The following is a 56330-nucleotide window of genomic DNA, read 5'->3' on the forward strand; positions in this document are numbered from 1 at the left end:
TTCATGCTACCTTTGCATCCCTTACTCACGCACGTTGAGAGCGAAAGACAGTTATCTGGTCGATCGCGCCAAGCCGTCTGGTCCGTCAAGACGGCAACAGCGCACTACATCGTCAAGGTCGTGACGGATCCGTCTAGTCGTCAATTTGAACGAGAAGCCGCTTTAGCGATTCCGAAACAAGCGGGATTGTCTCATGCCTTACCGCTAGCGACCGGACGGACCGCAACGACCGCTTACGGCATCTATCCGTACCTACCCGGACAAACCGTTCGAAGCGTACTCGAGGAGTCACCGGAATTAGCACCCCGACTCGGTCAGGAGACAGGGCAAGCGCTGAGACGCATTCATGACGTCACTGCACCGAGCGAAATGACGTCTTGGAGCGAACGTTGCCAGGCGAAACATGACCGCTACCGCGCAGCGATTGATGGATTGCTTGAGCCAACGTGGATCGAGCGTCTTGATCGATTCATTAGCGAGCGGATTCCGTTACTTCAGACACGTCCGAACCGGTTGCAACATGATGACGTTCATCTCGATAATCTCCTTGTCGAGGATGGGCATCTTTCCGCCTTCCTTGATTATGGGAACCATGATTATGGCGATCCGTGGCATGACTTCGTCAAATGTGGTCTGTTTCAGGTCGAGACGAGTCCGGTATTTGCCCGTCACATGATTGAGGGGTATTTCGAGAACGAAGTACCGTCCGACTTTTGGCGAATGTATAGTCTTTACATGGCGATGGTCGTCTTCTCGGCACTCGTCTGGGCGAAGCGGTTCGATGCAGACGGAATGCAAGCGATGCAACGACGTGTCCAGCGAATCATTCAGGATCATGCTGGTTTTCAGCGGGACATCCCGCTTTGGTATGAAGGGCAAATTCATGATTAAAAAACAACGGGTTCGTTTCTTTTTAAGAAGAGACGAACCCGTTGTTTTTATAGGTGAATCTTAAGATGAAAATAGAGATTACCACTCGAAGCCTTCTTCACTATACTTGCCGTTCGAATTGAAGAATCGTTCTTCTGTTTTACCGTTTACCGTACTCGTATAAATGACGTAGACGTCGAGATGATCATTCTGATCCGCCATCTTTTTAGCAGCTTTCTTAGCATCGGCTTCATTCGTATATGTCTCTGACTTGCTTGCCTTGCCGTGTTTTTCTTGCCCTTGTTCTTCGTAACCTTCTACTGTCCATACTTTTTTTGATGACATTCTTAACTTCCTTTCCTGCCAAAAGCGAGTCCGCTTGGCTGTTACATTATGCTGTGCAAAACGAGCACTCGTCAACCGTTGCTGTTCATTCTTTGACGATCTCGTCCAAATGATCGGCATAAAAACGGATTGCTCGGTCAAATGTCTGGATCGATGTGTCTGACGACGTCGTAGCAAGACTCTTCAGCAACCGACCGACTGCCTGATCGGCTTGACCGAGATTGTACTCCGTCATCGCGAGGAAGGCTTGCAGGGCATGGGCGTCCGGAAATTCAATTAACGCACGATGAAACACGTCTGACGCAACTTCGAACTGACCGATGACGCGATATGTACTGCCGAGCCCGATATATGCCTGCAAGCGGTCTTCGCCAGTAAGACCGAGCGCTAGGGCTTGTTCGTAATAGGGAACAGCAGCATGTTCCTCACCGAGACTATCATGACACCACGCCATCTGATAGAGGACGGTCGGATCGTTAGGTGCCGTCTCGACATACTGACGGACGACTGCCTTCGCTGCTTCATATTGCCCCGTCTGTCGTAACTGTTGCACCGATTCGAAATCAAACATCGCGTTTCCTCCTCCTGAATTTACTAAAAAACGGATCCGGTCGTCCTGACCGGATCCGTTCGATTGAACAGCTTAGATTGTTTTTTCAAGCTTCGTTAAGAGCGTCCGGAACAGTTCGAGTTCCTGATCCGAGAAGTCCTCGAAGACGTCTGCGAGGTAATCCATCTTCATCGATTCGAGTTTTTCATAGAGCTCGATGCCTTTTGGAGTGGCGCGGAGTTCGACGACACGACGATCGAGTTCACTTCGCTCACGCGAGATCAACTCTTTTTTCGTCAATTCGTCTGCTAATGCCGTGATCATGCTCGCTGAGAATTGAAACTCCTGCGAGAGGGCAGAGGCGATTTGCGGACTGTTCGCACAAAGGGACTTCAAGATGAAGAACTCATTGCGTGTCAAGTACGTCGTGAACATGCTACGCACGTCCTTTTTGATCGCGCGGTAGTTCATCCGTAATCCTTTTTCCGTATCAACGATCAACTGATCGCGTTGTGCTACTTCTAGTGTAGTTGCCATGTATCGTTCACTCTTTCTATACCGTAGTTTCTTTCACTCGTGATTTAGTATAGTGAAAAATTTTAGTTTAATCAATATTTTTCTCTTGAATCATCTGTTTCGACGACGCGAGCGACTTGGGCGACGATTTCTTCGACGTTGCGCAGTTCTGGATAGAAGCGGCGGAAGAAGTAGTCGATCCGGTGTGTATCTTCGCCAGCGATCGTCAGCGCCATGCAGATATAGGCGATGCCGATTCCTTGACGAGGTAGGAACGGATTCGGCATGACCTTCGCACAGCGTAAGGCGAGCGGACTGTGTGTCGTGACGGCTTCAATCAACTCTCCGTACGTCCGGATATCGACATAATGGAACATCCGAATCAGTTCGTTGATCAATTGTTGATCGGAATCGAGCATCATTTGCGATGTAACGAGTCGTTTATCGAGCTCGTTGATGACCGGGGAGTGATCGATGAAGTAGTTCAAGTTATCTGCCGTGATCCGGACTTGATGTGGGTCAGACAAGATTTGTTGAACGGTCTCGTCTTCAAATTGTTTTAACTGTTTCTTGATGTTGACGAACTCCTGATCGGCGATCTCGAGTAATCCTGCGACCCGACTGAAGCTGCGCCGGACTTCTGCTGGGACACTGTTCGGATTTTTATATCCAAGATCATGTTCGATCTCCGCCCACGCGTGTTGCAGGATCGAGCGAATCTGGATCTCAGCCGTGTAGTCTTTAAAACGTCCATACTCGCTCAGGGCAAGCCGCTGATCGCTGAGTGAAGCGACGAAGTGGACCGAGAGATAACCGAATTCCGTCGTATCGAGCAACGTCGACTTATCGACCGATTGATCGCGATCGATTGCGAACTCATTCTCGATGATGCGTGCCGCTTCCCGGACGTCGTCATGGAAATAAGTGACGATCCGAATCCCGGTCAAGTCATGGACGTCCTTGAGTGAACGGTATTTGTTCGGTTGCCGTAAGACTTTTTGATACAGACTTTCGGAGTCCTTCGTCCGGGCGACGATCGAGTGGTATTTGATGCCTGCCGCGTCCAGCAACTCGGACAAGAGCATCTTCAACTTGTCGGCGTAGGCATCGTATTCTTCCTTATCGTTGACATATTCGAGCATCATCGTATTTAAATCTTGTGATTGCACCGTTTCGCACCTTCCTCATCCTGTAGTCATCTAGCCATATTGTAGCACTCTGCTTCGTTAAACGCACAGCAAGACCCTGTTTGAAGCAGTACGATTCGTGGGAAAAAGACAAGTAGTACGTGTCCGGGAGGAGATTAATCATGGAAATAGTGGATGCCCGTGCTTTACCCGCCGATCATATGGATGTCTTGCATGTCACACCATCGTCGATCTATTTTCGACGTCGTCTTGATGACGCCCGTTACCACATCAGCCGATATGATCTTGAAGATCAGGAACAGGTCGATCTAACGCCAGAAGCCTTGACGGATCACGGACCAACCCGACCGTTCGTGCGGCACGGAAGAGTCTATTGTTTGAATGAACATACGCAAGAGCAGGGCGGGGAGACGGAAGTGCTCGTCATCGATCTCTTGTCCGGTAAACGGGAGCAGATTGCGTCGTTTTATGTCGAAGGGGATTTGACGCTCTACTGGGTGCTCAATGAGAACTATCTCGTATTCTTACAAACGACCGATACGACGTCCGCGTTTTTGTATGACGTCAAGGATGAATCGCGGCAGACGATTCGCGATCCACGGCTCTACGGGATGACGGAGAATTACCGGGAACTCTATTTCTTTCTCGTCACGCTCGAAGACAAGGAGTACATCGTCTGTAATGCTCGGCTCGATGAGTTCTCGTTCTATGATGCCCTTGAAAGTGGTGTCATCTCACCAGAAGATCCGATCGACCATTCGGAAAGTCTGTTGATTGCCCAACTACCGACCTTGATCGAGGAGATCGAACAGGGTGTTGAGCATTTATCGTTCGCAACCTTGTTGAAGTTAGAAGGGGAAGGGGATACCGTTCAGTATCTCGGAGAACAGGAAGGGCATCTGATCTTCAGTGCCTATACTGACCGTCTAAACGAAGAAATCTTTTACCGGATCGACACGGAAGCGAGTGTCGAAGAGGTTGCCCGGATTCAGTGGAGTGACTATGAACCGCTCGACTTCACGTACGATGACGTCGAGTCGACGATCTTCATCGTCAATGACCGGTCCGAGCACCATCATGAAGTGATCAACTTACGTAACGGTGCCCGATTCCTCGATAAGGAGCCGTTCGAACGTGTCTTACGTGGACGCTTCTATTTACACGAAGCGATCGGAGACGACGCGGAACCAATGGTCACGGTCTATGACGCAGAACACAATGAACGCTATCGGTTCGAGGATGCCTATTATGTCACCGTGTCCGGGGAACTCGTCATCTTATCGGTCCATCAACTATAAAAAAGAGCGGTTGTTCTTTTCGTGAGAGCAACCGTTTATCATCTAGAATAAAATTATTTCAACTACCGAAATTATTATAAAAAACAAAAAACCAGCCGAGAGTAAACCTCGGGCTGGCTAGAAATGCTACACTTATTCTGCGTCAGTCGTACGTGTGTAGACGTCGACTTGGATGTTTCCAGCAGTTGCACGTGAGTAAGGGCAGACCGTATGCGCAACTTTCGCAAGTTCAGCCGCCGCTTCTTCCGAGATCCCACGGACGAGAACATCGAGTTCGACGGAAAGCATGAATCCGTCAGCTGCTTCGTTTAATGTCACGTGTGCTGTGACTTCACTGCCATCGTGTTTGATTCCTTGTTTGCGAGCGACCATGTTCAAGGCAGAGTCGAAGCAAGCAGAATATCCTGCAGCAAAGAGTTGTTCTGGGTTCGTTGCTTGTTTTTTCGATCCTGGTACCGGCATTGCGAGGGCAACGTCAAGGATTCCGTCCTCCGATACGACGCGTCCGTCGCGACCTCCGACAGCTGTTGCAGATGATGTGAACATTGGTTTCATGTGTGTAACTCCCTTTCGTTGTTAGATTCAAATAAGTAGCTTACAATTAGATTGTATACAATTTAAATCGAAATGCAACTCGTTTGCTCACGATTGGAGGAATTTTTTATGAACCCGTTAGCTTTAGATGAACAACTCTGTTTTCCGTTTTATGCGATTTCGCGTGAGATCACGCGTCGTTATCGTCCGTTACTTGAACCCCTCGGTCTGACGTATCCACAATATCTCGTCATGCTCGTCGTCTGGGAGGAGGAGGGACAATCGCTGAAAGCCATCGGTGAACGGCTCCATCTTGATTCGGGAACGTTGACGCCATTACTGAAGAAACTCGAAGCAGCAGATTTGTTGCGACGCGTCCGTAAGCCGGAAGACGAACGGCACATCCAGATCTTTTTGACGGATGCCGGTCGTGCATTACGGAAACAAGCAGAGACCATTCCGCTTGATCTCGTCCGGACACTCGACGTTGACGAAGAAGACTTGCGCGTCGTCAAAGCGGCACTGAATCGTCTCGTCATGAAAATGAGCGACCCGGATTAACCGGATCGCTCATTGTCTTATTTACGGCGGAAACCTTCTTCTTCAAGATAGTTCGCTGCTTCCTTATACGAGTTGAATGCACCGTCTAAAAGATCACCAGCATAGACGAGCCACGTGTCGATGTCTTCATTGAGCAACGTTAATTCGAACTGATTATCGTTGACCCATGTTTCTTCGAGTGTTTCGACCGATTGGACCGTCGAGAGTGCTTTGATTGCATCTTCTAATAAGAGAATTAAAGCAGGCTCTGAGAATTCACGGATGTTGACGAACCCTTTTTCGTCCGTTTCATAACCTGGTAGACCAGCGGCATAGACGAAGCCGTTCCCGTTCGGATGCAAATGATAGACGAGATTCTTCTTCTCATACTGACTGTCCGGGAATTGGAAATTGACGCGCTTCAGCGAGACATCTTTTCGGACGAGTTGTGGGAAGGTCTCGATAATTCGTAGTTTTTCTTCAAAAGTTAACATGGTTCCTCCTTGGTGTTACAGTTCTTCACTTCTATATATGCGATGAAATCAAACAAAATGTCAACCGCTGTCTGAAACCAAGCGACGTTTTTAACCGTAAATGGAAACGAAAGGAAGTGTTTTTTGATGTCTACTGTACAATGGCATACATTGCCACAACGATCGATTCGAGCAGAACGGCTCGGATTGTTGCCGTTACACGGCTTGATCGTCGTCATCTTGATCGGAACGACGATCACACAAGTCATGTGGCTCGACCTGACACCTTGGTGGATGGGCATCGTCGGTCTGCTTTGGCTGATCTATTTCATTCCCCGTATCGTCTACATACCCGTTCTTCGCTTGAAGTATATGCGTTATCGCATCGATGAGGAGTTTCTCGTCGTCCGCAACGGGATCTTCTTCCGCCGCGAAGTCACCGTGCCGCTCGTCAAGGTGCAATTGATCGATAGCCAAACGGGACCGATTCTGCGTCGCTATGATTTGATCACACTGGATATTCGAACGGCATCCGGCTTCGTCACGTTGACTCGTCTCGATCGTGCGCAAGGAGACGCGCTACGCACACAAGTCGAACGATTCGCAAAACTCGAGGAGCGGGAGGAGGAATCGTTATGACCCGGCGCGTCCACCCGCTGTTCATCGTGATGTCGAGTATCTCGATCATCCGCTCGCTCCTGATTCCGTTCGCCGCCTTGATTTTAAATGCGATCCGCAAAGGTGAGATCAACACCTATACGTGGATCGGGATCAGTGTTGGGATTGTGTTCGTCCTCTTATACGGGATCGCCTCCTGGTATTTCTATACGTTCACGATTGATGCCGAAACGATTCGGGTCCGCAAAGGGATTTTCCAAAAAAGTGAACGGACGACACAACGTAAACGGATCGAGTCGATCGGCATCCAGCAAAATGTCATCGAACGACTGCTGCGTCTTGCGACGTTGACCGTCGAGACGTCGTCCGAGAGCGGAACACCGGAAGTCGAACTAAAGGGAATCCGTCTTGATTTTGCGAAAGAACTGAAATCGTCGATCAAAAACGAGGGGCAACTCGTCGTCGAAGAACAACAGGCGGAAGTCGCCTATACGATCCCTGTCCGTGATTTGGCATTAGCCGGTGCCTTGTCTGGACGCGTCGGACTGGCGCTCGTCGGGATCGGGACCGCTTATCAATTCATCGATCAGTTCATTGAACGTTATGTCGATCGACTGTTCTCGGAACTCGCGCATTTATCATTGTTCGTTTTGACGGGGCTTGGCGTACTCGTCTTACTCGTCATCTACATCGGCTCGATCATCGTCTATATCTTGAAATACGGTTCGTACCGTGCCGTCTTGCAACACAACCGATTGTTGATCGGGTACGGAATGTTGAACCGGACCGAGGTCGCGTTTCATGCTGACAAGATTCAAGCCCTCGTCATTCAGGAAAGCTGGATTCAGCGGTTGATCGGTCGAGCGAGTCTGTCCTTACACATCATCTCGGCGACCGGAGAGAAGGAGCGACTGTTGCTCCATCCATTCATCCGGACGAATGAGATTGATCCGTTTCTGGCGACGTATCTACCGCGCTTTCGACAGTTCAGTCCGCAGCATGAAGTCGCACCGATCGGTTTTCGCTACCGGGTTCGTTGGCCGTTACTCGGTTATGCGCTGTTGTTTACGGCACTGAGCAGTGTCGTCATCATCGTCCTTGATTCTTCCTGGCGCTTCTTGATCTTGCTTCTGTTCATCTGGTTACCGTTCTATTACTTCGCTGTGCGCAGCGGTTACCGAAAGACCCGCTTCGGAACCGGCCACGATCTCTTGATGTTACGCAAACAATGGGTCCAAAAAGAGACCGTCTATACGCCACGACTGAAAATCGAGGAATTGACCTGGTCCGTTTCTCGCTGGCTCGAAGCAAAGGAGATTGCCCGGATTGAGATTCAACTACGGGGCAATACTGCTTTTAACGCGCTTTATTTTGAACGAACGGATATCGATACCTTACAGCGCTGGTATAAACAATCGTTCCTTTCGACCCCGTTAGCAGGGGAAGTGAAAACCGACGACGAATAAGGAAAGACTCACTGTCGGAAAGGAAGCGAAGCACATGCGCAAATGGGGAATCGGCATCGTGTTGCTCGTCACGTGTCTGCTACTGTTCATCGTCTATGATGGATACCGGATGCAAGAAACATTGATCGGTCAGTCGGACGCTTCTCCGATTCTGAAGACGACGAGAACGGACGGACAGGTGACGAAAGACGAGACATGGTTCAAACAAACAAGCGAGACACAGCAATGGTCGAAGGACGGGTTCGTCCGTTTCGGGCGTTATCTACCGGTTGACGGTAGCAAACAGACGGTCCTCCTCGTTCCGGATGAGATGATGTTTTCACAGACCGGTGTTTATGCGCTTGCCCGTTATTACCATGAGGCTAATTTCAATGTCTTACTCATCGAACGGCGTGGGCAGGATCGAAGCGGTGGCGTCCGGAACTACGGTTGGCTCGATCGACTGGATGTCTTGGAATGGACGAAACGCCTGCTTGCTGAAAACGGAGACGATACACGGATCGTCTATCACGGACTCGGTGTCGGCGCAGCGACCGTCTTACTCGCTTCTGGCGAGACCGTACCAACCCAAGTCCGGGCGATCGTCGCTGAAGGAGCTTACGCCCGACTCGACGACTGGTTCAGTCTACTCGCGGACGAACAGATCCGTTACCCGGCACTGCCGTCTCTGACGGTCGCGAGCATGTGGAACAAAGGCGAGCAAGACTTCTTTTATGGCGACGTCTCGGTGACGCGTCAAGCAACGAAGAGTCGGGTTCCGACGATGTTCATCCACGGACTGAAGGACGATCTCGTCCCGGTCCGGATGATGTACGAACTGTATCAAGCAAAAACGGGATTAAAACAATTGTATCCGGTTCGCGATGCCGGTCATGACGAGACGTATACGATGGACCCGGACAACTACGAAAAACGATTACGCTTATTCCTGCAACCGTACTTGCGGGAGATGTAAAGAAGGGAAGACTGATGCATGCAGACGACACAATCATCCTACTACTGGGTCGGATCCGACGAACCATTCGTCGACACGAAGCAGATTGACCAGATTGGTCGGATGACGCTCGGTCGATTCGGAGGCTGCTCAAGAAGCGGTCAGTATAAAAACGAAGACGGGGCTGCCATCTTGATCGGCGACGATTGGGAGATGACCGTCGTCTTAGACGCTCATAAGACAGCGGATAGTGCAGCACTTGTCTTAGAGCAGTTGGCACAACACGAGTCGCGTATTCGGACTGATCTTGATGCCCCACTTACGGACGCATTCCAACGAATCGAGACGACCGTGCTGGATCTATTTCAAGATCCGGACTTTTTAGCGGCGTGTGCGACGTTGCAAGGGGAGACAGCATGTCTGATTGCCGTCCGCAAAGGACGTTTCATCTGGTGGTTCTCGGTCGGTGACGTCGTCTTGTATCTGTTTCACCCGGAGCTGATGAAGATGGGACAAGCCGCCTTGAACCAACGTCAATTCTATGAATGGATTGGACGCGCGAACACCTTTGCGTTACCGATCCCGAGTTACGCGCGTGGGATCCGCGAATTGCGTCAAGGCGAGAATCAGTTGTTCGTGACGACGGATGGTTTGCTTGAGTGCCCGGGAACACCGTATGCTGAACCGAAGCAGATGGAAAAAACTTTACGATCAGGTGGTATTGCTGAACTTCTCTCGACGATCGAGGCTCAGGGCGTTCGTGACAGCACGACGGTCGTTACGTGGACCGTCACGATTGACGAACGCGTCACCCAACCTAGTGATGCATGAAATAACCCGCGCTCCTGCTTGAGCGCGGGTTATTGTTATTCTGTTTCAGGCGTTTGTTCCTGTTGCTGATCGAGTTCGACCGGTTCTTGGTCCACGGGTGGCTTCGCTTCAGCCAACGGGAAGGCGATGCCCGCACTTGTCAGCAAGGTGATCAAGGCGGCGCTCGTCAATGTTTGACGCATGGTCCGACACGTCCTTTCTGTCTGATTCCGACACTATATTTTAATAATTCTGAACATTCTTCATCGTTTCGTCAAGCAATCTTTTACTTCCACTACGTATTTTTCCCAAAAACCCAGTATACTTAAACATGAAAAAGGGGGAAATCGATTGAAATTAACGAAAGCCAACACACGTCTATTAGAAACCGTTTTACCACGCTTGAACCTGAATGTCGCAGAACCGGACCGGACGGAGATTGAAGACCGTCTGCGGGCAGATATCTATGAAGCCCAGCGGAAACAGCGTCCATTCGAAGAGATTCACGGTCTATCGGTCGAAGCACGCCTCGATCAGATGATCGCTGAATTACCACAACGACACCGGATGGAGACACAAAAACGCTGGACGCGAAACTATGTCTCGTCGATCCTGATGTTCATCTTCATCGAAGGGATCGATGGATTGTTCCAATTCGCTTTGATTGACTACTTATTCTTTTCGATCATCGCTCTATTCTTGATCGACGCGATGTCACAAGTCATCACGGCACCGAAGCTTAAACAAGTCAAACCGCGGGTGTGGATTCAATTCGTCATCAGCTTCATTTTGTTTTCAACCTACAAGGCACTGCTCGTGACGGTCTTCCCGGCACCAGACGTCTTGATTCAAGTCAGCGGAACGCCGTCTTATATCATCGGCATCGCGGGACTCGTTGGTCTCTACATCTACTGGTCAAAGAATCCGTTACGAAAGCGCGGCGCATAATTCGCGAGAGGAGAGGATTGCGTGGAGTTCACACATTGGAAACGACGGCTGCAAGATCATTTCGAACGAATGGGCTTTTCCCTACTGACGGAACGATTAGCATCGCAAGATATGGTCAAGCTCGAAGCGACACATGGTGCCTTCCTGTTCTTTCCGGTGACGATCCATCTGTATGAGCGGTCCGGCTGGAAGATGGTCGCCTTTGAAGCAGAGACGGAGGAGGAGCCACAACTCGTCGAGCAGCAGATTGCGTCGTTGTTCCAACTCTTGATGGTGACCTTTCAGGAAGAAGAGCGCGAGTTCCTGCTCGGATTTCATGCGAATACCGGTCGTTACCTGACGGACCGTAATGCACCCGTCGGACGGCTCGTCCGTCTGATCGAAGAGTGCTGGTATGACGGTGACGTCCTGCGAGTCGACACATTCGATCCGTATCCGGGACTGTTCGTCGCACCACCTTTTGCCCATCAAAGTTATGCCTTCATGCCGGAAGAACGGACGTGGCGCTTATCTGTCGGGCGTACTGGACGTCCGGCGAACGATTATCGTTTCGACGGAACGATTTTGTCCCCACACCGCTTACCGGAGTCGGAATTATTCACCGTGACACCAAAGTCGGTATCGTTAGAAGACGATAACGCGATCCGGACCTTACTGGAAACAGAACGACAGACGATCACTAAGTTCCATGATCGCGCCATGGCGACGATTCGGGCGTACGATCCATCATTTGGTTTTGCTTGGCGCGGGACGCAGACATTTTTCCATGGTGTCCCGGTCAATCCATTCGCACAGCGCTTGTGGCTCGAGAACGGTGTGACGCGATACCGGATTCTACAACAAGGATCGACGCGATTGCTTGCTTCCGGTGAGACTTGTGACGCTGTCATCGAAATGCTCGATGATGCTGTCAGCAGTGAAGAACCGGATGGTCAATCCGTCAGTCCGATTGGTCAACTGATCCTCGGGATTTGGCAACAGATCGAGTCGGACGAAGCGACGTATATCACGAACGTCGATTGCCGCGGCATCTCGCGTACACAAGCCGATAACCGGATCCGCCACGCGCTAGCAAGGCAAGAGACGATCGAGTGGGTGCACCGGGCACCGAACGAAGATGATATCTGTCGCTTTGCCGGTCTGACGTTGACCTTCCCGCATCGTCCGCCGGGTGTCATCACGATTGAACGAACGGAAGCAGAATAACACGAACAGGCACGTCCGCGAGTAAGCAGACGTGCCTGTTCGTTTTTTTAGTGCGCGTGCTGTGACAATCGATTAAAGACGACGGACAGACTGTAATAGATCATTGCTGTCAGAGCAGCGATTGTAAAAGAAAGCGGCAGGTCAAATGCGTCCTTCGTCGTCAAGAGAATCAGGAGACTCGCGATCATGATACCGTACACTCCGTAACCGAGGACTGTCGGCATATACGCTAATGTCGTCGATGACCGGTTGATGATCATGCCAATAAGGAAGTCGAGTAAGAAGCCGGACAGCAAGATGATCGGCAAGGCGAATAAGACGTATGACAAAAATGTTGAACCGAATGAATCATACATCGTATCCGATGTCCGATCTCGGAGCGGTGTATAGGATATGTATGCTAGGACGGTGCAAACGAGCGTGGTGGTCAAGATGACGGCAAGTAATCGTTTCAACATCAAGGTTCCTCCTTTATTTTCCTTTTTGAGTATACCAATCCACACCAAAAAACACACCCTCCTGGAGGATGTGTCAAATGATCTATATTCCGAGTGACGCGATCAACCGTCGAACGTCCTGATCCGCTTGTTTAGGTGTCAAAATCAACAGTTGATCGTCTACGAAGACACGTGTCTGACCACGCGGCGTCAGAATTTCATCTTCACGAATGATTGCAACGACGAGCACATCCTGGGGCATCTCGATATCCTGTAGTGTCTTTCCAGCAATATGACTGTCTTGCGAAACGCGGACCTCGATGATCTCTGCTTGTGGATGGGTGACAGTCATGAATTTCAGAAACGGTTCGACCGTCGTATCACGCTGTGTCTCTAGCCCCATTCGCCGGACGATCCACGGTAAGGCTGTTCCTTGCAAGAGAGCAGACGTCATGACGGTGAAGAAGACGATATTGAAAAGAAGCGGCGCTTCAGAAAGACCGCTTGAAAGCGGATAGGTCGCGAGAATGATCGGAACGGCGCCCCGTAATCCGGCTGCAGTGATGACACTCTGTTCTTTGACCGTGTACCGAAACGGAAGCAGCGACAAGATGACGGCAAGTGGACGAGCGAGCAGGATCAACGTCAGGACGATGACAGCCGAGACGAACAAGGTCCGAGGATCGAGCAATTGTTTTGGAAAGACGAGCAGTCCGAGCATGATGAACATGCCGATCTCTGCTAAATGCGACAAGCTGCCACTGAATCGTTTGAGCGTCTCGCGGTAGATCATGTCATGATTGTTGATCCAGATCCCGGTCAAATAGACAGCGAGAAACCCACTGGCGTGCAAAATCGTCGCGAGACCATACGAGAAGAGCGCCCCGCTGAACAGAAGCGTCGGATAAAGGGCGGACGATGGCAACTCAATCCGATTCAGCAGTTGCGTGACGAGATACCCGATTGCAAGACCAACTAGTGTCCCGAGTCCCATCTCGTAGATGAAGGACAGAATACCCGCACCGATCGAGAACGATTCCGGCGCTAACGCAAACGATGTGAACAAGATCGTCAGGAAGACGGCCATCGGATCATTCGTTCCGGACTCCGCTTCGAGCGTATGTTTGACTTTGGCATCGACTGGTCGTCCACTGAGCAGGGAAAAAACAGCAGCCGCATCAGTCGAGCCGACGAGCGCGCCGATCAATAACGCGACCGGCCAAGAAAAATCAAGTAATAGATACGCAACGATGGCAATGATCCCGGTCGTTGCAAGGACCCCGACGGTCGCAAGCGACAGGGCAGCGGGGAGAATTTTCCGGAAGTGTACCCATTTCGTATGCAAGCCACCGTCAAACAGAATCAGAACGAGCGCCATCGTCCCAAAAAGACGAGCTTGCTCGAAATCACCAAAGTTGATGATTCCTGTGACATCTGACCCTGCCACGATCCCGACGACGACGAACAGGATCAACGTCGGTACATTTAACCGGACGGCAAACTTCGTCGTGATGATCGCAATCAATAGTAACGTTCCTGCGACGAATAAGATCGTCCCTTCTTCCATCCGACCACCTCTTTCGTGATAACATGTTCTCCTTTTAGTATACGTTACTTTTTGAAAATTTCGAAAAATAACGTCAAAACGAGGTGTACAAACGAAAAGAAAAAGGAAAACTAGAAGCAGAACTATATGCGTTCAATACGGAACACAAGGAGGAAAAGGGATGAACATCTGTATCGTCACGGGTGCCAACTCCGGCATGGGGATGGTCACGATTCAAGAATTATTGGAGCGAGGAGATCGGGTCATCGCTACCGTCCGTTCGCAGAAAAAAGCGACGGCACTCGTGCAACTACTGCGGGAACATGGTGTATCGCATACGCACCTGGAAATCGAGATCGTTCAACTCGATCAACTGGACTCCGTCCGTCGCTTCGCGGATCGTCTGTTTGATTTAGTCGGTCGCATCGATCGCTTAATTTTAAACGCCGGTGTCATGGTACCGCCGTATCATGTCACGAAGGACGGCTTCGAATCACAATTCCAGGTCAACTACTTGAGTCATTTCTATTTGATCGAGCGCTTATTGCCGTTACTTGAGAAAGGGAACGATCCGCGTGTCATCTCGATTTCATCGCTCGCTGGTGAAGGCGGTTTGATTCGGACCGACGTCGAACTCGAAGCGATCGCCCACGTCAAAAAAGAACACTATAGCCCGATGCGTTCCTACCGCGAATCAAAGCTCCTGCAAATGATTCATATGCGTGAACTGGCTGAAAAGCACGGTGACCGGATCACGTTCGTCAGCGTCCACCCGGGGATCGTCAATACGGATCTGTTCTATCGCGGCAAGTACGGGAAAGTGATGAAGACGTTACTCAAACCGGTCGCGCAAGTCGGGTACTGGACCGGAAAACTCTATACACCGGAATACGGCGCGAAGACGGCACTCTATCTCGCAACGACCGACGATCCGCTTGACAACGGCGGCTACTATGCGGATTCCGCTCCACGACTCAGTAATCCGATCGTCGAAGACGACGAGTACCGGGCGCAAGCACGGAATTTGTCGCGTCGCTGGGTTGAACTCGCCTGAACGACAAAAAACGACCGGCTCGTGGGAAGCCGGTCGTTTATCCGTTGTGACGACTGGGGGTCAGATCACTCCTAAAGGATACGTTACATTGAAATAAAATTGTGGAATATGAAAAAAATCACAAAATAATGGGGAACGATGAAATCTTGAAGCAAAAAGGTTTTCTTCTCGCTGTACATTCGTTAGGATAGAGAAGAATTTTTTTGTAACAGGAGGAATAACATGATACGACAAGCTACATCAAAAGACGTTCGAAACATCGCAACCCTACTTGAGCAAAAAGCGCTCTCCCTCAAAGCCAGTGGTAGTAGCCAGTGGTCTGCTTATCTGGAGCAAGACATCGAGCAACTCGTCGCGCGAGATTTAGAAGCAGGTCGCCTATATGTCTTTGAGGATCAGAACGAGCTGCTTGGTTCCGTTGCCCTGCTTCCTTCGCTCGAATGGGATCAATCCTTGTGGGATGATGTAGAAGGTCTGTATATCCATCGAATCGTCGTCAGCGACCGCGCCAAAGGACGCGGGGTCGGTCGGAAACTGCTGGAACACGCGATTGCTGTGACAGAGGATGAAGGAGAAATCCTACGACTCGATTGTGTCGCTTCAAACGAGTTTCTCAATGCATATTACACGTCCTTCGGATTCGTCTATCAAGGAACACGGGACGGCTTCTCGATTTATGAGTATGAACGCATCGAAGCGACGGCTTGAAGCGGTTCAATCAAGACAACGGTCGTTTCGTTTGGTATGGTAATAGAAAAAGAACGGTTCAAGGAGTGATCGGATGCGATTGAATATCGGCTTCATCGGCTTTGGCAAAAGTACGACCCGTTACCATTTACCGTACGTGATGATCGAGGACAACTATCACGTCACCTGGATTTACAATCGGAAGGAAAAACCGGAGCTGTTCACCTCCTATCAGGATCGACTGCCGGATGCCCGTTTTACGACGGATCTGTCCGAAATGCTCTCTGACCCGGCACTTGATGTCGTCGTCATCAATACACCACCGGCGACACATTTCGAATACGCGTTGCTCGCGCTGCAACATCAAAAGCACGTGCTCGTCGAAAAGCCATTTACGGTGACGGAAGAGGAGACGAAGCGTCTATTTGCAGAAGCACATGCGCAAGGCGTCAAGATTCTCGCCTATCAAAACCGACGTTACGACAGCGACTTCCAAGTCGTCGCGCAAATCATCCGGTCCGGGAAACTTGGTCGTCTCGTCGAGGTCGTCTCGCAATTTGATCTATTCCGCCCGGAAGCGGCTTCAGCTGACGCGCGTCACGAGAATGGTGCGCTCTACGGACTCGGTGTCCATACGCTCGACCAAATCATCGCCTTGTTCGGAAAACCGGACAAGGTCGCCTTTGACGTGCGCAGTGTTCGTCTGCCGCACAATCCAGACGACGCATTTGCGATCGATCTCTATTATCCGGAGCTGAAGGTCAGCGTCCGGACGAGTCACGTCGCGCTCGCCCCGGCACCCCGGTGGATGTTACACGGCACGAACGGTACGTTCATCAAGCAACACGTCGACCGGCAAGAGCTCGACCTGAAAGCGAACTACTTCCCAGGAGAAGAGGGGTTCGGTGAGGATTCAGAAGACGATTATGGGCGTTTGATCTATCATGATGAACACGGTCATCTGCAAGACGTCCGAATCCCGAGTCCTGTTGGCGATTACGGTAAAATGTATCGCGCCTTTTACCGCAGTATCGTCGAAGATGCACCGCTTCCGGTGAAAGAAGAGGATACCTTGTTTGTTGCCCACCTGCTTGAACAAGCTTTTGCGCAACCATCCCCTTATATCTTGACGATCCAAAATTAAATTTTAATTTGATTGCAGGTTGATGACAACTCGACTGTGCCCATAGGCATGGTCGGGTTTTTTTGATATAAAGAACAGGTGCATTCCTTATTTTTCAGATTTTTCTAAAGAAATGTTGATTATTTTTTCAAAAAGTTGGGAATAAGGGAATGTCTCACCAAATCAAAGCATAGGGGGTCTATCATGAAACGATTCTTATCCGCATTGCTCGTAGCGGCTGTCATCGTTGGGGTACTCAGCCCTTCGTTGATCGCTGAGGCCGCGACGAAGTTGACCGTGACGACGGATGTCTTGCGCGTCCGCGAGAAACCGTCGACATCGAGTAAGATTCTCGGTAACGTCTACAAAGGGAACGTCTACACATCAAAGGGAACGTCCGGCAGCTGGTATAAAATCAGCTACAAATCCCGCACAGGCTACATACACAAGAACTACGTCAAATCGTCTTCGTCGAAATATACGTCGACGGGAACGAAGTATACGACGGTCGGCACACTCAACGTCCGGACGGGTGCTGGAACGAAGTATAAAGTCGTAGGACAGCTGAATAAAGGGGTTGCCGTTGCGACATACGGCACGTCAGGGAGCTGGACACGGATTCTCTACAAGGGAAGCTACCGCTATATCTCGACGCAATACGTTTCGAAGTCAAAACCATCGACGACGACGAAAAAGTTAAATGTTCCGTACTACAACCAATATTCACTCGGGTATCCATCTGGTTGTGAGTTCGTCTCGTTGAAGATGGCACTCGAATACAAGAAAAAAGCCGTTTCTGCTGCGTCACTCTATAATCAAATGCCGAAAAGCATGAAGAACGCGACGTATAAGAACGGGAAGTATTACTGGGCAGATCCAGAAAAAATGTTCACGGGGAATCCAGCCGGAACGCTCGATTACTACAAGAACTGGGGCATCTATCCGAAAGGGATCCTACCACTTGCGAAAAAATACCGCAGTGGTGCCGTTGATATCTCGAAACAAGGCGTCTCGAAAATTGAGAGTGAGATTCGTAGCGGTAACCCGGTCATCGTCTGGGCAACGGTCGATTTCAAGAATCCATATGGCTACTTCTCTTGGATCAAACCGGACGGTAAAACATTCACAGGTTACCGGAACTATCACGTCATGCTCGTGACAGGTGTCTCAAGCGGTTCGTTCTACGTCTCGGACCCATACCGCGGCAAGTACAGTGTCAGTCGCTCGCAGTTCACATCCGTTTTCAATCAAACGGGACAATATGCGTTATCTGTTCGTTAAACCCTCATCCGGTCGCTCCCACGCGACCGGATTTTTGTCATTTTCAGACATATCGATACGAAATCTACTGTAAAATGAAGGAGTTCACCTGCTAGGTGTGTAAAAGAATGACAATGTATCCATGAAAGGAAGTGAAGAGATGGAAGATCCACGGATCACGCGTCTCGAGCAGGAGGTCGCGGCGCTACGACAACGAGTAGCTGCCCTTGAAGGACAGCACACTTCGCCTGTCGCACCTGAACCGAGCGAACCAGAAGTGAGTACGGTCGCTCGCCCAGCCCCGCGCCCTGCTTATACGAAACGAAAACCGGTTGTTCCTCAACCAACATTTAAGGAAAAACGCTCCCGCGAAGAATGGGAACAGGTCATCGCGACCGTCTGGTTACCCCGGATTGGAGCGATATTCGCTGCACTCGGAGCCTTGTTCCTGTTCTCTTACGCCTCGGTTGCCGGTCTGATCAGTCCGCCTGTCCGCATCGGAAGTGGGGTATTGATCGGTCTACTCGTCATCGCCCTTGGAGAATACCAGTATGAGAAGAAACGACGCGAGCTCGGGGTCGGACTCGTCGCGACCGGTACGATCGTCGCGTTGGCGGCACTGTTCGCCGGGATGGCCTTATATCAATTCTATCCACCGTCTTTAGCCTTCTTACTTGAGCTCGTCGTCGTCTTCATCGCGTACGGTCTGATGCTCTGGATGCGATCGCAAGCCTTACTGGTCCTCGTATCCATCACCGGTTTCTTATTACCGTATCTACAATTATCGGACGACCCGAACTTACCACTCTTCTTATTGTACGAAGTCGTCTTGTTCGCAGCGATCTTCTTTGCTGTTGACCGACTGAAGGCAAAAAAAGCGTTCGTCTTCGCTTGGGTGATCTTTACGATCGCACTCGCGTTCGGCCTACTCTCGTTAGAGCTCTACTGGCTTGATGAACAGGTACCACGACTTGATGAATGGTCTCTCTTACTTGCGACATTCTTCGGTTACGGTGCGACATCGTTCGTCGGACGACGGATCCAGTTTCAGCCAAACGTTCCAAGCTGGCTTGCCGGAGTTGTCGTCTTACTGACGTTACTGATCCTCGACTGGTCGTTCGGAACGCTAGTAGCGATTTTGTTCGCTGGCGTTACCTACGTGCTTGCAGATCGTTTAAAGGATTCGGCTCAAAACGGCGTCGGTCACGTCGGCTTACTCGTCGCCGTCCTCTTGATTCCGGCAGATGCCCTCAGCTGGACGTATCAACTGCGCTACTTCTTGATTGCCGGGTTGATTGCTGCATTTTGGTTCGTTCCATGGGCGCGGATGCCGCATCAACGGTTGTTTAACGTCGGGTTGTATGTCATCTTCATCTTTTCTGCTGTCGTCGACTACGAAACCTATCAACGGCTTGGTCTTTCGTATGCGTTGACGGTGCTCGCGATGGTCATTGCTTCGACAGCATTCGTCTTGCTCCTCGTTCAGACACATCGTGATCCGGTTTGGAAGGGGTCGTGGCAACTCGTCCTCGCCCTTGCTGCAATCGGTGTCTTTACGACCTATACGTTGATCATCATGGAGTTACCATTCTACCGCGGTCTTGAAGAGACGGCGCGTAGTACGACGTTGTCCGCTGCTTATATCGTCCTCGCACTCGTCCTTGTCGCGATTGGTCGGATGCGGACGTCGTCGACGTGGCGATTATCCGGGTTGTTGCTACTGACTATCAGTGCCGTCAAGCTTTTACTATTCGATTTGTCGTTCCTGAGCTTGTTCCAAAAAGCGTTCGTCTTCATCGGTTTCGGGATCGTCACGTTCATCATTTCACGGACTTACTTCAAAAAACGTAAAGAACAAGCCTGACGAAGCGCTTGAATCGGTTGAAATGAACCGGTTCAAGCTTTTTTTATTGCGTAAAACTTTTTATTGATAACGATTATCATTGTCGTCTATACTATTTAAGGAACTGACTTAATTAGTAACAGGGGGAACCATACATGAAACAAGCATTATTGATGACGGGGGCGCTCGCCGTCGTTTTAGCAGGTTGCAGTGAAGCGAAACAAGCGGAGACACCGGCACCAAAAAAGACGAATTTTGACCAAGTCGTTGCGGATTACCGGACGTACGCGATCAACGAAATCGATACGTTCGTCCGCGAGACGGAAAAGTTCACGGATGCCGTACAAGCGGGAAAGCTTGAAGAAGCGAAAGCGTTGTACGCACCGACGCGGATGTATTACGAACGCGCAGAACCAATCGCGGAAGTATTCGGTGACCTTGATCCGAAGATCGATGCGCGAGCAGGCGACGTGAAAGCGTCGGAGTGGGGTGGCTACCACCGGATCGAGCAAGGATTATTCGAAAAGGGAACGACAAAAGGTTATGAAGCATACGCGAAACAATTGATGAAGGACGTCCACTTACTGCGGGCAAAGGTCGAGACGGTCGAGGTGACACCAGAATTACTCGTCACGGGGGCGACGGATCTATTGAACGAAGTCTCGACGTCAAAAGTGACAGGGGAAGAAGACCGTTATTCGCATACCGATTTATATGACTTCGCGGCAAACGTCGAAGGGGCTGAAAAGATTTACGAACTGTTGAACCCGGCGCTGAAAAAACAAGATGCGGCGTTATCAAAAGAGATTGCTGCTCGCTTCAAGGATGTCTACGCGTTACTCGATGCGAAGAAACAGGGTGCCGGCTATGTTCTCTATACGAGTCTCTCGAAACAAGACGTCAAACAGATGAGTGTCGCCATCAATGAACTCGCGGAACCGCTCTCGAAGATGGGCATCGTACTGGAGGGATAAGCATGAAACCAATCCAAGAAGGCGTCACGCGGCGTGACGTCCTGAAGGTCGCAGGCTTGACGAGTCTCGGGGCCGCCCTGTATGCCAGTGGTCTTGAGAAGTTCCTCCCGCGGACATTGACTGTTGAAGCAAGTGATCAAGAGCCGTTCTACGGGACGTATCAAGCGGGAATACTGACACCACCACAAAATCACGTCCAAGTCGTGGCGTTTGATATCAAGACGGAGCGCCGCGATGAATTGGTCGATTTATTAAAACGCTGGACGCGGTTATGTGCCAGACTTGCTGCCGGGTTACCATACGGCGATTCCGACTCTCGTTACGTGCCACCGGAAGATACGGGGGAAGCGGATGGATTATCTGCCGGTCACTTGACGTTTACGTTCGGGTGCGGTCCAAGTCTGTTTGACGGTCGCTTCGGCATCCGTCATAAACGACCGGATGCTCTTCAACCGTTGCCGACGTTCGATCTCGATCGTCTGGACGAAAAATGGAGCGGTGGCGACCTCGTCGTCCAAGTTTGCGGTGATGATACGCAAGTCGTCTTCCATGCGATCCGTAACCTCGTCCGTGTCGGGCGCGGAACGGTCGCGATGCGTTGGTCTCAAGCCGGTTTCCAGCGCAGTAAAGCAGCAGATGCCTCTGGTGGGACACCGCGTAATCTGTTCGGCTTCAAGGACGGCACAGGGAATCCTGATGTCTCGAAGAAGCAGGTCCGGAAAGAATCGCTCTTTTGTCAGTGGCAAGATGGTACACCGTGGTTGACGAACGGCTCGTTCCTCGTCGTCCGTCGCATCCAGATGCATCTCGAAGTCTGGGACCGGACGATCCTAAAAGAGCAAGAACGGACCTTCGGGCGCGAACGCGCTTCTGGGGCACCGCTCGGCTCAACAGACGAGTTCGCTTCCGTCACACCAGCGAAACGACAAGCTCGTGGCGAAGCCGCCTTACCGGTTGACTCGCATACCGCTGTCGCGCACGGGGCTGGGAAGACAGCGATCTTACGCCGTTCCTACTCGTATCAAGACGGCATCGATGAGAAGACAGGTGCCCTCGATGCGGGTCTACTCTTCTTATCGTATCAGCGTTCACCGAAACAATTCATCGAGATTCAGCGCCGTCTTGCCGCACAGGACCGATTGAATGAATACATCACGCACCGTGGAAGTGCCATCTTCGCTTGCTTCGGTGGAATCTCGAAAGGAGGCTACATCGGTGATGCGTTATTTGCGTAATCTCGTCCTTGTACTTGTATTCCTTGTAGCCGGTCAACAAACGGTGCCTGTCCATGCTGCTTCGACGGATGATCTCTATGTCGCGATCGGACAAGCCCTGTCTGCCGTCGCAAGTAAAGATCGCGCAGCACTGAATCAAGCGATTGATGAACTAGGACAAGCTGCTCAAGACTTACCTGATCAACAAGCGGCAATCACGAAAGCCGTCAAACAGGTCGATGCGAAACGGTCGGCAACGTTTCCGGAAGTCCGCGAGCAACTGACAGCACTCTCTGCTGCCGTCCGGAATCAAGAAGAAGCAACGAAACCGAAGACGGATCCGGTCGCGAAAGCAAAGGTGAAGCAATTGCTTTCGTTGACGAAAGAAATGCGGCAGGTCAAAGCGAGCGACCGTCCGGCAGCGGAGCAACGGTTGTTGACCGCTTGGGCGACGCACGAGAATCTTGTTCGTAATGACAGTGTCGGTCATTATGGCAACATCGAGATGGCACTTGCGTCGATCCGGATTGCGGCGGCGCGTGATTCCGCGGATACGAAGGAATGGAAAGCCGCACTTGATCAGTTCGATACGGCCGTTCAGTCCTTCCTCGACGGAAAGCAGGTCCAGGCGAAGAAAACGGGACTGCAGTCCCTGCTGACGCCACTTGAAAAGGCGCAAACCGCACTTGCGGCAAATGATTTACCGCAAGCGAAAGAAGCGCTTGAAGCGTTTCTGAAGACTTGGCCACGTGCGGAAGGTGAGGTTCGGACACGTAATGAAGGTCTCTATTCCCAGCTTGAATCCGATGTACCGCTGTTACTTGCCCGCCTGAAGCCGGAAACGAGGGAAAAGACGGCAAAAGAACTCCAGTCGTTTGAGAATGCTATCGCACAATTACAAACGAAGACGCATTATACGTTCGTTGATGCAATGCTCGTCATGCTGCGGGAAGGTCTCGAAGCGTTATTGATCGTCAGCGCGCTTGTTGCTTTCGCGCGGAAAAGTCGATCGAAACAAGAAGGAAAGGTTTGGGCAGGCGCTGGGCTTGGTCTGATCGCAAGCGGTCTGTTAGCGCTTATCTTGCAGACGGTCTTTCAGGCCTCGTTCGCAGCGACAGGTCGGGAACAAATTGAAGGATACACGGGCATCGTCGCCGTCGTCGTCATGTTGTTCGTCGGCTACTGGTTGCACTCGAAAAGCGCCGTCGCCAAACGAAAACACTTTTTGTCGACGCTTTCGACGACGTCTTTGTTCTTCGTCAGTTTCTTGACGATCTTCCGAGAAGGCGCCGAGACGTTGTTGTTCTATATCGGAATGGCACCAGCGATGACAAAAACTGCCTTGTTATCCGGAATCGGTCTTGCAATCGTCATCATCGGTCTCGTCTCGTACGCAGTCATTCAGATCGGTGTTCGTTTACCGATTCATCGTCTGTTCCAAGTCGCCTCGTGGTTGATCTATCTGATGGCGTTCAAGATTCTTGGTACGAGTCTGCACGCGTTACAGCTGACGAACGTCTTACCGATCCACCCGATCAATGGTCTCGGAACCGCCGGCTGGATTGGCTTTTATCCGACGCTCGAGACGCTCCTCCCGCAAGTCGTCCTGATGGTTCTGATTGCCTTGTTTACGATTTGGCAAAAGCGGCGTGCGTCTTCAATCCAGACTGCTGCTTGATCCATTTTTCAATTTCAGGTTTCAACTATTATGTTTCGGGTATAACTTCTTATCAGCAGCTTGCTGCATGAAGGAGAGGGATTTTTATGCTTGAAACACGCATCGTACGAAACATGACCGCTGTCGACGCAGAAGTGACGAGCCTCAAATCAAGTGGCTATTCGAATAAACAGATTTATATCTTTGCGAAAGACGAAGAACTCGCGGAACGGATCGCGAATGACACGCAGACGTTACCGTACCGTGTGACGAAGAAGTCGTTCTTCGAGACATTACTGTCAGCCGTCCGGAGCAATCGGAAAGACCGGATCGCTCAGTTGTCCGAGCTTGGCATGACGAAGGATGTCGCCGAGGACTTAGAAGATGAAGTCCGGCACGGTCGGATCGTCATCGTCGGTTCGAAGTCCGATTTACTGAATCCAGCGTTCGCAGCGTCGTACGTGACGGATGAAGCAACCGATTATGGTGCCGGTGTTCCGAAACTCGAAGATGAGGAAACGACGACGACGTTACCAGCCGATCAAAACGTCAAGTTAAAAGATGAATGATACATAAGCCTCCTGTTTCTCAGCGTAGAGACAGGAGGCTTTTGTTTAGCCTTCTCATGGAAGGGAATGGGAAAATTGAGAGGAGGAGAGACAATGCAATTCTTATATGTCGGTTATTACGATGCTGAGCGGATGGATGCTTTATCGAAGGAAGAGATCGATGCTTTGATGTCGCGTTGTGATGCGTTGATGAACACCTTCAATGAACAAGTCGATGTCCTATCAGACTGGCACCCGGGACTTACGACACAAGCATTTTACTGGCAGGATGGGGTCGTACAGAAGAATGTAGAGCCGGATCGAACGCATGGGGAGCAGATTGGCAGTTTGATTGTCTTTGAAGCACGTGATTTGGATCATGCGATGGAACTGGCTTCCCTTCATCCGACGACTCAAGTCGCAGAAGGGGAATCTTACGGTTGGCGCGCGGAAGTCCGACCGTTATCAGCTATCTCTTAATGTACAGGTTATGAACGACGTTTACGATTCAAACTAGTCTACGGCACGCCCGTTGCTCGAACATGTTGAACATGTACTGGAAGATCAACCGCTCGGTGGCAAAGGGCTCATGTAAACCAAAACCCCTCCTCTAGTTGAGAAGGGGTTACATACTGTTAGGTTGTCTTCCACTCGATATCGATGACGTCCGCTGCTCGTACCATGCGGCGCATACCTGTCGATGTGACGAGTTCAATTGTTCCGCGGTCATGAAAAATCGCTTGGATCGAACCGGATACCGTATCGAGTTGTTTCAATCGGACGTGGACCGTCTGTCCGGTCCGGACTGCACGTTCCATGATGTGTTGTAAGGAGAGGCGATCACGAACGATCGTCTCTTCGCGTGATTGATACAGATGCTCAAGATGAAGGATATGCTGGCGTGAAGTCAGTTGTTTCCACTTGCGATTCGATCGTTTTTTAGATGCGAACATGGCTGACCACCTCCTGAATTGAGTCGTACGCTAGATAGTCGTGCGCTCTGCTTCAGTTATTTCCCTTCACGAACAGTGCTTAAACACGTGCTCCTGACATTTTTTCACGAAACGCCGCGATTGCCGCAATCGCTTCTTGATCGTACTCGACCTCACCCGGTGCATTTCCTTCGGCAAGAATCGCTGTCTCAAGCGTCGCGCCAAGGAACGATGCGATATGCTCGAACTGCGTGACGAGCGCTTGTCCTTTAACGCGTGGATTGTCTCCTCCGACCGCGATCAAGTGGAATCGTTTCCCCGCCATCCGGCTTTTGAAGTCGAGCTCTTCGTCGCGCAGTGATTCGCTGAATCGATCGATGAATAATTTCATCTTCGTCGACATCGAGTACCAGTAAATCGGAGTGATGAACAGGATGTCATCGTGTTCAAGCATTTCTTCGACAATCCGGCGATAGTCATCGCCAATCGGCAAAAAGCCTCCATGATGACGGCGGTCTTCAATCGGCTGAATCGAGACGTTCGCCAAATCGACAGCAACATGAGGGATTCCTTTCAATGCTTGTTCCCCGAGCCATTCACTGTTTCCTTTACGTGAGCTACCAAAAATCGTATACATATCGTGCATCTCCTTTTGAATTCGATTGTTCTATTCTATTCCAAACTGCACTGTCAATACACCGATATGCTCACAATTGGTTTTGAATAAGGGTTTTGCGGAAAAAGACAAGAAGACGAAAAACAAATAGGGGAGGAACGGTCGAATGGAGAGAAGCACGCTCATTGCGCTAGAAAAACACTTATATGCCATCCACCTCGAGATGGATGGACTGGCGCGACTCATTACGAAACAATTGATTCATTTGAGCCAAGTGGCTGCATCCGTCGAACATTTTCGACGGATGAGCTTTGATATCTATAAACATCGGACGTCACTCGAGCAGATCCCGTCACAAGTCTTGTATGAGACGGCACTCGACTACGAAGACTGGCTCGAGGAAGAGTTTGATGAGATTCCTGCTAGCTGGCAACTGGCGACGAAAGAGGAAGAGGCACTCGAGCAGCTCTGGTGGTTCGAATTCTCACGAATTCAAGCGGAGCTCGAAGAATGGCTCAGTCTCTATCTGATTCGCCGGATTCGAGAAGACGTTCGTTACATGCCGCCGGTGATCGAGAAAAATGCCTATGCTTTATCAGAGGATGCCCGCCATGTCTTTTGGCGCCTCTTACAACGCTCCGTCGCGAAGCCTTCATCAAAGATCAAGGCGAACCAACTGTCATGTCGGATGGGCATCTCTGAGATTGCCCGCTGTGCCCGACTTAATCAAGACCGGACGCGTCGTGCGATTGGTGAACTAACGCGTCGTGGTCTGATTGCGATCGAGGAGGATGATGAGAAGCTAAAAATGCGGCTCCGCCTTCAAGTCATCTGATTGAAGGCGATGAACCGTTCGATCATCCGTTCATCCCGACGTGCGGATGGACCGATCCAAATCAGGTGACCGGGACTTTTCGATTCAATGAACTGCGCGTGAGGAATGCTCCGTCGTGCGTGTTCCGCATGCTCGAACGGAACAGCACGGTCTGACTTCGAATGGACGATCAAGACGGGACACGTGACGGCTTCAAGCCGTTCTCGTTCTAAGTCTTGTGTGATATCAAACAAGACACCTCGCCCAGGACCATTTTGAAGACCAACCTCATATAATAACGACGCATCCGTCTCACTAATGTGGGTACGGATCGTTTCGCGTGGTAAAAGACTCGTCATCTCGACCATCCGAACCGCTGCTTCTTCAGGAAACTTACGAATCTTATCCTTCACATACGTCCAAAGCCCCCACTGGATGAGCTGCAAAGGACGTTGTAAGACCGGTTGGATCAAAAGACGGTGATACGGCAGCGAGATCCGGTGCGTCATCGCACACGCTAAGACGAGGGCATGAACGCCTGGATCCATTCCAGCAAGTGCAATTGCCGTCGGTCCGCCGGCAGAGATGCCGTAAACGGTGTACTGTTCAATCTGGCGGGAAGCAAGCCACCCAGCGTAGAACGTTGCAAGCGCCTCTGGACTATCTGCGAGCTGAAGTGGCGTTCTTCCGTATCCCGGACGTGACGGTACGATAACACGATATCCTGCCGTGATTAACTTTTCGACATGGTAGACCTCCCGGTAATCCGACTGCGTACCATGAATCAAAAGAATGACGGGACCGCTCCCGCTATCTCGGTAATCAAAGCGCTGACCATTCCATTCTGCGATATAATGCATCCAAATTCTCCTATCTCTTAATTTTTACCATTTTATTGTTAATTTAATATTCATTTTCATGTATACTGTAAAGTATAACCAAACCATTGTGACTTAGGAAATGAGGATGCGTAGTGTCTAACGAAAAATTAACGAACCGTGACCGCTTACTTGCTGTACGAGAAATCTTCGAACGTCAGTCGGATGAAGACCATACGTTGACGCTTGAGGAATTGAGCATGGAACTCTCGAAACGAGGACTGATCGAGAAGCTATCCCGAAAATCGTTGAAGGATGATATTGCGGCACTTGCCAAATCAGGTTTTGACGTCGTGGCGGAAGAGACGAAGAATGGACTTGCCATTCCGTATCATCTCGTCAGTCGTCCCTTTGAGCATCATCAGCTCCGATTGCTCGTCGATGCCATCGCCAGTGCGAAGTTCATCTCGGAAAGTGAGACGACGTCGCTCGTTAAGACGATTCAGTCGTTGACGAGTGACAAGATGGCGGAGTCACTCCAACCGGTGCTACATACTGTCAAAAAACCAAAAGGAATGACGTCGCGCTCGATCGATACGATTCAGAAAGCAATTAGCGATGGGTTCGTCATCAGTTTCCAGTACCAAGGAAAGTTTAATGAACGGACGCGGAAGTTCGAGTTACGGAAGGATGGCGAGCATTACCTCGTTTCTCCGGCTCATCTGTTGATGGATAACGGAAATTACTATTTGATTGGACGCGATGAGCGGATCAAAGAGATCCGGACGTACCGGGTCGACCGAATCGTCGATTGTAAAGCGTTCGAACCGATGGAAGAACCGGTCCATGTCGAGCCGAGTTACTTAAGTAACATGTTCAACATGTACGGGGGAGAGAACGAGCAATTGACGCTTAAATTCCAGGAGAGTCTGATGCCAACCGTCGTCGACCGGTTCGGGACAGATATCCGCTGCCGTCGCCTCGATGACCTCTGGTTCGAGGTCAAGGTCGATGCGCTCTTTTCCGACGGTTTCATGATGTGGCTGATTCAGTTCGGCAACCAGGCGGAAATCATCGCGCCTGTCGAACGGCGGGAGACATTCAAGAACAAGGTGGCAGGTCTTGCGACGATGTACCAAGTCGAAACACCTGCTCTCTAAGGGCTAAAGCAAGGTTCACTTGACCGTGGATCTTGCTTTTTTAAATTGTCGAGAAAAAAACTTTTTGTCGTTTTTTGTCGGATATTCATATTTGAATATTTTAAGCGAATAGTTCCAGTTACTATTAAGGGTATCTGATACTTATGTAGGAGGAACGACATGCAACAGATGGAAAAAAGCCAATCAAACGGGATGCGGAAACTAGCTGCTTTCCTCTTCTTCGTTTGTCTATCCTATACATCGTGGTACTTATTCTCACTTTTTGTCTTTCATCTCGTGTTTCCAGAAGATGTCGTGACATCCTTAGATATCGTCGTGTTCGGATTCAGTCCGGTCGTCGCTCTTGTCGTCACCATCGGCTCGCTACGCTTGATCGAACGACGCATGAAACCTAAATTCACACCCCTTTTATTCATCGGATATACGCTCTCGACAAGTATCTTGATTTATTACGCGATCGTGAACGAACTTCTGCCCCGACTGTGACTTGCAACTCCCCAGCAATTGGCATATGCTACGCTTATAGCTTGCTAGGTAAGGGGGGATACGATGAACGCACAGTATATCCTCGACTGGATGCCGCTCGTGATTCCTGTCGGTGCCATCGTCTTTATTGTCGTCATTGCGCGTAAGGCTTCAAAAATCGATGCTGAAAAGTAAGGAGACTCCAATCAGGGAGTCTTTTTTTATTGGCTTCTGTTGGTACTTTATTCACGCGATTTCCCTATTGTGCAAAAACATAACGTCACCCATTTCTATGGTATAAAGGAACTAGGCGAAAGACCTAATATTAGGAAATCATGGAGGGACAGATGAGACAAAGAACCGTCATGACTTTACTTGCACTCAGTCTACTGCTTACCGTATGTATGATGAAAAAACCAACGTTGACGCCAAAAGCCAGTACCATCGATCTCACCATCGCCGTCGTCGGAACAGCTCCAGTTCTTACGCAATCACCGGATTTCCACTCGATTGATCTGCAGGAGATCAAAGGAGATTTACGACGATACGACGCCGTCATGATTATGCCGGAGTACTTACATCAGGCAGCGGGACGTGACTATGCTACCGTCTACCGGAAGGCGCAGATTCCCTTTTTCTTTATCGGCTCTCAAAAATCCGTCGAACCGTTTCTTGATCCGAGTCTCTCCTATGAGGAAAGCATCTCGGTGCCGAATCCGACGTTTGCGGCTGGTATGCTCTATGACGATACACAAGAGACGACCTGGTTATTTGGTGAGGGGATCGAACGACCGAATCGGTCAGAGCAACTGAAGATCTATCAATCAATCTTTCAAACGATTGAACAGAGTCACTTAATAAAGTAACGCTTGAATGAAACAGACCGAAGCGCTCGGAAGTACATCCATTTCCGAGCGCTTCGGTCTATTATTCGTCAATCGAGTTGTTTCGTCGGAGCTAAGACGATTTCTCGAATATTGACATGTTGCGGCTGCTCAAAGGCGAATAAGACAGTGTCCGCGACGACTTGCGGATCGAGTCCACCGTCAATCGACTGTTTCCATTCGTTATAGCCGTCCTTGATCGCATCACTTGTCGTATGACCGAGTAATTCCGTCTCGACGACACCTGGTGCGATCGTCATGACGCGGACACCGTGAGACGCGACTTCACCTCGCACGTTCTCACTCATCGCGTGGACGGCGAATTTCGTGCCGACGTACGCGGCGTGGTCTGCGAACGTCTTTTTACCGGCAATCGAGCTGATGTTGATGATCGTGCCGGTCTTCCGTTTCACCATCGAGGGAAGGACAGCTTGCATCCCGTGTAAGACACCGAGCGCGTTGACGTCAAACATCTCTTCCCATTCTTCCGCATCTTGTGTCTCAATTTGACCGAGTAACATCCGTCCTGCATTATTGATGATGGCTTCGACCGGTCCGAACGCTTCCGTCGCGTCTGCTAAAGCAGCATCGAGGGCAACTCGGTCGGTGGCTGCGACTTGGCGAATCAAGACATCGTCTGAAGCAAGGCTCGCCAGACGATCAATTCGTCGTCCGAGCAATAAGACGCGGTACCCTTTCTGAATGAACGTTCGCGCAATCGCATGCCCGATTCCTGACGTAGCACCGGTGATGGCAATGAATCCTGTTTTCATGATATCGTCTCCTTATTTGATATGATAAATTGAAGATAACAGAGGGAAACCAATCCGAGAAGTACGCACTTTTAGGTCAGTCGGTTACCTTTTGGTAAGGGAGGGAACGGTATGCCGTATCTAAATGAGTTCGATGCGACGATGCGTCAGATTCAAGGCAAGTGGAAAGTGATGATCTTGTACGAGCTGCATGAGGAAGGTGCGGTACGTTTTAATACACTGGAGCGTTATATCCAGGACGTCTCACCGAAGACGCTGACACAGCAACTGAAGCAACTCGAACAAGATGGCTTGATTATGCGGACCGTCTACCCGGAAATCCCACCTCGTGTTGAGTATGCGTTAAGTGCAAAAGGTGTTTCCTTGATTCCCTTACTTGATGCGATCTGCGACTGGGGACTCGCGACGACACCACGCAACCAATTGATGCGCACCTTATGCGACGAGGAAGCCCCTGCTCCATGAGCAAGGGCTTTTCGTTAGCGTTCGATTTGTTCTCTTACTTGACGGCGGAACGTCTGAATGTCGTAGGCCGGTTCACTTGGACTGAACTCAATCCCGTCGATCAGTCGAGCGTTTGGTGACGCATCCGGGAACTCGATCCGTGTCAGCCATTCAAGCGTCGTCTCTTCATGACGTCTTGGGAAGGCTTGCTCGAGTTGAGAAGCAATCTTCAGAAGCGGATGATGGCTATGCCGCTTTGGCGCATGCGCCCGTACCTGCTTGGAGTGCCTGACGGTTTGTTCTCTTTCGATCGCTATGACTTTTCGCTTCCGGATGACATAAAGTGTAACTGCAACTAAGATCACCGTCAGAAGCGTCGTTGCGATCCAAATCCAATCCGGTGTTCCTGCCTGGACGGCAGCTTGCTCCACGTCTTGAACACCTTTGATATTCTCTAGCCCCATTGCCCGGTTCGTCATCGTGTCCGCTTCCCGACCAAGTGGTTCCGTCCAAAGGAACAATGAACCGAATGCTTCAAATAGCGGACGAATCGCACTCGTGACGGATCCGACGAGCGCTTCTTTCGTGAGACGGAAGACAACAGCTATGATCAGCCCCGCGCTGAGGACCAGCGCGATCGTCGGGAAGATACGCCGCCATTCTGTCATGTAGGTGACGACGAATGGATACGCAATGACGAAGACCAAAATTAAAAAGGCGCCAATTGGTGGTGTCACTCCCGGGAACAATACCATCACGACGCCGATGACCATCGCACTCGTAGCGTAACGCCACGCCGAATCGACCGTATCAAGAAACGCGGTCCAGGCGACGAAGACAAGGGCTAAGACGCTAGCTACGGGAGAGAGGAAAAACAAGGACCCCGCTACGAGTAACTGTAATCCGATTCGAAGCGAACGATGTGGTACGAAGGCGAGTGCCGGAAGAGCGAGCGCGAGATAGAACGGAACCGGTAACAGACTCGCAAGGAATATCCACCAGAGAATCATGCGCTCACTCCTTTCTGCCGGTGACCGAGGTGAATCTCCGCCGTCGTCGACGGCACACTACGTTGCAATCGCTTCGTGAAGTACCGGCGTTCGAGCGGTAGATCGTATTCGGAAATCCGGGCAAGGCATTCCATCGTCCGTAGGAATTGATGTTTTCCCATCCCAGACGGAACATGGTACCACTGCCCGGATCGGTTGACCATCGAAATCCAGAGGCTGTAGGAAGCCCCTTGTTTCTCGAGTTCACGGATGATCGTCGCGGCACGCGATAATAGTTTCTCGAAGTCCGAGCGGAGAGCGAGTCCGTCTGCGGACAAGCCATCGACGATGACGGCATAATCATGGTTACGTTTCCGGTCATATTGATACGAGTACAGTTCATTCGTCTTCGCATAAGCGGACCAGTAGATCGACTTCGCATCTCCGGAGTAGGGGACGACGGAGTGGAAACTCGAGCGATCGGTGAACGGACTCGAGCGATCAATCGTCTCACCGGGAATCATCCGTTCATTCCACTCGACCGACGCTGGTGCAAAGTCAGGGAAGACGTGACCCAGCTCTTGGATATCAAGCGTCACATAGATTGTGATCAAATGAAACGGATCCGAGATCATGACGTCAAACGACTGAATCCGAATCGTTCCTCGGTGAGCGGCAATGACATCGATTGAAAACGGCACGATCGTCTGTTTGTTGACATATAAGTGTTGACGCCAAAATTGACTACTCGCATCAGGAAGCTTGATCTGATCCCCGAGCAAGCCAGAAATCGTGATGCGACCGAGTGGTAACTTCGTTGGGTTCGATAACTCGAACGGTATCTGGATCGTTTCCTCTCGAAAAGCGCGAACGGTCTCAAGGAGGCGGACGCGAATCCGCTTCGCAACGTATTCGAGATAATACGGCATCACCCAGCCATATAATGTATAGGCGAGTAATAAAGCCGCAATCCAGACAGGACCATAGAGTCCGACGATGACGCCGCTTGCACCTGTCATCGTAAGAATGATGAGGTTAAAGCCTTTTGGTATGATCAATTGCATGATTACACCTCAGTTGGAACAGTGAGTGAATCGAGGACCTGCTCGACGAGACGTTCGTTCGATAGCTTCAGCGTCGCTTCGAGCGTCAAGACGAGACGGTGGGCAAGCAATGGCGTCGCCAAGTGCTTGACGTCCTCTGGTGTGACGTACGTCCGCTCCTGCATCCAGGCCCGTGCTTTCGCGGCTTTTAAGAGTGCGAGCGTCGCTCGTGGACTCGGTCCGATCTCAACGTCACGATGGGCGCGGAGTGCGTCACAGACATCGAGTAAGTAGTTTTCGACGCTATCTTCGATTGAGACGGCGACGACTTCCTCTTTCCAGTCATTGAGTTGTTCGAGCGGAATCTGTAGTTCGGCCGCGGTTAAGTGTGCTCCACGTAATAATGCCTTCTCCGCCTGACGTGTCAGCGGAGCGAACGACAACTTGAACAAGAAACGGTCGAGTTGGGCATGCGGCAGTGGGAATGTGCCGTGTCCATCGAATGGATTTTGTGTCGCGATGACAAGAAAGTGTTGCGGTAACGTATAAGACGTATCCCCGATCGTCACTTGTCCTTCCGCCATTGCCTCGAGCAATGCTGACTGTGTCCGTGGCGTCGTCCGGTTAATCTCATCGACGAGGACGATGTTCGCGAACAGCGGACCAAACCGTTGTTCAAACGATCCTGTCAGCGGGTTGAACAGCTCCATCCCAAGTAGATCGGTCGGTAACGTATCCGCTGTACATTGAACACGTGAGAACTTCGCTTCGAGTGTCTGCGCCAGTGCTTTTGCTAGTGTCGTCTTACCGGTCCCCGGACGGTCTTCGAGCAACACATGACCTTCTGCGAGCAAGCCCATCAATAAATGATCAATCACATCGTCCTGACCAAGGACAGATTGTTTGAGTGATGTACGTAACGTTTGAAACATGGATGATTCCCCCTTTAAGATGCATCGTATTTCTAAAGTGTACGAAAATTCAGAAAAAACCGCTAGTGATTTTCCAGGAATCACGCATAAAGAAATACGTCTATCTTTTATACTACCAGTTTCATCCAAAAGTTTCGTGAAATATCAAAAAAATTGAAACAGGATTATGAAGTTACTTAGCGAATAGAAGGATATAGTCATCGGAATAGGGAGGATGGACAGATGAAACCACACACTACCGAATCGAACTCTACTCTAAACCAGCAACAGGATGTTGCTCACAGTCCTATTGACGAGTATCAACGTATTGTTGCCGGAGGACCTCCGAATCGTCGAGCCTTTGCCGCGATTCGTCGGCTCCCATTCGGATTACGTTTGCTGACGTATACGCTCGGTTCCTTATTCACAGCAGGCATCCTCGCTGGTCTCGTCATCAGTCTACTCGGTTAAAAAAGACTCCCTCAGCATTCCGAGGGAGTCTCATCATTCTTCAAAGAGATCATCCATCAACTCGGAGATCTCTTTTTTACGTGCGTTCGTCTCATCGCGTAAGATCCGAATCGAACGTCCGGTCCAGTCGAGTCGGTCGCCGATCGTCGCCTGGCGCGGCAAACGACTTTTCGGTAATGTGATCGTCTCGCGGTCGTCGGTTTCGCAAATCGCTAGATCGTCTTCAAAATCAGCTAGGGTCAATCGCATCTGATGCACCTCCACGTCTTGTTATTCCGGTCGTAAATCGGTCCGGTTCGATTCCTTGATGCCGTCACCAGTCGAGATATACTGGATCGTACCGCTTTGATCGGTTCGGTCAATCGTAATCCGTTCTGTTTTCAGTTCCTGTAAGACGGAGGGGCGTGGGTGACGATAGGCATTGTCCTTCCCGGCTGAGATCAACGCTCGCTTCGGATCAACGGCTTGTAGGAAGGGCAGGGAGGACGATGTGTCTGCTCCGTGATGCCCAAGCTTCAAGACATCGGCGCTAAGATCGACATCTGACTCGAGCAATTGTCGTTCCGTCCGGATCGGTGCGTCGCCCATGAAGAGGAACCGGTCCTGTCCATGTTCGACCCGCAGGACGGCACTCCAACTGTTAAGATCCTGTGTCCCGTCCGTTAGGGGTGCAAGGAACGTAAAGCGTGCGGCTTCACTCGGTATCTTAAGACCCGCCTTAACCGACTTGATCGTCACTCCTTCGCGTTTGACGGCTAGAAGGAAATCGCGGTACGTCTCCGTCGTATGCGTGACACGCGGGGCATAGACGCTGTCGACTGGAAAGGCATCGAGGACGGTATCGAGTCCACCGATATGATCGGCGTCCGGATGTGTCGCGATGATTGCTGTTAAGCGTTTAACTCCCAATTCTTGCAGGTAGCGGACGACATCCTCGCCTTTACCGTTATTCCCACCGTCAATCAAGATCGCGTCTTCCTTCGTCCGGATGAACGTGCTATCTCCTTGACCGACGTCAAAACCATAGACCTCCATCTGTCCTGCCGTTGGGGCAGGGGGCTCTTCATCCCGGGTCGTGTAGAAGATGACGATCAGGCAGAGGGCTAACAGAATCGTTGAGCCCCATTTCAGCATGTCGGTTCCTCTTTCTCGAACAGATAGAGCATACCGTTGCGCGGATGACCGAACCGGGGTCCCCGATAACCGCGACGCTTCAAGGCAGCCCGCATCAGAATCATCATGCCGCCGTGCCCAACAAGTAAGACCCGTTCGTCATCCTCGAACATCAATTGATTCAACAGGACCTCGATCCGTTCATTCGCATCCTTGATCTCCGCTTGAATCCGTTTGCTGAACGGGGCTGCCAGTCGACCGAGGACCGCCCAGCCAAGAAACGGTAACCGGAGATTCGAGCGAATCGTCGGAAACGGTACTTCCCGCAGTAAATCCGTCACGATGATCTCTTGATCGTAGACGCTCTTCGCCGTCTGGACGGCACGCGGCATGCTACTGGCATAACAGACTGTCCAGTCGATCTGACCGAGCTCGACCGGTTGAATATCGATGTCTGACGTATCATACCGTTCAATCCATTTTTCAATATCGCTGGCGCTGATCCAGCCTTTCGTCGGGTATCCTTCCGTCACCCGGTGATGTCTCACTAATCCAATTTGTTTCATACTTCGTGCGACGGTCAAGACCGTCTCCCTCACTTTCATTCATCGTTTAGAGTGCAACGCGAATCGCAAGTCCACATAAAATCGCACCTAAGATACTGAGCAAGCTCCCGATGATGTAATATTCCGCAAAGCGGCGATCTTCAAACTGTTTAAAACGTGCCAGTGCCTTCAAAGCAATGATGAACCCGATGGCTCCCGTTGCGTTCGTGACGACGAGCAGGGTAATGATTGCCCGTTCGACGAGACCGATATAACGCCCGATTCCGTTTAATTCCGTCGTATAACTGCGCGCAGAATCTTCGACTTCATGTGTGACGGTCCGCGAAACGCCGTCTAATTGCTCCTTACGTGTCACTTTTCGCTCGAAATGCGCTTCGATCAAGCGCGGAGCAAATGGTGCGAGCATTAAAGCAATCCCGTGACCGAGTAACTCCGTCGTCACTAAACTAAAGCACAGAATCCATAGAATTTGCTCCGGACGTGAGAACGACAACGACCAATCAATCGGTACGAACACCCATGTCAAGGCGATGATGGCAGCGATATGTAACGCTTGATCGATCCAGTACGCCGCCGCTTGCTTGACGCGACGTTTGAGCGGGGAGGCATCGAGTAGGGCGTGAAACACGAGAATACTTCCGCCAAGCCATCCGGCAATGTCGATGGTTAATACTCCTCGGATGACGAAGAACGCAAGGACAAGTAGCATCAGAGCTGCATGAACAGCAAGATGTTGGAGCAAGATCCGTTGGTGTCGGTGTTTCAGGAGCGCCATCCGTCTCGTCTGTAATGGAAAATCAGCAAGTAGATGGACAAGGATAAGGCTAAGTAAGACAGTCACCGAATCGCCTCCCAGACTTGGAATTGCTCCAGCGCCTGTACCAAGGCAGCTTCAAGACGCTTCCGTTGCTTACGCTGCGAGCGGGAGACGAGTTTTGCGACATTCGCGCGGGCATCCTGTTCCTTAAAGCCCATCTTCAGACCAATCTCTTCATACGTATCATCTGGATATTGATCCATCAACCGGTGCAGTTCAATCTGACGGTCCGTTTTCCCGAAATACGCTGGATAAAGCATCTCGAGATAGCCATTCAGCAGGGTGGTCGGTAAGTAGGGCGGTCCAGCAAAGGCGATCCGTGACGGAAGTGTCTTCGCCAATTCCTGCGCTTCAAAAGCGTGAATGATCGCACTACCATTGGCTTCTTCAGCTTGAGTCGTCGAAATCGTCTCATACTGACCAAATCCGATCCCGATGTAACCCGGTAATTCTTGATTCAATAAGTGCAGCATGACCGGATAACTAACCGGATAATCCGCAAATACAGCTAGTAAGCTATCACCGGATTTGATTTGGAACGGAACGATACTCGTTGGAAATGCCGTATTCAGATTGTTCGCGAGTTCTCGGAGCGCTTGAAGTAATGCTTCTTTGCTCGGATAGTCGCGGGAGCCTTTGACATCAAACGACAAGGCAACAGCTTGCATGACGATTCCTCCTGTTCATTTGTTGCCACAATCATGGAAACATTTGATTTGTTACCGTTAAAAAGGTAACATTCGCGGTGTTACTGTTATTAGAGTAACAAAGAATGAGGAGGAAGACCAACAGGACGATAGACCGATTTTTACACGACAGGGGGAATGGATGAATCTGACTAAAAGATCATTTTTTTATTCAAGTTAACATAACATATATTATCAATAGTTATAAGATTTTGTCTCATAATCAGGGTAAACTTAAGATAGTGAGACAAAACAAAAAAACACGGAATTAACCGTGTTTTCGACAATCATACGGACGTGTCCGTTCCAATCGATGAATCAAACGATCCAGGAATATATGATGGCGGCGTTCAAGTTGCGTGATCCGATCAAGTGGCAACCACGCGAAATCAAAGAAATCACCGCAATCCTGACCATCACCAGCCACACAATGCGTCCAGCGATTCTCTTGGCATTCGATGTGCGCATGATAGAAATACGTGTAATGGACCCGCATTCGCTCCGGATAGCGCATCTCTTCTTCGCCGATGTACTGGACGGATGCTAACGAGAGACCACTTTCCTCAAGCGTCTCACGGACAGCTGCTTCTTTTGCGATTTCAGCATCTTCGATCGTACCTGCGGGGATCTGCCAATCACTCTCAGGAGCCGATTGTGGATGAAAAACAAGTAGTTCCCATCCGTTAGGTTTTTCCCGAGTGATATAGATTGCTACTTTTTCGCGACGTCTGAATTTCATCTTCATCACCTCTCCAAGGTCGGCAGATTGCACAACAAGCAGCTAAAGGGACGGTCCCGTAGCTGCTTGATCAATTGACGCTATAAGCAAAGCTGCGGAGACGCGTGACCCGACGCTTGTTCGTGACGAATCGTGACCTGACTATTTCTTCTATTGTAGCCGTTATTGGTCAGTGTTTCAATTTGTAAACGATATTTATAGCGATAAATCTCAAAATTCCCCCTCTCCTGCCCCGCTAGATCTAAAAAAGCTCCCCCGTTATCCGGAGGAGCCTCGTCTTATCGTGTATACCAGTCGAGCAAGGGACCGAATTTCTCTTCATCATAGGCAAATGAACCGTTCGACAAGCGGTCGAGGAACGATAACGAACCGATTTGGATCGTTTTCTCTTGCTCTTTTCCGCTGAGGACCAATTCTTTCGCTTGTGTGACGTCGATCAATGCTGCGACCTGGTGTGGTTTTGATTTCAAATCACGTAGCAACTGTAAGCCACGGAGCGCACGGCTCGAGACTTGGAACTGATCCGCAAGACGCATCTTCTTCAAGGCACCCCGTTGCGTCAAGAGGACGATCTGTGGCGCTTCCTTGAAGCCGATCGCACCCGCGACGACGTCCTGATCCTTGAGGTTGATTGCTTTAACACCAGCAGCCCGAACACCAACGACCGGAACGTCATCTTCCGTGAACCAGAGCCCAAAACCGTTCTGTGTCGCAAGGAACAGCTCCGTTTGACCCGTTGAGACCTGGGCGTACAAGACTTCGTCGTCTGCCTTCAGACGGACGCCTTGGAGCGGTTTTGACTTCCGCTGGGCGTTGTAGTCACTCAGTTTCGAACGTTTGACCATCCCTTGACGGGTGACGAACAAGCAATGCTGTGCTTCGTCGAACGAACGAACGAGATCTGCGGAGAGGACCCGGTCACCCGGTTCGAGTGGGACGAGGTTCGCGACGTGTTGACCGCCATCCTTCCATTTCGTATCCGGTAATTGGTGGACCGGAATCAGCAAGTAATTCCCGCGAACGGTCCAGACGATCAAGTGATCCGTCGTCATCGCTTGCCCTTGGAGCAACGGACGATCCTGTTCCTTCAAATCCGGTAAGTCGTTCGAAGCACCGAATGAACGGAGCGACGAGCGTTTGACGTACCCGTTTTTCGACAGGAAGACCATCGTTTCTTCGACAGCGATCATGACTTCCGTCTTCAGCTTCAGTTCTTCAACTTCCGCTTCGATCGTCGAGCGACGTTTGTCCGCGACTTGTTCCTTCAAGACTGTCAATTCCTTGATGATGAGACGATTACGTGTCTTTTCATCGTTAAGGATCTTCTCAAGACGAGCGATTTCCTTCTCGAGTTTCGCTGCTTCTTCCTGCAACTCGACGATATCGGTATTCGTTAACCGGTAAAGTTGGAGCATGACGACGGCTTCCGCTTGGCGGTCCGTAAAGTTGAAGCGCGTGATCAGCTTCTCCTTCGCGTCCGCTTTGTTCGACGCAGATCGGATCAAGGCAAGTGTCTCATCGAGGACAGAGATTGCTGTCATCAAGGCAGAAACGACTTCCTGACGGCGTTTCGCTTGTTCGAGGTCAAACGCTGTCCGGCGGATGACGACTTCCTTGACGTGTGCGAGATAGGCGTCGAGGAGTGTCAAGACGCCCATTTGCCGCGGTGTCCGCTCATGGATCGCGACCATGTTGTAGTTATAAGCGATTTGTAAGTCAGTTTGTTTGAGGTAGAAGTGTAAGACACCTTCCGCGTCTGCTTCCTTCTTCAACTCGATGACGACGCGTAAGCCGTCGCGGTCGGTCTCATCACGAACTTCAGCAACCCCTTCGACCTTTTTATCGAGACGGAGTTCTTCCATCCGTTTGACGAGATTCGCTTTGTTGACCTCATACGGGAGCTCCGTGATGACGATTTGCTGACGACCGCCACGCAGTGTCTCAATCGTTGAGCGCGAGCGGATGATGACTTTCCCGCGTCCTGTCTCGAACGCCTTCTTGATGCCGTCAAGCCCTTGGACAACACCACCAGTCGGGAAATCAGGACCTTGCATGTGCGTCAACAAGTCATCGACGTTCTGGACCGTCCCTGAGATCCGACCAATCGCAGCATCGAGGACTTCTCCCGCGTGGTGCGGTGGAATCTCAGTTGCGTAACCAGCGGAAATCCCCGTCGAACCGTTCATCAACAAGTTCGGCAGGAGCGACGGTAAGACGAGCGGTTCTTCCGTCGTATCATCGAAGTTCAGCGTGTAATCGACGGTTTGTTTGTTGATCCCGTCGAGAATCAAGCTCGAGACTTTCGAAAGACGAGCTTCCGTATACCGCATTGCTGCCGCGCTATCGCCGTCGATTGATCCGTTGTTCCCTTGCATATCGATCAGCGGGTAACGGAGTTTCCACTCTTGGCTCAAGCGGACCATTGCTTCATAGACCGATGAATCACCGTGCGGATGGTAGTTACCGATGACGACACCGACCGTCTTCGCCGATTTCCGGTAAGCACGGTCGAACAGGTTGCCTTCCGTATGCATCGCATACAAGATGCGGCGTTGAACCGGTTTCAGACCATCCCGGGCATCCGGTAAGGCACGATCTTGGATGATATATTTCGAATAACGACCAAACCGGTCGCCGACGACTTGCTCGAGCGACAGGTTCAGGATGTTTTGTAGATTAGACATGTTCGTTCACACTCTCTTTCGTCACGTGCTCATTCTCGATGATCGAGAGGTCTTCCGCGAGACCGAAGGCGACATTGTCCTCGATCCACGTCCGGCGGTGCCCGACGTTATCGCCCATGAGGACAGAAACGCGTTTTTCCGCAACAGCAGCATCGTCGATCGTGACCCGAATCAACGTCCGTGTCTCAGGATCCATCGTCGTTTCCCAGAGCTGTGGTGCATTCATCTCCCCAAGTCCTTTGTATCGTTGGATCATATAACCTTTACCGAATTTCTTCGTCGTTTTCTTGAGTGTCTCTTCGTCCCAGACATATTCAAATTTCTCCGATTTGCCTTTCCCTTTTGAGACGCGGTAGAGCGGTGGTAAGGCAACGAAAATCTTCCCAGCGTCGATCAACGGACGCATGTAGCGGAAGAAGAACGTCAATAGCAAGACTTGGATATGCGCGCCATCGGTATCGGCATCCGTCATGATGATGACTTTGTCGAAATTACAATCCGACAAGTCAAAATCGGCTCCGACACCGCCACCAATCGCATGAATGATCGTATTGATCTCTTCATTTTTCATGATGTCAGCGAGTTTCGCTTTTTCCGTGTTCAAGACCTTACCACGGAGTGGAAGAATCGCTTGGAACGTCCGGTTTCGTCCTTGTTTCGCAGAACCACCGGCAGAATCACCCTCGACGAGGAACAATTCATTCTTGTCTGCGTTTTTCGAAGCAGCAGGTGTCAGTTTTCCGTTCAAGATGCTCGAGCGTTTCTTCTTTTTCCCGTTTCGTGCTTCTTCGCGGGCTTTCCGTGCTGCTTCACGAGCTTGTGCTGCGCGAATCGCTTTTTTGATCAACAGCGTCGCCGTTTGTGGGTTCTCTTCCAAGTATGTCGAGAGACGACGGCTGATGACAGCATCACAGCTTGTCCGTGCTTCCGGCGAACCGAGTTTCGACTTCGTTTGTCCTTCGAATTGGAGGAACTCTTCCGGAATCCGGATCGAGACGATCATCGTCAACCCTTCGCGGATATCATTTCCATCAAGGTTCTTATCCTTTTCCTTCAAGAGCGCATTCTTCCGGGCATATTCATTCATGACCCGTGTCATCGCCGTCTTCGCACCGACTTCGTGTGTTCCACCGTCGCGTGTCCGGACGTTGTTGACGAACGAAAGGACGTTTTCCGAGTACGCATCCGTGAACTGGAAGGCGATATCGACTTCGATCTCGTTTTCCGTACCTTCGAACGCGACCGTCGGATGCAGTGTATCTTTATCATCATTCAAGTACTGGACGAATTCGCTGACACCGTCTTGGTACTGGAAGATATCTTGTTTATCAGACCGTTCGTCCGTCAGCGTAATCTTCAGACCTTTCAGCAAGAAAGCGGATTCGCGTAAGCGTTCCGCGAGCGTATCGTAGTTGTATGTCAACGTACTGAAGATCGAGCCATCTGGTTTAAAGTAAACGCTCGTTCCTTTTTGACGCGTCGTACCCGTTTCCAGCAACGTCGTCTTCGGCATCCCACCGTTTTCAAACGTTTGCTCATATTGTTTCCCGTCACGGAAGATCGTTACTTTCAAATCCGTTGATAAGGCGTTAACGACCGACGCCCCGACGCCGTGTAAGCCACCGGACGTCTTATATCCACCTTGACCGAACTTACCGCCAGCGTGAAGGACCGTGAAGATGACTTCAGCAGTCGGCTTTCCCGATGCATGCATCCCCGTTGGCATTCCACGTCCATGGTCACGGACCGTGATTGCATTATCTTTATGAATCGTGACGTCAATTTGTTCCCCGAATCCTGCAAGTGCCTCATCGATTGCGTTATCGACGATCTCGTAGACGAGATGGTGAAGTCCACGGTGATCGGTTGAACCGATATACATACCTGGGCGCTTCCGGACTGCTTCGAGTCCTTCGAGCACCTGTATGGCATCATCATTGTAGTTATTTAAGTCTGTCGCCATTCATTTCACCTCAAAATTCGAAATTACGACGTCGTTTTTACAAACGTTCGTTCGTTATTTCAAGTAGTCTGTCTCTAATTGTAGGCATCTTCTTGCTTCCTGACAAGCATAACCTGTAAAGCGCATGAAAAAAGACACCTTCACGAACGGGTGAAGATGCCTGAAATCGTGCGATGACTCACAGATATTGATGCTCGATTTTGATGCAACGATTCTCAATATATGGAATACCAGCACCGAGTGCGAGACTTTCTGCTTCGACACTCGAGAGACCAAGCTGATTCCAAATCATCCCGACGTCACCGTGAGCAACAGCATCTTTGGCGACATCCGCTAAAAACTCAGACCGACGGAAGACGTCGACGATATCGATGTGTCCTGGAATGCTTGCGACGCTCGGATAGACTTTTTGACCGTTCCACTCGTTTAACGTCGGATTGACCGGAATGACTTCGTATCCATGTTGGACTAAGTAGTCCGCAATCCAGTTTGCGGTCTTTCCGGAATCACTCGAGACACCGACGACGGCAATGCGTTTGGCATCCTTCAAATACTGACGTGCTTGTTGATCGGTAATCATCTAGAACTCCCCCTTATGAAAATAACTCTTACCTAACACTCTATACCCGAACCGAGATGAAGTATGCGAAATCGAGCACGTTTTCGACGTTTTTCAGAAATCGTCTTGAAATCAAATGAGTCGACCAATGACCCGTTGAACGACTTCTCGATGCAACTGAGAGCGAAATTGAATATTCATTCTTTTTTGATGATTTAGGTGACATAATACTATTATTGTTATTAAAGAGAATGTTGTAGCTCAAAAACCATAAAAATAGGTTAAATTCTCACGTGCATCGAGTTGACCAACGACCCGTCCGATGCATTGTCGATGCAACTGAGCGCTCCCTGTCTGACAATTTAACGTTGCGTGAAATAACTATTTCACGCAAACAAGTGTCTGACGTACCAACGTTTGGTATACTACTACTAGAGGGGTGATTGTCGGATGAGTTTATTTAAAAACCTAGGAAAAACGATACATAAAACGACCGTTTCGGCTACAGCACCAGCGATTCCTGGTTATGAGCGGATGCCACGCTTCATTCAATCCTATTTGGATCAGTTAGCAGCAAAACATTTCTCGTTAGCGACGATGCGTCGGTACGTCTATGACTACGAAGCGTTCTTTCAATTCGTCGCAACGGCGTCGGGTGAAGAAGTAACGGCGCGCGAGATTCCGCTTGAAGCGTTCGTCGAAATCGATGCAGCGGGGATCGAAGCTTACGCTGAATACCTTGCCTTAACGAAACAAAATGCACCAAGCGTCATCAACCGGAAATTATCAGCATTACAGTCGTTGTTCCGTTATTTGGTCGATACAGGTCAGCTGTCAGAAAACCCGGTCGCAAAAGTCAACCGACCAAAACAAGCGAAACGGGAACCGGTCTACCTGACGAAACGCGAGTGGGACGAATTGATTCAGTTGTTACCATCGAACGTCGAGATGAATGCCCGGGAAGCGTCGCATTATGAACGTGATCGCGTCCGCGACGTGACGTTATTCCAACTACTCGGCTATAGCGGGATGCGTCTCAGTGAGATGACCCAACTCGTCTGGAATGATGTCGATTTCCACGAAAACACGCTCCGCGTCATCGGGAAAGGTAATAAAGAGCGACTGATTCCGCTCGCAAAACCTGCCCGGATCGCCTTACGCAAATACGCGATTCATTATCAGATGCCAACGAGCGGCGCCGTGCCTGTCTTCCAAAAACACGGGAAACCACTCAGTCCGCGGGCAGTCCAGCATATTTTGCAGCGGCACACGGAACGATTAAAGCCGGTCCTGCCCTTTTTAGAGCGCAAAAAAATTACACCGCATAAATTGCGTCATACGTTTGCGACACGTCTTGCAACCGGCGGGGTCGACGTTCTGACGATCCAGCAGCTACTCGGTCACGAATCCGTCGCGACGACGCAAGTCTATGCCCATATCGGTGATTCCGAGAAAAAGCGCGCCGTCGATTTATTCGATGGTGAACGATAATCATATTATGTCAACTAAAGGAGGGATAGCATGAATTATGGGCTCAGTGAACGCAAAATCAAACAGATGTCTGATGCCTATGCCTTTCGACGGGGAAAGAAGTATGTCGCCGCTCGAAAGGTCACGTTGCATAATTATCGAATGGGCTACGAGCTGATCGAAGCGAGTGTCGACGGTGAGGAACGATTCACGGTCACCGTCCGCGTCAAAGCGCACGGTGTCGACGCCGGCTGTAATTGTCCGTCGCTTGCGATGGATACGTCATTTTGCGGACATATCGTCGCCGTTTTGCTGGCGATGCATCATGTACAGGCGCACGGTACACCGACGCCGCTATCGCCGCAAATCCGTCCCTTCACGGCGATCCAAGTCGATGACGCTGGCGCGCGCCATTATTTACGCAGTCTCACACCGGATCGTCGGGTGGCGATTCATTTCGAACTGACAGGACCCGTCGTGACACTCAAACGATTGACGGACAATCAGCAGCATCAACTGTCCCTGCCCTACTTCGATCGTCTCCTTGGACAGACGGAGTATTTGCAGCGACTCGCCGATGTTTCGTTCAGTCCTGATTTACAAGAACGAATCGTTTCCGGGACACCAATCGTCAAGTTGCACCTTGACCGAACGGCTCAGGAAGTCGAAGTCCGCGTGTCGTTTGACTATCAAGGGATTCAGCTGAATCCGCTCGATGAGACGATTTACGCTGGACGGGATCAGGTAACGGAGCAAAGTGTCTTACGCTTCTTAAGTGAATTCCAAGCAACACCACGAGACATGCGATACATCATCACGAGTGACGCCGCGCAGTATGCCTTTCTGCGGAGTCTGCTTGACGAACGGGTTGCGCTCGGTCAACTGGAGTTATTTGCAACACAAGCGATCCGGACGACGTTACCAAAAGGTCCGTTCCATCCGCGAATCGAAGTCGACGTAACGGACCGCCTCGACTGGCTCGTGTTCAACTTTTCAATGGACGGGATTCCGGAAGACGAGCTGAAACGTGTCCTGAAGTCGCTCGTCTTACAAAAACGCTATCACCGCTTGAAATCCGGACAGTTCGTTTCTCTAGAAACACGGTCCTTCCAGCAGTTACAACGGGTTCTCGCCCAGATGGAAGCAAGTGAACGGGACTTACGCGACGGACGGATCGTCTTACCTGCCGTCCGGAACATGAAGCATCTGATTGGCGCTTCCGTCCTCCATCTTCACGCCGATTTGCTCGAGAAATGGCTTGAATTGAAATCCGGACAAGGATTCCAGCTCGACTTGCCGAATTCGTTAGAGTCACGACTCTATCCGTATCAACGAACGGGCATTCAATTTCTGAAGAATTTAGACGTGCTAGGATGTCACGGGATTTTAGCCGATGAGATGGGGCTCGGGAAAACGATTCAAGCGATTGGTTATGTCGCGACGATTCCTGACCGTCGCGCGCTCATCGTCGCACCGGCATCACTGCTCCGCAACTGGGAGGCAGAACTGAAACGCTTTTTACCCGGTCGATCGGTGCATGTCGTCACTGGTTCTCAAGCCAGCCGACTCCGCGAACTGGAGCACTTACCTGACGATACGGTGACGATCGTCTCCTATACGACGCTTCGGACCGACGTCCGTCGCCACCCCGTATATGACGTCATCTTCTTTGATGAAGCACAGCATTTGAAGAATCCGCAGTCACAAACGGTCAGTCAACTGCGGCATCTGCAAGCAAAACGACGGTTCGCCTTAACGGGCACACCGCTCGAGAATCGACCGCGCGACATCTGGTCGATCTTCCATGTTCTGTTTCCAGAATTACTGCCGGATTTAGCGACGTTTGAGAAATGGTCGTTTGATGACATGCAACAGTTCATCCAACCGTTCTTATTACGGCGTGAGAAACAAGATGTCTTACAGGATTTACCGAAGAAACAGATCGAGCATCATTATGTCGAGCTCGGTCCGAACCAAAAACGCTTATATGCGTCGTATCTCGCCAAATTGCAACTCGAGACGCTGCAACACTTAGACGAGACGAAACGCGAAGATCGTCTGAAATTACTGGCTGGGTTAACGCGGTTGCGGCAAATTTGCAACGATCCGGGATTATTCGTCGAGGAGTACACAGGGGAAGCAACGAAACGAACGCGTCTACTCTCATTAATTGCCGAAAAACGGGCAGCCGGAAAGCGGATCTTGATTTTCTCGCAGTATACACAAATGCTCGAACGCATTCGCTCGGATCTCGCGCAACGTCACCTCCCCCACTTCCTGTTGACGGGTGAGACACCACTCGAAGACCGGTTTGCGTTATGCGATCGGTTCAATGACGGTGAAGTCGATCTCTTCTTGATTTCCCTGAAAGCCGGTGGAACGGGACTGAATCTCGCGTCTGCTGATACCGTCATCCTCTTTGACAGTTGGTGGAATCCGGCCGTCGAACAACAGGCAGCCGATCGCGCTCACCGGCTTGGACAACAGTCCGACGTGACGGTCATCAAACTGCTGACACGCGGAACGATCGAAGAAAAGATGACGGAATTACAAGATCGAAAAGCTCAGATGGTCGATGCCGTCCTGACGGCTCCAGACAGTGATGCCCTGACCGTCAAGGAACTCGTACATCTCGTAGAAACAAAGGAGGAACATCGGTGATCCTTGATCTCCTGCTTGGTTACCTTATCGGTAGTATTCTTGGCGGTACGCTCTGGAAGTACGTCAGTCGTACCGATTTGGCACAGGTCGGTTCCGGAAACATCGGTGCCCGCAACGCCCATCGCGCCGGTGGGCTCCCGGCTTTTTTATTCGTGTACCTGTTTGATGCCGCGAAGACGGTTCTTGCACTACAGCTAACAGACGCATTTTATCCCGTCGCTCTTGCCGTACTTATCGGTCACTTGTTTCCGTTGTTTCATCCGCGACGCGGCGGTAAAGGGTATGCCGTATTTTCCGGAATCGTCTTCGCCATCACGCCGTGGGCATATCTTGCCGGACTAGGCATACTCGGTCTGTCTTATCTCGTAACGAAAGATAGCGTCAAAGCGGGGCTGATTCCGGTTGTTCTGCTCCCGTTACTCCCTGTCTACTTTGACGCGGTACCTATCAATATCTTGTGTACCGTTGCTGTAAGTCTACTTGTCCTGTGGGCTCATGATGCACTTCACAAGCCAGTCATTACATAAGGAGGACGTCTCATGATCGACTTTTCCATTGCCACCGCTTCGGACGCGGAAGCAATCAATGAACTGAACTACCTCACCTTCACGGAAGAGATTCCGCAACATCAACCGAACACCGAACGGAAACGGATTGACCGGTTTCATGATCAAAATACCTATCTGATCGGCAAGGAAGACGATCGACTCGTCGCGATGATTGCCATTCGGAAGCATCGTCCTTTTTCGCTTGAGGAAAAAGGCGTGACGCTAGATGAGACACTGACGGACCCAGCGGAAATCCGCTTACTCAGCGTTCGTCCCGAATACCGCAATAGTCGTACGTTCATGCAATTGATGCGCTTTTTGATGGTCTACTTGGAGCGGGAAACGATTGATCATGTCTATATCAGTGGTACGACACGGGAAGCTAAACTATATGCGCGGTTCGGCTTCACACCAATCGCAGCAACGCTCGGTAGTGGCGACGCCCAGTTCGTACCGATGTTGTTGTCGCGCGCAACATACGAAAGGTCCGTCATCGCGGACGTTTTACGTCCTCTGCATTTTCTAGCCGGTCCGGTCGAGGTTGCACCAACAGTCCGCCAAGCGGCGCAACAAGCACCGCGCCCGCATCGGACGGCTTCGATGCGCCAGCTCGATCAAGATTTACGTGGTCGGATGTGTCAGTTGCTGGATTTGCCACATGTCTCGATGGCTGTCGGCAGTGGCACCCTCGCCAACGATATCGTCGCACAACAACTGAGTGGACATGGGTTGATCCTAAACGGTGGTGAGTTCGGTCAACGCTTGATTGATCACGCGGCACGAGCTGGGAAGTCCTTTGATGTCCACTCGCTTCCACCCGGTCACCCGATCGACTTGGAACAACTCGCGAGTCAATTGCATCAAACGGAATACGACTGGATCTGGTTGACGCACTGTGAGACGTCAACGGGCGTCCTCTACGATCTCGATGCGGTAAAAGCGCTGTTAGAACAACGAACCGCACTCATCGTCGATGCGATCAGCGCCGTCGGAACCGGGCGTTTCTCGTATGCCGGCTGCAGATTCGTCACGACCGTCTCCGGAAAAGCAATTGGTGGTTTACCGGGTCTTGCGTTCATCGGTCACATAGATCGCGTCTTACCTTCTCCACGTATTCCACGTTATCTGGATCTCGGACTCTATGCGGAAGGCGTCGCCTTTTCCGGCTCATCGAACTTGTTGCTTGCTTGTCAGGCAGCGCTCGATGCCCTTGATCTCGATCAAGCCGCCATCAAGATGACTTATCTCGAACAGGCCGTTCGAGCGACTGGTTTTAACCTGCTTGCGACGCAAGAAGCACAAGCGCCGGGAATTCTGACGATCGTCCATCCGTCGGCAACCACTTTAGGAGACGCTCTCCGGATCCAGGGCTATCATGTTCAATATGAAAGCGACTATCTCGTCCGCAATCAATGGCTCCAAATCTCAACGATGGGACAGACGACGATGCGGCACATCGAACGTCTCATCCGAGTATTAGTCCGTGAAAACCAACGCATCACCATAAAAAATGAAAAAAATGAAAGACCTCTTAACCCTTGATTTCAAGCGGTTTGGAGGTCTTTCGACTTTAAAAAATAAAAAATAGAGGTTTAAGGATTTAAAACATAGGGGTATAAACTCACTAGCACCGCATCAAACGGTGACTTACTCACACATGTTTCTCAATATCAGCGTAATGACCTGGGAGAGAAATGCAAAGTCACGAAAGCGTCAGATTCAAAAGAGTCTGAAACCGATTGTCTTAGCATGTTTCATATTGTTCAGGACTTGTCCTGCTCCTACATTCATTACCTTTTGAGGGCTATACCAAATTCAAGGGGGAAATGAACATGTCAGTTAAATTAACAGCCGAAAAACGCGAGGTACGTCCACGCTCACTCCGTAAACAATTACGTCATGAAGGAAAAGCTCTTGGTGTCGTGTATGGTTACAAAGTGGAAAGTACACCGATCGCATTTGAAGAAAAAGAATTGCTTAAAATCGTTCGAGAAAACGGTGAGAACGTCTTGATTTCACTGAAACTCGACGGTAAAAATATTAACGTCTTGATCAACCGTCGTGATATGGATGTCTTCACACCAACTGTCGATCACGTTGAATTCATCGCCGTTAAAATGGATGAAGAGACAGAAGTCGAAGCAGACGTCGTACTCGTCGGCGAAGCAGCTGGCGCTAAAGTCGGTGGATTCCTGTCACAGACACTCTTTAAAGTAACAGTCGCAGCTACACCAGATAAATTACCAGAGAACGTCGAAGTCGACGTCACGAACCTCGAAATCGGCGATTCGATTTCTGTTGCTGATCTTCCAGAACAAAAAGATTTCCGTATCGTCACAGAAGGCGACATTCAAGTCGCAGCTGTCGTCGAATCAACGCTTGAACAAGAGCTTGAGGAAATCGAAGAAGCAGAAGCTGAGGCACAAGCGGAAGCTGGTGAAGACAACGAAGCGGAAGCTACGGAAGAGTCTTCAGAAGAAGCAAAAGAAGAGAACGAAGACAACAAATAAGTCGTTTGACGATACGCCCTTCGTGGCGTATCGTTTTTTTGTGTCTTGACAATAGACAGAAGATTGCCTAAAGTGAACAGCGTATCACCTATTACCATATCCACTAGGGGAGCCCATTTGGCTGAGACGATTCACTTCGGACCCTTCGAACCTGATCTAGTTCATACTAGCGTAGGAAAGTGGAGCGATCACATCCAATGACTCCTGCTGCGCGCAGTTTTTCTGAGGACCGCTCTCTTTTTTACGGAGGGCGGTCTTTTTTGGCGTCTCCCCCATTCTAAGGAGGACGTACCTAATGCAACACTGGAAAATGAAAGAAATCATGGTCATGATGATGCTCGCCGTCGCTTGCGGGGTCATCTATCTCGGTTGGTCAACACTCTGGTTACCGATGTCTGCGATCTTCGGACCTGTCGGTGCCAACTGGATGTTTGGGATCTGGATCATCGCGAGCCCGCTCGTCGCAGCCATCATTCAAAAACCAGGTGCCGCTCTCATCGCGGAAATCGTCGCGGCAGCCGTCGAGCTGTTCACGGGTAGTCACTTTGGTTTATCGGCTCTTCTCATCGGGGTATGCCAAGGGCTTGGTGCGGAACTCGTCTTTGCGATGACGCGTTATCGCCGTTATGACACATGGACATTGATGTTATCGGGTGTTGGAGCCGCGATTGGTAGCATTGTCTATAGTCTGATCGCGAACGGATTCGGTTACTACACGACGACGACGTTGCTTGCGACAACTGGCTTACAATTGATTAGTGGCGCATTACTGGGCGGCTTGCTTGCAGCGATTCTCGTCCGTCGCCTTGTTGCGACCGGTGTCTTGAACGGGTTTGCGGCAGGACGTGCGAAACGGGAAGTCGCATGATTACTGTCGACGATCTCAGCATCCGCTATCCCGGTCAGATGAAATCGGTGCTCAATCATGTATCGCTATCAATCGAGCAAGGAACGACCCTTCTGCTCGGACGAAGCGGGAGTGGCAAGACGACACTACTTCATGCCTTAGCCGGACTGACACCGAAGACGATCGAAGTCGAACAGACTGGTACCGTTACCCGGTCCGGTTCGGTCGGAGTCTTATTTCAAAATCCAGAAGAACAGTTCTGCATGGAAACGATCGGACGCGAAATCGCTTTTAGTTTAGAAAACCGGTCGATTCCAAGTGCGGAGATGGAGGAACGCATTGAACGCTTACTCGCACTCGTCGGTCTCCCTCTCCCCTTCTCGACACCAATCGCGAATCTATCCGGGGGGATGAAACAGCGCCTCGCGCTCGCCGCGGTCCTAGCGCTCGAGCCGACGATCTTATTACTCGATGAACCAACGGCTCAGATTGACCCGATCGGGCAACACGAGCTGATGGCGTTGATCTTTCGGATTCAGAAAGAACATGATTTAACGATCGTCTTGATCGAACACCAACTCGATGTCTGTTTACCTTACATCGACAAAATCGTCTTACTTGAAGACGGATCGGTGACTGCAACGGCGCATCCGCAGGATTTGTTCCCGCAGGCTTATGAACGCCTTCAAGCGAAAGGGATCGCTGTTCCCTCTCTGTATCCGTATACGTTAGAGACGTTACCCATAGATGGACCACAAGCAGCGCGACTTCACGTGCTTCCCTCAGTCGCTACAGCAGGCACTGCCTTGTTACACGTCGCTGCATTATCGACGAAAGCACCTTATCCGCTGACCGATGCGACATTTTCCCTGAAGACGGGAGAATGGGTGATGCTGCTCGGGGCAAACGGCTCCGGGAAAAGTACGTTGCTTGCAACACTCGGTCGGTTGCTCTCGCATCAAGGAACATATCGGTTCCAGGAACGTCCGGCTCAGCGTTACTCCCGGCGACGCTTTTATGAGCACGTCGGCTATGTCTTTCAACAACCGGATCTGCAGTTTCTCAAACTGACAGTCGAAGCGGAAATCGACTGGAGTCACCGGGCAGCGACGAGTGACGAGCGCACAGCGTTGCTCGAACGGCTGGAACTCGCATCCGTCAAACAGCAATCACCGCTTGCGCTTAGTACGGGGCAACAACGACGACTCAGCGTCGCGACGATGCTCGGGCAGACGAAGGATTTATTGTTGCTCGATGAACCGACGTTCGGACAGGATGGATTGACGACACGGCGGCTCATGGAACAGTTTTTGACGGAACAACAAAACGGAACGACGCTCGTCATGGCAACACACGATATGGAACTCGTCGCCCGATACGCGGATCGTGTCCTCGTCATGGAGCAAGGGCGGATTGCTTTTGACGGGCGTCCGAGCGAGTTATTCGCTGACGTTCCGTTACTCGAACGCTGTCAGCTACAACGTCCACTCTCGTACCAATTCCAGGAGGTGAAGCGCCATGCAGACGAACGCGTCACCGTTCGCTAAACTCAATCCTGTCATCAAGGGGAGCGGATTGTTTTTGATCATGTTTGCCTTAATTGCAACGAACGACTGGGTCAAGACGTTGGTGTTCCTGAGTTTTGCTATCGCGCTGCTACTCCTCTCCGGGTGGGGTCCTCGCGATTTCTTGAAACGACTCGCACCTTACAGTCTATTATTCTTATTGACGTTCTGGATGATGGCAGCCTTCGGTAAAGGAACGAATCCTCTATGGTCGTTTGGTTGGTTTCATGTCACATCGGAAAGTGTCATGCACGGCTGGTTACTTGCCTTACGGATGGCAACGTTCGTCTGCTTAAGTTTCGCTTTCGTCACGACGACCGATGCGACCCGGTTCGTGATGAGCTTGATTCACCAGGCAAAGGTGTCGCCTCGCTTCGCGTATGGGTTCCTTGCCGGGATCCGCTTTCTGCCTCAACTGGTCGAAGAAGTCCGCGTCTTACGGCGAGTCCGAATGATTCGGAACGTGCACAGTCGCTTTCCTGGTGATGCGTTCCTATCAATCGGCTTACCGCTCTTCTCGCGATCGATCCAGCGGGCAGAACGGATGGCAATCGCTTTCGAAGCCCGTCATTTTTCAGCGGAACGGACGTATTACGAGATACCAGTTGTTCAGCGTCAGGACATCGTCTATCTCGTGGTCATCCTCCTGTTTATCAGTCTTGTCTTTTGGCTATGATTACCGCCGCCCGTATCCGGGTACACTCTAGCAAGACAGATTGAAGGAGAACGACATGAAACGAATCCTCTTGATTGGTGCAGGGCACGCTCACCTGCATTGCATTACCCGCGGACCCACAGAAGACGTCGAGTGGCTGATTTTAAATGCCTCGACGTACCAATATTACTCGGGCATGTACTCCGGACTTGCTGACGGAACGTACGATATCGATGAGATCCGTATCGACGTCGCCGCACTGTGTCGCGCCAATGATAAACAGTTCATCGAAGAGACCGTCATCAAAATCGACCCCGATGAAAAGCTAGTCTTCGGTGCATCCGGCAGACGCTACACCTATGACGTCGTCTCGACGAATATTGGCTCTTTCGATTGGGCGGAAGATACGACACGATTATCAATCAAACCGAACTACCGGTTACCGGATACATTAAAGCGTCTGCAACAAGCAAAGTGTCCGGTCGTGATTGGGAGCGGTGTAGCGGCCGTCGAGATGGCAGCGTCCTTGAAAGTGGCGGATGTGCCGATTACACTGATCACGGATCCAGAGTTACTTTCAGGACACCCCGCAGCGGAAGCGATTGCGAGACGCTTACAAGAACTCGATGTATATTGGATTCGAGAACGGCCACTGAACGAGGCGTCTCCTCTCCGCTTTTCACATCATCCACCAATCGAGTCAGATGCGATCATCCGCTTGACAGGTGCGAAAGCTCCAGCATTGTTTGCGGACAGTAAGCTCTATACGGAAGACGGATTTCTACTTGTCAATGAACAGTTGCAAGCGCTCGATCATCCGAGTCTGTTTGCTGCGGGTGACGCAGCGACCCTCGTCGCTTATCCCGATATTCCGAAGAATGGTGTCACAGCTGTCCGGCAAGCACCGATCTTACTGGCAAACCTCTTACGGTACGTCCAGGAAGAGGCACTGCAAACCTATCGTCCGCAAACGAACTATTTGACGATTTTATCGATGGGACCACGTCATGCAGTTTCAATGTATGGCAATCAGTATTCGACTCACCCGTTCGGTTGGTACCTGAAGCGCTGGATCGATCAACGGTTCATGCGGAAGTATCGCCCTTAAAAGCGTGCGCCGGCGCACGCTTTTTTCTGTTCGCAAAAACAAGCCATGGACGGGTGTCCATGGCTTGTTGGATTAGACGGTTTGATTTCCTTTAACGTACGAGAGTAACGTTTCGTTGAACTTCTCTTGTTCATCAAGCAACATACCGTGCCCACTCTCTTCGAAGACTTCAAGTCGTGCATGTGGGATTCCCTTTTGCATTTCTTCCGCGAACTCGAACGGACAAACTTGGTCTTTTTTACCGTGGATGATCAACGTATCGACTTTGATGTTCTCGAGTTTTCCACGTAAGTCTTCATCACGTAATGCGATTGCTGACTGAATCGTACCGTGGGACGAAGCGGCGATGCTAAGACCATGGAACCATTGTTGAAGTGGTTCTGGATGTTCCTTCGCAAAGAAGATTTCCCCGAATCCTTTGAGCATCGACGGACGATCTTGTTTCGTGTCGGCAATCAACGCATCGACTTCTTCTTTCGTCATCCCGTATGGATAACCGTCGCGTTGCGTAAAGACAGGTGCCGCAGCTCCTGCGAGGACAAGTTTACTAACTTTTGAATCCCCGTATTGCAAGAGATAGGACAAGGCGATTCCTCCTCCCATCGAGAAGCCGAGCAACGTGACATTCGTTAATTTCAACTGTTCGATGACTTCATTAATGTCGGACGCCATCGTCTTATAATCGTATCCCGTTGCCGGCGCATCTGATTTGCCATAACCGCGATAATCGATCCCGACGTAACGGTACCCTTCTTCGACGAGCAAATTCTTTTGATACTCGAACATATTGTTGTTTGCCGGCCAGCCGTGTAAAAAGACGACCGGTTGACCCGATCCGACATCCTCGACATAAATTTTCGTGCCATCAACTGCTTGAATGAATGTACCCATCATAAAACCCCCATAAAAATAGATTGACT

60 protein-coding genes and 1 riboswitch are annotated in these 56330 nt (G+C 50.6%); of the genes, 34 read left to right on the forward strand and 26 right to left on the reverse strand.

All coding sequences use genetic code 11. The features are described from left to right. The first annotated feature begins 3 nt into the window (after window positions 1-3). The gene (locus tag KNQ09_RS04545; protein ID WP_214857614.1) at window positions 4-891 is read left to right on the forward strand and encodes a phosphotransferase family protein; all 888 of its coding nucleotides are present in this window, start codon (window positions 4-6) and stop codon (window positions 889-891) included. A 78-nt stretch (window positions 892-969) separates the two neighbouring features. On the opposite strand, the gene KNQ09_RS04550 is transcribed toward KNQ09_RS04545, so the two are convergent. From KNQ09_RS04550 to KNQ09_RS04565, 4 genes are all read right to left on the reverse strand, one after another. Further along, window positions 970-1215, reverse strand: a complete 246-nt coding sequence (locus KNQ09_RS04550; RefSeq protein WP_023468288.1) for a hypothetical protein — start codon at window positions 1213-1215, stop codon at window positions 970-972. Window positions 1216-1300: 85 nt separating this feature from the next. Next, window positions 1301-1786, reverse strand: coding sequence for a tetratricopeptide repeat protein (locus tag KNQ09_RS04555; protein WP_064300969.1), 486 nt, complete (start codon window positions 1784-1786; stop codon window positions 1301-1303). A 72-nt stretch (window positions 1787-1858) separates the two neighbouring features. After that, entirely contained in the window at window positions 1859-2302 is a 444-nt protein-coding gene (locus KNQ09_RS04560; protein ID WP_023468290.1) for a MarR family winged helix-turn-helix transcriptional regulator, read from the reverse strand. Window positions 2303-2373: 71 nt separating this feature from the next. After that, window positions 2374-3450, reverse strand: coding sequence for a GTP pyrophosphokinase (locus KNQ09_RS04565; RefSeq protein ID WP_231681756.1), 1077 nt, complete (start codon window positions 3448-3450; stop codon window positions 2374-2376). A gap of 140 nt (window positions 3451-3590) precedes the next feature. Between KNQ09_RS04565 and KNQ09_RS04570 the strand changes: the two genes are divergently transcribed. Continuing rightward, complete coding sequence (locus KNQ09_RS04570) at window positions 3591-4727, forward strand: Six-bladed beta-propeller, TolB-like protein (RefSeq protein ID WP_214857616.1); 1137 nt, start codon at window positions 3591-3593, stop codon at window positions 4725-4727. Window positions 4728-4859: 132 nt separating this feature from the next. Here KNQ09_RS04570 and KNQ09_RS04575 read toward each other — a convergent pair whose 3' ends face one another. Continuing rightward, window positions 4860-5282 (reverse strand): organic hydroperoxide resistance protein, encoded by a 423-nt coding sequence (locus tag KNQ09_RS04575; protein WP_023468292.1) that lies wholly within the window; start codon window positions 5280-5282, stop codon window positions 4860-4862. 108 nt (window positions 5283-5390) lie between these two features. Here KNQ09_RS04575 and KNQ09_RS04580 point away from each other — a divergent pair, with 108 nt between their 5' ends. Continuing rightward, complete coding sequence (locus KNQ09_RS04580) at window positions 5391-5822, forward strand: MarR family winged helix-turn-helix transcriptional regulator (RefSeq protein ID WP_069940681.1); 432 nt, start codon at window positions 5391-5393, stop codon at window positions 5820-5822. A gap of 17 nt (window positions 5823-5839) precedes the next feature. Here KNQ09_RS04580 and KNQ09_RS04585 read toward each other — a convergent pair whose 3' ends face one another. Next, window positions 5840-6295 carry a hypothetical protein gene (locus KNQ09_RS04585; RefSeq protein ID WP_023468294.1) on the reverse strand — a complete coding sequence of 152 codons (456 nt, stop codon included), beginning with the start codon at window positions 6293-6295 and terminating at the stop codon, window positions 5840-5842. A gap of 126 nt (window positions 6296-6421) precedes the next feature. Between KNQ09_RS04585 and KNQ09_RS04590 the strand changes: the two genes are divergently transcribed. From KNQ09_RS04590 to KNQ09_RS04605, 4 genes are read left to right on the forward strand one after another with little or no spacing between them, the layout of a single operon-like run. Then, on the forward strand, window positions 6422-6913 hold the full coding sequence (locus KNQ09_RS04590) for a PH domain-containing protein (RefSeq protein WP_214857619.1): 492 nt from the start codon (window positions 6422-6424) through the stop codon (window positions 6911-6913). Continuing rightward, a complete protein-coding gene (locus KNQ09_RS04595; protein WP_069940683.1) occupies window positions 6910-8358 on the forward strand; it encodes a PH domain-containing protein in 1449 nt (482 codons plus the stop codon). Before KNQ09_RS04590 ends, KNQ09_RS04595 begins: the two co-directional genes overlap by 4 nt. Window positions 8359-8392: 34 nt before the next feature. Then, entirely contained in the window at window positions 8393-9313 is a 921-nt protein-coding gene (locus tag KNQ09_RS04600; RefSeq protein ID WP_214857621.1) for an alpha/beta hydrolase, read from the forward strand. An 18-nt stretch (window positions 9314-9331) separates the two neighbouring features. Then, window positions 9332-10123 (forward strand): PP2C family serine/threonine-protein phosphatase, encoded by a 792-nt coding sequence (locus KNQ09_RS04605; protein ID WP_214857623.1) that lies wholly within the window; start codon window positions 9332-9334, stop codon window positions 10121-10123. Window positions 10124-10158: 35 nt separating this feature from the next. Here the strand turns inward: KNQ09_RS04605 and KNQ09_RS04610 are convergent, their stop codons facing one another. Next, window positions 10159-10305 (reverse strand): hypothetical protein, encoded by a 147-nt coding sequence (locus KNQ09_RS04610; protein WP_023468299.1) that lies wholly within the window; start codon window positions 10303-10305, stop codon window positions 10159-10161. Window positions 10306-10453: 148 nt separating this feature from the next. On the opposite strand from KNQ09_RS04610, the gene KNQ09_RS04615 reads away from it, so the two are divergent. Both KNQ09_RS04615 and KNQ09_RS04620 read left to right on the forward strand, forming a co-directional pair. After that, complete coding sequence (locus KNQ09_RS04615) at window positions 10454-11050, forward strand: DUF1129 family protein (RefSeq protein WP_029341691.1); 597 nt, start codon at window positions 10454-10456, stop codon at window positions 11048-11050. Window positions 11051-11071: 21 nt separating this feature from the next. Then, window positions 11072-12256 carry a hypothetical protein gene (locus KNQ09_RS04620; protein WP_214857624.1) on the forward strand — a complete coding sequence of 395 codons (1185 nt, stop codon included), beginning with the start codon at window positions 11072-11074 and terminating at the stop codon, window positions 12254-12256. 47 nt (window positions 12257-12303) lie between these two features. Here the strand turns inward: KNQ09_RS04620 and KNQ09_RS04625 are convergent, their stop codons facing one another. Together KNQ09_RS04625 and KNQ09_RS04630 are read right to left on the reverse strand one after the other, a co-directional pair. Next, window positions 12304-12714, reverse strand: a complete 411-nt coding sequence (locus KNQ09_RS04625) for a hypothetical protein (protein ID WP_214857625.1) — start codon at window positions 12712-12714, stop codon at window positions 12304-12306. An 82-nt stretch (window positions 12715-12796) separates the two neighbouring features. Beyond that, a complete protein-coding gene (locus KNQ09_RS04630) occupies window positions 12797-14260 on the reverse strand; it encodes a potassium/proton antiporter (protein ID WP_214857626.1) in 1464 nt (487 codons plus the stop codon). Window positions 14261-14420: 160 nt separating this feature from the next. Between KNQ09_RS04630 and KNQ09_RS04635 the strand changes: the two genes are divergently transcribed. The 10 genes from KNQ09_RS04635 (at window position 14421) to KNQ09_RS04680 (ending at window position 25079) form a co-directional block, all read left to right on the forward strand. Next, the gene (locus KNQ09_RS04635) at window positions 14421-15293 is read left to right on the forward strand and encodes an SDR family NAD(P)-dependent oxidoreductase (RefSeq protein WP_023468304.1); all 873 of its coding nucleotides are present in this window, start codon (window positions 14421-14423) and stop codon (window positions 15291-15293) included. A 222-nt stretch (window positions 15294-15515) separates the two neighbouring features. Continuing rightward, on the forward strand, window positions 15516-16001 hold the full coding sequence (locus KNQ09_RS04640; RefSeq protein ID WP_064299892.1) for a GNAT family N-acetyltransferase: 486 nt from the start codon (window positions 15516-15518) through the stop codon (window positions 15999-16001). Between the two features lie 73 nt (window positions 16002-16074). Next, a complete protein-coding gene (locus KNQ09_RS04645; protein WP_214857627.1) occupies window positions 16075-17124 on the forward strand; it encodes an oxidoreductase in 1050 nt (349 codons plus the stop codon). Window positions 17125-17307: 183 nt separating this feature from the next. Then, entirely contained in the window at window positions 17308-18384 is a 1077-nt protein-coding gene (locus KNQ09_RS04650; RefSeq protein ID WP_058703424.1) for a C39 family peptidase, read from the forward strand. A 139-nt stretch (window positions 18385-18523) separates the two neighbouring features. After that, complete coding sequence (locus tag KNQ09_RS04655) at window positions 18524-20227, forward strand: DUF2339 domain-containing protein (protein ID WP_214812961.1); 1704 nt, start codon at window positions 18524-18526, stop codon at window positions 20225-20227. 134 nt (window positions 20228-20361) lie between these two features. Further along, window positions 20362-21180: an iron uptake system protein EfeO gene (gene efeO / locus KNQ09_RS04660; protein WP_064299890.1), complete on the forward strand. Its 819-nt coding sequence runs from the start codon at window positions 20362-20364 to the stop codon at window positions 21178-21180. A 2-nt stretch (window positions 21181-21182) separates the two neighbouring features. Then, window positions 21183-22415 (forward strand): iron uptake transporter deferrochelatase/peroxidase subunit, encoded by a 1233-nt coding sequence (gene efeB / locus KNQ09_RS04665; RefSeq protein ID WP_251138091.1) that lies wholly within the window; start codon window positions 21183-21185, stop codon window positions 22413-22415. Further along, on the forward strand, window positions 22399-24072 hold the full coding sequence (locus tag KNQ09_RS04670) for an FTR1 family protein (protein WP_214858565.1): 1674 nt from the start codon (window positions 22399-22401) through the stop codon (window positions 24070-24072). The genes efeB and KNQ09_RS04670 overlap by 17 nt, the downstream gene beginning before the upstream one ends. A gap of 86 nt (window positions 24073-24158) precedes the next feature. After that, complete coding sequence (locus tag KNQ09_RS04675; RefSeq protein ID WP_064299887.1) at window positions 24159-24620, forward strand: YflT domain-containing protein; 462 nt, start codon at window positions 24159-24161, stop codon at window positions 24618-24620. 93 nt (window positions 24621-24713) lie between these two features. Beyond that, the gene (locus tag KNQ09_RS04680) at window positions 24714-25079 is read left to right on the forward strand and encodes a YciI family protein (RefSeq protein ID WP_064299886.1); all 366 of its coding nucleotides are present in this window, start codon (window positions 24714-24716) and stop codon (window positions 25077-25079) included. A gap of 155 nt (window positions 25080-25234) precedes the next feature. On the opposite strand, the gene KNQ09_RS04685 is transcribed toward KNQ09_RS04680, so the two are convergent. Next, window positions 25235-25552 carry a hypothetical protein gene (locus KNQ09_RS04685; protein ID WP_064299885.1) on the reverse strand — a complete coding sequence of 106 codons (318 nt, stop codon included), beginning with the start codon at window positions 25550-25552 and terminating at the stop codon, window positions 25235-25237. 79 nt (window positions 25553-25631) lie between these two features. Beyond that, window positions 25632-26168 carry a flavodoxin family protein gene (locus tag KNQ09_RS04690; RefSeq protein WP_214857628.1) on the reverse strand — a complete coding sequence of 179 codons (537 nt, stop codon included), beginning with the start codon at window positions 26166-26168 and terminating at the stop codon, window positions 25632-25634. Window positions 26169-26313: 145 nt separating this feature from the next. Between KNQ09_RS04690 and KNQ09_RS04695 the strand changes: the two genes are divergently transcribed. Next, window positions 26314-26982: a hypothetical protein gene (locus KNQ09_RS04695; protein ID WP_064299883.1), complete on the forward strand. Its 669-nt coding sequence runs from the start codon at window positions 26314-26316 to the stop codon at window positions 26980-26982. On the opposite strand, the gene KNQ09_RS04700 is transcribed toward KNQ09_RS04695, so the two are convergent. Then, window positions 26970-27821, reverse strand: coding sequence for an alpha/beta fold hydrolase (locus KNQ09_RS04700; RefSeq protein WP_214857629.1), 852 nt, complete (start codon window positions 27819-27821; stop codon window positions 26970-26972). The genes KNQ09_RS04695 and KNQ09_RS04700 overlap by 13 nt on opposite strands. Before the next feature lie 113 nt (window positions 27822-27934). On the opposite strand from KNQ09_RS04700, the gene KNQ09_RS17580 reads away from it, so the two are divergent. The 3 genes from KNQ09_RS17580 (at window position 27935) to KNQ09_RS04715 (ending at window position 30270) form a co-directional block, all read left to right on the forward strand. Then, complete coding sequence (locus tag KNQ09_RS17580) at window positions 27935-28939, forward strand: helix-turn-helix transcriptional regulator (protein WP_050677941.1); 1005 nt, start codon at window positions 27935-27937, stop codon at window positions 28937-28939. 159 nt (window positions 28940-29098) lie between these two features. Then, complete coding sequence (locus KNQ09_RS04710; RefSeq protein WP_050677942.1) at window positions 29099-29425, forward strand: hypothetical protein; 327 nt, start codon at window positions 29099-29101, stop codon at window positions 29423-29425. 326 nt (window positions 29426-29751) lie between these two features. Then, window positions 29752-30270 (forward strand): hypothetical protein, encoded by a 519-nt coding sequence (locus tag KNQ09_RS04715; RefSeq protein WP_064299881.1) that lies wholly within the window; start codon window positions 29752-29754, stop codon window positions 30268-30270. A 68-nt stretch (window positions 30271-30338) separates the two neighbouring features. On the opposite strand, the gene KNQ09_RS04720 is transcribed toward KNQ09_RS04715, so the two are convergent. Continuing rightward, the gene (locus KNQ09_RS04720; RefSeq protein ID WP_064299880.1) at window positions 30339-31061 is read right to left on the reverse strand and encodes an SDR family oxidoreductase; all 723 of its coding nucleotides are present in this window, start codon (window positions 31059-31061) and stop codon (window positions 30339-30341) included. Between the two features lie 111 nt (window positions 31062-31172). Here KNQ09_RS04720 and KNQ09_RS04725 point away from each other — a divergent pair, with 111 nt between their 5' ends. Then, complete coding sequence (locus KNQ09_RS04725; protein WP_214857630.1) at window positions 31173-31526, forward strand: winged helix-turn-helix transcriptional regulator; 354 nt, start codon at window positions 31173-31175, stop codon at window positions 31524-31526. Window positions 31527-31540: 14 nt separating this feature from the next. On the opposite strand, the gene KNQ09_RS04730 is transcribed toward KNQ09_RS04725, so the two are convergent. Genes KNQ09_RS04730 through KNQ09_RS04740 form a run of 3 tightly spaced genes read right to left on the reverse strand, consistent with a single transcriptional unit; the run spans window position 31541 to window position 34469 of the window. Then, window positions 31541-32515 carry a hypothetical protein gene (locus tag KNQ09_RS04730; RefSeq protein WP_214857632.1) on the reverse strand — a complete coding sequence of 325 codons (975 nt, stop codon included), beginning with the start codon at window positions 32513-32515 and terminating at the stop codon, window positions 31541-31543. Next, a complete protein-coding gene (locus KNQ09_RS04735) occupies window positions 32512-33558 on the reverse strand; it encodes a DUF58 domain-containing protein (protein ID WP_214857635.1) in 1047 nt (348 codons plus the stop codon). Before KNQ09_RS04735 ends, KNQ09_RS04730 begins: the two co-directional genes overlap by 4 nt. 2 nt (window positions 33559-33560) lie before the next feature. After that, a complete protein-coding gene (locus tag KNQ09_RS04740) occupies window positions 33561-34469 on the reverse strand; it encodes an AAA family ATPase (RefSeq protein ID WP_058265957.1) in 909 nt (302 codons plus the stop codon). Between the two features lie 222 nt (window positions 34470-34691). Here KNQ09_RS04740 and KNQ09_RS04745 point away from each other — a divergent pair, with 222 nt between their 5' ends. Continuing rightward, the gene (locus KNQ09_RS04745; protein WP_058703407.1) at window positions 34692-34919 is read left to right on the forward strand and encodes a hypothetical protein; all 228 of its coding nucleotides are present in this window, start codon (window positions 34692-34694) and stop codon (window positions 34917-34919) included. Between the two features lie 33 nt (window positions 34920-34952). Here the strand turns inward: KNQ09_RS04745 and KNQ09_RS04750 are convergent, their stop codons facing one another. The 9 genes from KNQ09_RS04750 to KNQ09_RS04790 form a co-directional block, all read right to left on the reverse strand. Then, window positions 34953-35168 (reverse strand): DUF3006 domain-containing protein, encoded by a 216-nt coding sequence (locus KNQ09_RS04750; RefSeq protein WP_029341721.1) that lies wholly within the window; start codon window positions 35166-35168, stop codon window positions 34953-34955. Window positions 35169-35189: 21 nt separating this feature from the next. Continuing rightward, window positions 35190-36050: a ComEC/Rec2 family competence protein gene (locus KNQ09_RS04755; protein ID WP_214858567.1), complete on the reverse strand. Its 861-nt coding sequence runs from the start codon at window positions 36048-36050 to the stop codon at window positions 35190-35192. After that, window positions 36047-36598 (reverse strand): histidine phosphatase family protein, encoded by a 552-nt coding sequence (locus KNQ09_RS04760; protein WP_195865045.1) that lies wholly within the window; start codon window positions 36596-36598, stop codon window positions 36047-36049. The genes KNQ09_RS04755 and KNQ09_RS04760 overlap by 4 nt, the downstream gene beginning before the upstream one ends. A 46-nt stretch (window positions 36599-36644) precedes the next feature. Beyond that, window positions 36645-37439, reverse strand: coding sequence for a DUF3307 domain-containing protein (locus tag KNQ09_RS04765; protein ID WP_064299875.1), 795 nt, complete (start codon window positions 37437-37439; stop codon window positions 36645-36647). Next, window positions 37436-38083 carry a hypothetical protein gene (locus tag KNQ09_RS04770; RefSeq protein ID WP_064299874.1) on the reverse strand — a complete coding sequence of 216 codons (648 nt, stop codon included), beginning with the start codon at window positions 38081-38083 and terminating at the stop codon, window positions 37436-37438. Before KNQ09_RS04770 ends, KNQ09_RS04765 begins: the two co-directional genes overlap by 4 nt. Window positions 38084-38369: 286 nt before the next feature. Then, entirely contained in the window at window positions 38370-38840 is a 471-nt protein-coding gene (locus KNQ09_RS04775) for an NUDIX domain-containing protein (protein ID WP_231681758.1), read from the reverse strand. A gap of 278 nt (window positions 38841-39118) precedes the next feature. Continuing rightward, on the reverse strand, window positions 39119-41524 hold the full coding sequence (parC, locus tag KNQ09_RS04780; RefSeq protein ID WP_064299873.1) for a DNA topoisomerase IV subunit A: 2406 nt from the start codon (window positions 41522-41524) through the stop codon (window positions 39119-39121). Beyond that, a complete protein-coding gene (gene parE, locus KNQ09_RS04785; RefSeq protein ID WP_214857637.1) occupies window positions 41517-43487 on the reverse strand; it encodes a DNA topoisomerase IV subunit B in 1971 nt (656 codons plus the stop codon). The genes parC and parE overlap by 8 nt, the downstream gene beginning before the upstream one ends. 178 nt (window positions 43488-43665) lie before the next feature. Further along, a complete protein-coding gene (locus tag KNQ09_RS04790; RefSeq protein WP_023468336.1) occupies window positions 43666-44067 on the reverse strand; it encodes a CoA-binding protein in 402 nt (133 codons plus the stop codon). A 429-nt stretch (window positions 44068-44496) separates the two neighbouring features. On the opposite strand from KNQ09_RS04790, the gene KNQ09_RS04795 reads away from it, so the two are divergent. The 9 genes from KNQ09_RS04795 to KNQ09_RS04835 all read left to right on the forward strand — a co-directional run bounded on the left by KNQ09_RS04795 (window position 44497) and on the right by KNQ09_RS04835 (window position 55410). After that, window positions 44497-45537 carry a tyrosine-type recombinase/integrase gene (locus KNQ09_RS04795; protein ID WP_058703402.1) on the forward strand — a complete coding sequence of 347 codons (1041 nt, stop codon included), beginning with the start codon at window positions 44497-44499 and terminating at the stop codon, window positions 45535-45537. A 30-nt stretch (window positions 45538-45567) separates the two neighbouring features. Beyond that, window positions 45568-48177: a DEAD/DEAH box helicase gene (locus tag KNQ09_RS04800; RefSeq protein ID WP_214857639.1), complete on the forward strand. Its 2610-nt coding sequence runs from the start codon at window positions 45568-45570 to the stop codon at window positions 48175-48177. Continuing rightward, on the forward strand, window positions 48174-48704 hold the full coding sequence (locus KNQ09_RS04805) for a glycerol-3-phosphate acyltransferase (RefSeq protein WP_214857641.1): 531 nt from the start codon (window positions 48174-48176) through the stop codon (window positions 48702-48704). The genes KNQ09_RS04800 and KNQ09_RS04805 overlap by 4 nt, the downstream gene beginning before the upstream one ends. Window positions 48705-48716: 12 nt before the next feature. Next, the gene (locus KNQ09_RS04810) at window positions 48717-50267 is read left to right on the forward strand and encodes a GNAT family N-acetyltransferase (protein WP_214857642.1); all 1551 of its coding nucleotides are present in this window, start codon (window positions 48717-48719) and stop codon (window positions 50265-50267) included. 290 nt (window positions 50268-50557) lie between these two features. Further along, window positions 50558-51235: a 50S ribosomal protein L25/general stress protein Ctc gene (locus tag KNQ09_RS04815; RefSeq protein ID WP_023468341.1), complete on the forward strand. Its 678-nt coding sequence runs from the start codon at window positions 50558-50560 to the stop codon at window positions 51233-51235. A gap of 95 nt (window positions 51236-51330) precedes the next feature. Next, a riboswitch (TPP riboswitch) is annotated at window positions 51331-51430 on the forward strand. A gap of 100 nt (window positions 51431-51530) precedes the next feature. Next, window positions 51531-52103, forward strand: a complete 573-nt coding sequence (locus tag KNQ09_RS04820) for an ECF transporter S component (protein WP_047390306.1) — start codon at window positions 51531-51533, stop codon at window positions 52101-52103. Then, entirely contained in the window at window positions 52100-53629 is a 1530-nt protein-coding gene (locus KNQ09_RS04825; RefSeq protein WP_251138093.1) for an ABC transporter ATP-binding protein, read from the forward strand. Before KNQ09_RS04820 ends, KNQ09_RS04825 begins: the two co-directional genes overlap by 4 nt. Then, window positions 53601-54323 carry an energy-coupling factor transporter transmembrane component T family protein gene (locus KNQ09_RS04830; protein ID WP_214857644.1) on the forward strand — a complete coding sequence of 241 codons (723 nt, stop codon included), beginning with the start codon at window positions 53601-53603 and terminating at the stop codon, window positions 54321-54323. Before KNQ09_RS04825 ends, KNQ09_RS04830 begins: the two co-directional genes overlap by 29 nt. A 55-nt stretch (window positions 54324-54378) precedes the next feature. Beyond that, entirely contained in the window at window positions 54379-55410 is a 1032-nt protein-coding gene (locus KNQ09_RS04835; RefSeq protein ID WP_214857645.1) for an NAD(P)/FAD-dependent oxidoreductase, read from the forward strand. Between the two features lie 72 nt (window positions 55411-55482). Here the strand turns inward: KNQ09_RS04835 and KNQ09_RS04840 are convergent, their stop codons facing one another. Further along, entirely contained in the window at window positions 55483-56301 is an 819-nt protein-coding gene (locus KNQ09_RS04840) for an alpha/beta fold hydrolase (RefSeq protein WP_064299866.1), read from the reverse strand. Window positions 56302-56330 lie beyond the last annotated feature (29 nt).

It is taken from the genome of Exiguobacterium sp. s191, from assembly GCF_018618955.1.
In the GTDB taxonomy this organism is placed as follows: Bacteria; Bacillota; Bacilli; order Exiguobacteriales; family Exiguobacteriaceae; genus Exiguobacterium_A; species Exiguobacterium_A abrahamii.

What these genes read in the sequence shown, in the direction of transcription:
- KNQ09_RS04720 (WP_064299880.1), bottom strand. Translation starts at nt 31,061, where the DNA reads ATGAAAACAGGATTCATTGCCATCACCGGTGCTACGTCAGGAATCGGG.
- KNQ09_RS04585 (WP_023468294.1), bottom strand. Translation starts at nt 6,295, where the DNA reads ATGTTAACTTTTGAAGAAAAACTACGAATTATCGAGACCTTCCCACAA.
- parE (WP_214857637.1), bottom strand. Translation starts at nt 43,487, where the DNA reads ATGGCGACAGACTTAAATAACTACAATGATGATGCCATACAGGTGCTC.
- KNQ09_RS04710 (WP_050677942.1), top strand. Translation starts at nt 29,099, where the DNA reads ATGCAACAGATGGAAAAAAGCCAATCAAACGGGATGCGGAAACTAGCT.
- KNQ09_RS04840 (WP_064299866.1), bottom strand. Translation starts at nt 56,301, where the DNA reads ATGGGTACATTCATTCAAGCAGTTGATGGCACGAAAATTTATGTCGAG.
- KNQ09_RS04690 (WP_214857628.1), bottom strand. Translation starts at nt 26,168, where the DNA reads ATGTATACGATTTTTGGTAGCTCACGTAAAGGAAACAGTGAATGGCTC.
- KNQ09_RS04735 (WP_214857635.1), bottom strand. Translation starts at nt 33,558, where the DNA reads ATGCAATTGATCATACCAAAAGGCTTTAACCTCATCATTCTTACGATG.
- KNQ09_RS04670 (WP_214858565.1), top strand. Translation starts at nt 22,399, where the DNA reads ATGCGTTATTTGCGTAATCTCGTCCTTGTACTTGTATTCCTTGTAGCC.
- KNQ09_RS04760 (WP_195865045.1), bottom strand. Translation starts at nt 36,598, where the DNA reads ATGAAACAAATTGGATTAGTGAGACATCACCGGGTGACGGAAGGATAC.
- KNQ09_RS04745 (WP_058703407.1), top strand. Translation starts at nt 34,692, where the DNA reads ATGAAACCACACACTACCGAATCGAACTCTACTCTAAACCAGCAACAG.
- KNQ09_RS04610 (WP_023468299.1), bottom strand. Translation starts at nt 10,305, where the DNA reads ATGCGTCAAACATTGACGAGCGCCGCCTTGATCACCTTGCTGACAAGT.
- KNQ09_RS04820 (WP_047390306.1), top strand. Translation starts at nt 51,531, where the DNA reads ATGCAACACTGGAAAATGAAAGAAATCATGGTCATGATGATGCTCGCC.
- KNQ09_RS04625 (WP_214857625.1), bottom strand. Translation starts at nt 12,714, where the DNA reads ATGTTGAAACGATTACTTGCCGTCATCTTGACCACCACGCTCGTTTGC.
- KNQ09_RS04640 (WP_064299892.1), top strand. Translation starts at nt 15,516, where the DNA reads ATGATACGACAAGCTACATCAAAAGACGTTCGAAACATCGCAACCCTA.
- KNQ09_RS04545 (WP_214857614.1), top strand. Translation starts at nt 4, where the DNA reads ATGCTACCTTTGCATCCCTTACTCACGCACGTTGAGAGCGAAAGACAG.
- KNQ09_RS04550 (WP_023468288.1), bottom strand. Translation starts at nt 1,215, where the DNA reads ATGTCATCAAAAAAAGTATGGACAGTAGAAGGTTACGAAGAACAAGGG.
- KNQ09_RS04790 (WP_023468336.1), bottom strand. Translation starts at nt 44,067, where the DNA reads ATGATTACCGATCAACAAGCACGTCAGTATTTGAAGGATGCCAAACGC.
- parC (WP_064299873.1), bottom strand. Translation starts at nt 41,524, where the DNA reads ATGTCTAATCTACAAAACATCCTGAACCTGTCGCTCGAGCAAGTCGTC.
- KNQ09_RS04635 (WP_023468304.1), top strand. Translation starts at nt 14,421, where the DNA reads ATGAACATCTGTATCGTCACGGGTGCCAACTCCGGCATGGGGATGGTC.
- KNQ09_RS04655 (WP_214812961.1), top strand. Translation starts at nt 18,524, where the DNA reads ATGGAAGATCCACGGATCACGCGTCTCGAGCAGGAGGTCGCGGCGCTA.
- KNQ09_RS04740 (WP_058265957.1), bottom strand. Translation starts at nt 34,469, where the DNA reads ATGTTTCAAACGTTACGTACATCACTCAAACAATCTGTCCTTGGTCAG.
- KNQ09_RS04675 (WP_064299887.1), top strand. Translation starts at nt 24,159, where the DNA reads ATGCTTGAAACACGCATCGTACGAAACATGACCGCTGTCGACGCAGAA.
- KNQ09_RS04590 (WP_214857619.1), top strand. Translation starts at nt 6,422, where the DNA reads ATGTCTACTGTACAATGGCATACATTGCCACAACGATCGATTCGAGCA.
- KNQ09_RS04695 (WP_064299883.1), top strand. Translation starts at nt 26,314, where the DNA reads ATGGAGAGAAGCACGCTCATTGCGCTAGAAAAACACTTATATGCCATC.
- KNQ09_RS04725 (WP_214857630.1), top strand. Translation starts at nt 31,173, where the DNA reads ATGCCGTATCTAAATGAGTTCGATGCGACGATGCGTCAGATTCAAGGC.
- KNQ09_RS04650 (WP_058703424.1), top strand. Translation starts at nt 17,308, where the DNA reads ATGAAACGATTCTTATCCGCATTGCTCGTAGCGGCTGTCATCGTTGGG.
- KNQ09_RS04815 (WP_023468341.1), top strand. Translation starts at nt 50,558, where the DNA reads ATGTCAGTTAAATTAACAGCCGAAAAACGCGAGGTACGTCCACGCTCA.
- KNQ09_RS04810 (WP_214857642.1), top strand. Translation starts at nt 48,717, where the DNA reads ATGATCGACTTTTCCATTGCCACCGCTTCGGACGCGGAAGCAATCAAT.
- KNQ09_RS04555 (WP_064300969.1), bottom strand. Translation starts at nt 1,786, where the DNA reads ATGTTTGATTTCGAATCGGTGCAACAGTTACGACAGACGGGGCAATAT.
- KNQ09_RS04795 (WP_058703402.1), top strand. Translation starts at nt 44,497, where the DNA reads ATGAGTTTATTTAAAAACCTAGGAAAAACGATACATAAAACGACCGTT.
- KNQ09_RS04575 (WP_023468292.1), bottom strand. Translation starts at nt 5,282, where the DNA reads ATGAAACCAATGTTCACATCATCTGCAACAGCTGTCGGAGGTCGCGAC.
- KNQ09_RS04825 (WP_251138093.1), top strand. Translation starts at nt 52,100, where the DNA reads ATGATTACTGTCGACGATCTCAGCATCCGCTATCCCGGTCAGATGAAA.
- KNQ09_RS04570 (WP_214857616.1), top strand. Translation starts at nt 3,591, where the DNA reads ATGGAAATAGTGGATGCCCGTGCTTTACCCGCCGATCATATGGATGTC.
- KNQ09_RS04770 (WP_064299874.1), bottom strand. Translation starts at nt 38,083, where the DNA reads ATGCAAGCTGTTGCCTTGTCGTTTGATGTCAAAGGCTCCCGCGACTAT.
- KNQ09_RS04685 (WP_064299885.1), bottom strand. Translation starts at nt 25,552, where the DNA reads ATGTTCGCATCTAAAAAACGATCGAATCGCAAGTGGAAACAACTGACT.
- KNQ09_RS04830 (WP_214857644.1), top strand. Translation starts at nt 53,601, where the DNA reads ATGCAGACGAACGCGTCACCGTTCGCTAAACTCAATCCTGTCATCAAG.
- KNQ09_RS04700 (WP_214857629.1), bottom strand. Translation starts at nt 27,821, where the DNA reads ATGCATTATATCGCAGAATGGAATGGTCAGCGCTTTGATTACCGAGAT.
- KNQ09_RS04800 (WP_214857639.1), top strand. Translation starts at nt 45,568, where the DNA reads ATGAATTATGGGCTCAGTGAACGCAAAATCAAACAGATGTCTGATGCC.
- KNQ09_RS04595 (WP_069940683.1), top strand. Translation starts at nt 6,910, where the DNA reads ATGACCCGGCGCGTCCACCCGCTGTTCATCGTGATGTCGAGTATCTCG.
- KNQ09_RS04645 (WP_214857627.1), top strand. Translation starts at nt 16,075, where the DNA reads ATGCGATTGAATATCGGCTTCATCGGCTTTGGCAAAAGTACGACCCGT.
- efeB (WP_251138091.1), top strand. Translation starts at nt 21,183, where the DNA reads ATGAAACCAATCCAAGAAGGCGTCACGCGGCGTGACGTCCTGAAGGTC.
- KNQ09_RS04600 (WP_214857621.1), top strand. Translation starts at nt 8,393, where the DNA reads ATGCGCAAATGGGGAATCGGCATCGTGTTGCTCGTCACGTGTCTGCTA.
- KNQ09_RS04835 (WP_214857645.1), top strand. Translation starts at nt 54,379, where the DNA reads ATGAAACGAATCCTCTTGATTGGTGCAGGGCACGCTCACCTGCATTGC.
- KNQ09_RS04750 (WP_029341721.1), bottom strand. Translation starts at nt 35,168, where the DNA reads ATGCGATTGACCCTAGCTGATTTTGAAGACGATCTAGCGATTTGCGAA.
- KNQ09_RS04775 (WP_231681758.1), bottom strand. Translation starts at nt 38,840, where the DNA reads ATGAAATTCAGACGTCGCGAAAAAGTAGCAATCTATATCACTCGGGAA.
- KNQ09_RS04680 (WP_064299886.1), top strand. Translation starts at nt 24,714, where the DNA reads ATGCAATTCTTATATGTCGGTTATTACGATGCTGAGCGGATGGATGCT.
- KNQ09_RS04560 (WP_023468290.1), bottom strand. Translation starts at nt 2,302, where the DNA reads ATGGCAACTACACTAGAAGTAGCACAACGCGATCAGTTGATCGTTGAT.
- KNQ09_RS04630 (WP_214857626.1), bottom strand. Translation starts at nt 14,260, where the DNA reads ATGGAAGAAGGGACGATCTTATTCGTCGCAGGAACGTTACTATTGATT.
- KNQ09_RS04715 (WP_064299881.1), top strand. Translation starts at nt 29,752, where the DNA reads ATGAGACAAAGAACCGTCATGACTTTACTTGCACTCAGTCTACTGCTT.
- KNQ09_RS04730 (WP_214857632.1), bottom strand. Translation starts at nt 32,515, where the DNA reads ATGATTCTCTGGTGGATATTCCTTGCGAGTCTGTTACCGGTTCCGTTC.
- KNQ09_RS04605 (WP_214857623.1), top strand. Translation starts at nt 9,332, where the DNA reads ATGCAGACGACACAATCATCCTACTACTGGGTCGGATCCGACGAACCA.
- KNQ09_RS04580 (WP_069940681.1), top strand. Translation starts at nt 5,391, where the DNA reads ATGAACCCGTTAGCTTTAGATGAACAACTCTGTTTTCCGTTTTATGCG.
- efeO (WP_064299890.1), top strand. Translation starts at nt 20,362, where the DNA reads ATGAAACAAGCATTATTGATGACGGGGGCGCTCGCCGTCGTTTTAGCA.